The sequence below is a fragment of the Cloacibacillus sp. genome (assembly GCA_036655895.1).
In the GTDB taxonomy this organism is placed as follows: Bacteria; Synergistota; Synergistia; order Synergistales; family Synergistaceae; genus JAVVPF01.
The window spans coordinates 1-57,228 of sequence record JAVVPF010000008.1 but is presented as its reverse complement, the minus strand read 5'-3'; the positions used below and the strand labels follow the sequence as shown (position 1 = coordinate 57,228).

57 protein-coding genes, 1 rRNA gene and 2 riboswitches (1 of these 60 only partly in view) are annotated in these 57,228 nt (G+C 55.8%); of the genes, 43 read left to right on the top strand and 15 right to left on the bottom strand.

Features of this window, described 5'->3' with window-relative positions; translation table 11 throughout:
• From aspS to msrB, 4 genes are all read left to right on the top strand, one after another.
• Positions 1–945, top strand: the 3' portion of a protein-coding gene (gene aspS / locus RRY12_04170) for an aspartate--tRNA ligase (GenBank protein ID MEG2183852.1). Its footprint begins 843 nt before the window's first position; 945 of the gene's 1,788 nt are visible here — the last part of the coding sequence; its start codon lies beyond the left edge, outside the window; its stop codon occupies positions 943–945.
• 168 nt (positions 946–1,113) lie between these two features.
• Entirely contained in the window at positions 1,114–1,809 is a 696-nt protein-coding gene (locus RRY12_04165; protein MEG2183851.1) for a metal-dependent hydrolase, read from the top strand.
• 31 nt (positions 1,810–1,840) lie between these two features.
• Positions 1,841–2,380, top strand: coding sequence for a nitroreductase family protein (locus RRY12_04160; GenBank protein ID MEG2183850.1), 540 nt, complete (start codon positions 1,841–1,843; stop codon positions 2,378–2,380).
• Positions 2,381–2,630: 250 nt separating this feature from the next.
• Complete coding sequence (gene msrB / locus RRY12_04155; protein MEG2183849.1) at positions 2,631–3,608, top strand: peptide-methionine (R)-S-oxide reductase MsrB; 978 nt, start codon at positions 2,631–2,633, stop codon at positions 3,606–3,608.
• Between the two features lie 190 nt (positions 3,609–3,798).
• Here the strand turns inward: msrB and RRY12_04150 are convergent, their stop codons facing one another.
• The gene (locus RRY12_04150) at positions 3,799–4,149 is read right to left on the bottom strand and encodes a helix-turn-helix domain-containing protein (protein ID MEG2183848.1); all 351 of its coding nucleotides are present in this window, start codon (positions 4,147–4,149) and stop codon (positions 3,799–3,801) included.
• A gap of 228 nt (positions 4,150–4,377) precedes the next feature.
• Here RRY12_04150 and RRY12_04145 point away from each other — a divergent pair, with 228 nt between their 5' ends.
• The 7 genes from RRY12_04145 (at position 4,378) to RRY12_04115 (ending at position 11,607) form a co-directional block, all read left to right on the top strand.
• Positions 4,378–4,959, top strand: a complete 582-nt coding sequence (locus RRY12_04145; protein ID MEG2183847.1) for a hypothetical protein — start codon at positions 4,378–4,380, stop codon at positions 4,957–4,959.
• Positions 4,960–5,219: 260 nt separating this feature from the next.
• Complete coding sequence (locus tag RRY12_04140) at positions 5,220–5,981, top strand: nitrogenase iron protein NifH (protein ID MEG2183846.1); 762 nt, start codon at positions 5,220–5,222, stop codon at positions 5,979–5,981.
• On the top strand, positions 5,978–7,306 hold the full coding sequence (locus tag RRY12_04135; protein ID MEG2183845.1) for a nitrogenase component 1: 1,329 nt from the start codon (positions 5,978–5,980) through the stop codon (positions 7,304–7,306). The genes RRY12_04140 and RRY12_04135 overlap by 4 nt, the downstream gene beginning before the upstream one ends.
• Positions 7,303–8,445: a nitrogenase component 1 gene (locus RRY12_04130; protein MEG2183844.1), complete on the top strand. Its 1,143-nt coding sequence runs from the start codon at positions 7,303–7,305 to the stop codon at positions 8,443–8,445. The genes RRY12_04135 and RRY12_04130 overlap by 4 nt, the downstream gene beginning before the upstream one ends.
• On the top strand, positions 8,442–9,542 hold the full coding sequence (locus RRY12_04125; GenBank protein ID MEG2183843.1) for an ABC transporter substrate-binding protein: 1,101 nt from the start codon (positions 8,442–8,444) through the stop codon (positions 9,540–9,542). Before RRY12_04130 ends, RRY12_04125 begins: the two co-directional genes overlap by 4 nt.
• Positions 9,539–10,537, top strand: a complete 999-nt coding sequence (locus RRY12_04120) for an iron ABC transporter permease (protein MEG2183842.1) — start codon at positions 9,539–9,541, stop codon at positions 10,535–10,537. The genes RRY12_04125 and RRY12_04120 overlap by 4 nt, the downstream gene beginning before the upstream one ends.
• Complete coding sequence (locus RRY12_04115) at positions 10,534–11,607, top strand: ATP-binding cassette domain-containing protein (protein ID MEG2183841.1); 1,074 nt, start codon at positions 10,534–10,536, stop codon at positions 11,605–11,607. The genes RRY12_04120 and RRY12_04115 overlap by 4 nt, the downstream gene beginning before the upstream one ends.
• Before the next feature lie 66 nt (positions 11,608–11,673).
• Here the strand turns inward: RRY12_04115 and RRY12_04110 are convergent, their stop codons facing one another.
• The 5 genes from RRY12_04110 to nudC all read right to left on the bottom strand — a co-directional run bounded on the left by RRY12_04110 (position 11,674) and on the right by nudC (position 15,954).
• Positions 11,674–12,414 carry a prepilin-type N-terminal cleavage/methylation domain-containing protein gene (locus RRY12_04110; GenBank protein MEG2183840.1) on the bottom strand — a complete coding sequence of 247 codons (741 nt, stop codon included), beginning with the start codon at positions 12,412–12,414 and terminating at the stop codon, positions 11,674–11,676.
• Positions 12,415–12,677: 263 nt separating this feature from the next.
• Positions 12,678–13,799, bottom strand: coding sequence for a nitronate monooxygenase family protein (locus RRY12_04105; protein MEG2183839.1), 1,122 nt, complete (start codon positions 13,797–13,799; stop codon positions 12,678–12,680).
• Positions 13,800–13,987: 188 nt separating this feature from the next.
• Positions 13,988–14,473, bottom strand: coding sequence for a rubrerythrin family protein (locus tag RRY12_04100; GenBank protein MEG2183838.1), 486 nt, complete (start codon positions 14,471–14,473; stop codon positions 13,988–13,990).
• Positions 14,474–14,610: 137 nt separating this feature from the next.
• Complete coding sequence (gene cobO, locus RRY12_04095) at positions 14,611–15,138, bottom strand: cob(I)yrinic acid a,c-diamide adenosyltransferase (GenBank protein MEG2183837.1); 528 nt, start codon at positions 15,136–15,138, stop codon at positions 14,611–14,613.
• A 45-nt stretch (positions 15,139–15,183) separates the two neighbouring features.
• Entirely contained in the window at positions 15,184–15,954 is a 771-nt protein-coding gene (nudC, locus tag RRY12_04090) for an NAD(+) diphosphatase (protein ID MEG2183836.1), read from the bottom strand.
• Positions 15,955–16,066: 112 nt separating this feature from the next.
• On the opposite strand from nudC, the gene RRY12_04085 reads away from it, so the two are divergent.
• A complete protein-coding gene (locus RRY12_04085) occupies positions 16,067–16,387 on the top strand; it encodes a pyrimidine/purine nucleoside phosphorylase (protein ID MEG2183835.1) in 321 nt (106 codons plus the stop codon).
• A gap of 60 nt (positions 16,388–16,447) precedes the next feature.
• Here RRY12_04085 and RRY12_04080 read toward each other — a convergent pair whose 3' ends face one another.
• A complete protein-coding gene (locus RRY12_04080; protein MEG2183834.1) occupies positions 16,448–17,086 on the bottom strand; it encodes a M48 family metallopeptidase in 639 nt (212 codons plus the stop codon).
• Positions 17,087–17,389: 303 nt separating this feature from the next.
• Between RRY12_04080 and rny the strand changes: the two genes are divergently transcribed.
• From rny to RRY12_04035, 9 genes are all read left to right on the top strand, one after another.
• Positions 17,390–18,931, top strand: a complete 1,542-nt coding sequence (rny, locus tag RRY12_04075) for a ribonuclease Y (protein MEG2183833.1) — start codon at positions 17,390–17,392, stop codon at positions 18,929–18,931.
• 9 nt (positions 18,932–18,940) lie between these two features.
• Positions 18,941–19,720: a TIGR00282 family metallophosphoesterase gene (locus RRY12_04070; GenBank protein ID MEG2183832.1), complete on the top strand. Its 780-nt coding sequence runs from the start codon at positions 18,941–18,943 to the stop codon at positions 19,718–19,720.
• Positions 19,721–19,982: 262 nt separating this feature from the next.
• Positions 19,983–21,326, top strand: a complete 1,344-nt coding sequence (locus RRY12_04065) for a sodium-dependent transporter (GenBank protein MEG2183831.1) — start codon at positions 19,983–19,985, stop codon at positions 21,324–21,326.
• 171 nt (positions 21,327–21,497) lie between these two features.
• Positions 21,498–21,590, top strand: a riboswitch (glycine riboswitch).
• Positions 21,591–21,658: 68 nt separating this feature from the next.
• Positions 21,659–22,093, top strand: coding sequence for a GrdX family protein (locus RRY12_04060; protein MEG2183830.1), 435 nt, complete (start codon positions 21,659–21,661; stop codon positions 22,091–22,093).
• Between the two features lie 52 nt (positions 22,094–22,145).
• Positions 22,146–23,441, top strand: coding sequence for a glycine/sarcosine/betaine reductase component B subunit (locus RRY12_04055; protein ID MEG2183829.1), 1,296 nt, complete (start codon positions 22,146–22,148; stop codon positions 23,439–23,441).
• Positions 23,442–23,453: 12 nt separating this feature from the next.
• On the top strand, positions 23,454–24,755 hold the full coding sequence (gene grdB, locus RRY12_04050) for a glycine reductase complex selenoprotein B (GenBank protein ID MEG2183828.1): 1,302 nt from the start codon (positions 23,454–23,456) through the stop codon (positions 24,753–24,755).
• Between the two features lie 212 nt (positions 24,756–24,967).
• Complete coding sequence (grdC, locus tag RRY12_04045) at positions 24,968–26,506, top strand: glycine/sarcosine/betaine reductase complex component C subunit beta (protein ID MEG2183827.1); 1,539 nt, start codon at positions 24,968–24,970, stop codon at positions 26,504–26,506.
• A 3-nt stretch (positions 26,507–26,509) separates the two neighbouring features.
• Positions 26,510–27,670: a glycine/sarcosine/betaine reductase complex component C subunit alpha gene (grdD, locus tag RRY12_04040; protein MEG2183826.1), complete on the top strand. Its 1,161-nt coding sequence runs from the start codon at positions 26,510–26,512 to the stop codon at positions 27,668–27,670.
• 344 nt (positions 27,671–28,014) lie between these two features.
• Positions 28,015–29,589, top strand: a complete 1,575-nt coding sequence (locus RRY12_04035) for a sensor domain-containing diguanylate cyclase (GenBank protein ID MEG2183825.1) — start codon at positions 28,015–28,017, stop codon at positions 29,587–29,589.
• 150 nt (positions 29,590–29,739) lie between these two features.
• Here RRY12_04035 and RRY12_04030 read toward each other — a convergent pair whose 3' ends face one another.
• Genes RRY12_04030 through RRY12_04020 form a run of 3 tightly spaced genes read right to left on the bottom strand, consistent with a single transcriptional unit; the run spans position 29,740 to position 32,529 of the window.
• Positions 29,740–30,234 (bottom strand): hypothetical protein, encoded by a 495-nt coding sequence (locus RRY12_04030; GenBank protein MEG2183824.1) that lies wholly within the window; start codon positions 30,232–30,234, stop codon positions 29,740–29,742.
• Positions 30,235–30,259: 25 nt separating this feature from the next.
• On the bottom strand, positions 30,260–31,075 hold the full coding sequence (locus RRY12_04025; protein ID MEG2183823.1) for an AAA family ATPase: 816 nt from the start codon (positions 31,073–31,075) through the stop codon (positions 30,260–30,262).
• Entirely contained in the window at positions 31,075–32,529 is a 1,455-nt protein-coding gene (locus RRY12_04020) for a hypothetical protein (protein MEG2183822.1), read from the bottom strand. The genes RRY12_04025 and RRY12_04020 overlap by 1 nt, the downstream gene beginning before the upstream one ends.
• A 281-nt stretch (positions 32,530–32,810) precedes the next feature.
• Between RRY12_04020 and RRY12_04015 the strand changes: the two genes are divergently transcribed.
• From RRY12_04015 to RRY12_03920, 20 genes are all read left to right on the top strand, one after another.
• Positions 32,811–33,947, top strand: coding sequence for a 1-propanol dehydrogenase PduQ (locus tag RRY12_04015; GenBank protein ID MEG2183821.1), 1,137 nt, complete (start codon positions 32,811–32,813; stop codon positions 33,945–33,947).
• 11 nt (positions 33,948–33,958) lie between these two features.
• The gene (locus tag RRY12_04010; GenBank protein MEG2183820.1) at positions 33,959–34,309 is read left to right on the top strand and encodes a BMC domain-containing protein; all 351 of its coding nucleotides are present in this window, start codon (positions 33,959–33,961) and stop codon (positions 34,307–34,309) included.
• A 2-nt stretch (positions 34,310–34,311) separates the two neighbouring features.
• Complete coding sequence (eutP, locus tag RRY12_04005; protein ID MEG2183819.1) at positions 34,312–34,788, top strand: EutP/PduV family microcompartment system protein; 477 nt, start codon at positions 34,312–34,314, stop codon at positions 34,786–34,788.
• A gap of 1 nt (position 34,789) precedes the next feature.
• Entirely contained in the window at positions 34,790–36,226 is a 1,437-nt protein-coding gene (gene eutA / locus RRY12_04000) for an ethanolamine ammonia-lyase reactivating factor EutA (protein ID MEG2183818.1), read from the top strand.
• 51 nt (positions 36,227–36,277) lie between these two features.
• Entirely contained in the window at positions 36,278–37,651 is a 1,374-nt protein-coding gene (locus RRY12_03995; GenBank protein ID MEG2183817.1) for an ethanolamine ammonia-lyase subunit EutB, read from the top strand.
• A gap of 12 nt (positions 37,652–37,663) precedes the next feature.
• Positions 37,664–38,584, top strand: a complete 921-nt coding sequence (gene eutC, locus RRY12_03990) for an ethanolamine ammonia-lyase subunit EutC (protein MEG2183816.1) — start codon at positions 37,664–37,666, stop codon at positions 38,582–38,584.
• A gap of 15 nt (positions 38,585–38,599) precedes the next feature.
• Positions 38,600–39,250 (top strand): ethanolamine utilization microcompartment protein EutL, encoded by a 651-nt coding sequence (eutL, locus tag RRY12_03985; protein ID MEG2183815.1) that lies wholly within the window; start codon positions 38,600–38,602, stop codon positions 39,248–39,250.
• A gap of 3 nt (positions 39,251–39,253) precedes the next feature.
• Entirely contained in the window at positions 39,254–39,955 is a 702-nt protein-coding gene (locus tag RRY12_03980) for a BMC domain-containing protein (GenBank protein ID MEG2183814.1), read from the top strand.
• Between the two features lies 1 nt (position 39,956).
• A complete protein-coding gene (locus RRY12_03975; protein ID MEG2183813.1) occupies positions 39,957–41,444 on the top strand; it encodes an acetaldehyde dehydrogenase (acetylating) in 1,488 nt (495 codons plus the stop codon).
• 39 nt (positions 41,445–41,483) lie between these two features.
• Positions 41,484–41,783, top strand: coding sequence for a BMC domain-containing protein (locus RRY12_03970; protein ID MEG2183812.1), 300 nt, complete (start codon positions 41,484–41,486; stop codon positions 41,781–41,783).
• Positions 41,784–41,929: 146 nt separating this feature from the next.
• Positions 41,930–42,214, top strand: coding sequence for a BMC domain-containing protein (locus RRY12_03965; GenBank protein ID MEG2183811.1), 285 nt, complete (start codon positions 41,930–41,932; stop codon positions 42,212–42,214).
• A 90-nt stretch (positions 42,215–42,304) separates the two neighbouring features.
• On the top strand, positions 42,305–43,081 hold the full coding sequence (locus tag RRY12_03960) for an ATP-binding protein (GenBank protein ID MEG2183810.1): 777 nt from the start codon (positions 42,305–42,307) through the stop codon (positions 43,079–43,081).
• Positions 43,078–43,731, top strand: coding sequence for a phosphate propanoyltransferase (pduL, locus tag RRY12_03955; GenBank protein MEG2183809.1), 654 nt, complete (start codon positions 43,078–43,080; stop codon positions 43,729–43,731). Before RRY12_03960 ends, pduL begins: the two co-directional genes overlap by 4 nt.
• Positions 43,728–44,540 (top strand): ethanolamine utilization protein EutJ, encoded by an 813-nt coding sequence (eutJ, locus tag RRY12_03950; protein ID MEG2183808.1) that lies wholly within the window; start codon positions 43,728–43,730, stop codon positions 44,538–44,540. Before pduL ends, eutJ begins: the two co-directional genes overlap by 4 nt.
• 18 nt (positions 44,541–44,558) lie before the next feature.
• Positions 44,559–45,302 (top strand): hypothetical protein, encoded by a 744-nt coding sequence (locus RRY12_03945; GenBank protein ID MEG2183807.1) that lies wholly within the window; start codon positions 44,559–44,561, stop codon positions 45,300–45,302.
• A gap of 13 nt (positions 45,303–45,315) precedes the next feature.
• A complete protein-coding gene (locus RRY12_03940) occupies positions 45,316–45,594 on the top strand; it encodes a EutN/CcmL family microcompartment protein (GenBank protein ID MEG2183806.1) in 279 nt (92 codons plus the stop codon).
• 7 nt (positions 45,595–45,601) lie between these two features.
• Positions 45,602–46,951, top strand: coding sequence for a 4Fe-4S dicluster domain-containing protein (locus RRY12_03935; GenBank protein MEG2183805.1), 1,350 nt, complete (start codon positions 45,602–45,604; stop codon positions 46,949–46,951).
• 1 nt (position 46,952) lies between these two features.
• Entirely contained in the window at positions 46,953–47,492 is a 540-nt protein-coding gene (locus RRY12_03930) for a BMC domain-containing protein (protein ID MEG2183804.1), read from the top strand.
• Between the two features lie 32 nt (positions 47,493–47,524).
• Positions 47,525–48,748: an ethanolamine utilization protein EutH gene (locus tag RRY12_03925; GenBank protein MEG2183803.1), complete on the top strand. Its 1,224-nt coding sequence runs from the start codon at positions 47,525–47,527 to the stop codon at positions 48,746–48,748.
• 16 nt (positions 48,749–48,764) lie between these two features.
• A complete protein-coding gene (locus RRY12_03920) occupies positions 48,765–49,217 on the top strand; it encodes an ethanolamine utilization protein EutQ (GenBank protein MEG2183802.1) in 453 nt (150 codons plus the stop codon).
• 75 nt (positions 49,218–49,292) lie between these two features.
• On the opposite strand, the gene RRY12_03915 is transcribed toward RRY12_03920, so the two are convergent.
• The 3 genes from RRY12_03915 to RRY12_03905 all read right to left on the bottom strand — a co-directional run bounded on the left by RRY12_03915 (position 49,293) and on the right by RRY12_03905 (position 54,510).
• Positions 49,293–50,297 (bottom strand): proline racemase family protein, encoded by a 1,005-nt coding sequence (locus RRY12_03915; GenBank protein ID MEG2183801.1) that lies wholly within the window; start codon positions 50,295–50,297, stop codon positions 49,293–49,295.
• 136 nt (positions 50,298–50,433) lie between these two features.
• Positions 50,434–52,911, bottom strand: a complete 2,478-nt coding sequence (locus RRY12_03910) for a cation-translocating P-type ATPase (protein MEG2183800.1) — start codon at positions 52,909–52,911, stop codon at positions 50,434–50,436.
• A gap of 70 nt (positions 52,912–52,981) precedes the next feature.
• Positions 52,982–53,081, bottom strand: a riboswitch (NiCo riboswitch).
• Positions 53,082–53,142: 61 nt separating this feature from the next.
• Entirely contained in the window at positions 53,143–54,510 is a 1,368-nt protein-coding gene (locus RRY12_03905) for an FAD-dependent oxidoreductase (GenBank protein ID MEG2183799.1), read from the bottom strand.
• Between the two features lie 146 nt (positions 54,511–54,656).
• Between RRY12_03905 and RRY12_03900 the strand changes: the two genes are divergently transcribed.
• Entirely contained in the window at positions 54,657–55,001 is a 345-nt protein-coding gene (locus RRY12_03900; GenBank protein MEG2183798.1) for a DMT family protein, read from the top strand.
• Here RRY12_03900 and RRY12_03895 read toward each other — a convergent pair.
• Positions 54,982–55,911: a DMT family transporter gene (locus RRY12_03895; GenBank protein ID MEG2183797.1), complete on the bottom strand. Its 930-nt coding sequence runs from the start codon at positions 55,909–55,911 to the stop codon at positions 54,982–54,984. The two genes, RRY12_03900 and RRY12_03895, sit on opposite strands and share 20 nt — an antisense overlap.
• 105 nt (positions 55,912–56,016) lie before the next feature.
• Positions 56,017–56,472, bottom strand: coding sequence for a GNAT family N-acetyltransferase (locus RRY12_03890; protein MEG2183796.1), 456 nt, complete (start codon positions 56,470–56,472; stop codon positions 56,017–56,019).
• Between the two features lie 437 nt (positions 56,473–56,909).
• On the opposite strand from RRY12_03890, the gene RRY12_03885 reads away from it, so the two are divergent.
• Positions 56,910–57,228: ribosomal RNA gene (locus tag RRY12_03885) — 16S ribosomal RNA — on the top strand; the annotation flags it as partial.

Here is a 57,228-nt window from a genome sequence, read left to right as displayed (position 1 = left end):
CGCATGACGTGGGACGAGGCGATGAACAAATACGGCGCAGACAAGCCCGACCTCCGCATCCCCATGGAGATGGTCAGCCTTGAAGAGGTCTTTGCAGGCGGCGAAAATCCGTTTGCTGCGCTCGTCGCAAACGGCGGCACGATAAAGGGGCTCCGTCTTGCAGGCGGCGCGTCTCTTTCACGCAAAGAGATGACGGACCTTGAAAACCGCGCGAAGGCGCTAGGCGCGAAGGGCATGGCGAACTTCCAGGTGAAGGCCGGAGAACTCAAAGGCCCGCTTGTGAAATTCCTGAGCGACGACCAGCTTGCGAAGCTCAAAGAGCTTTCGCAGATAGAGGACGGCGACGCGCTCTTCATCATGGCCGACGAAAGCTGGCGCAAAGCCTGCGAAATACTGGGGCAGATACGCCTTGAGCTGGGCCGCGAGCGCGGCATGGTGCAGGAAGGTTTCCGCTTCCTCTGGGTGACTGAGTTCCCGCTCTTTGAATGGGACGAGGAGACCGGCCGCTACACGGCGGTGCATCATCCGTTCACGGCGCCGATGGACGAAGACATGGAACATCTGCTGACGGAGCCGGGCAAGGTGCGTTCACGCGCCTACGACGTCGTGCTCAACGGCACGGAGCTGGGCGGCGGCTCCATAAGGATACACGACCCCGAGATGCAGGGAAAGGCCTTCCAGGCGCTCAACTTCACGCCGGAACAGGCGCGCGACCGTTTTGGCTTCCTGCTCGACGGACTCAGCTTCGGCACGCCCCCGCACGGCGGCCTCGCCATCGGCCTAGACCGCTTAGTCATGCTGATGACCGGCAGCAAGTCCATCCGCGACGTCATGGCCTTCCCGAAAAACCAGAAGGCGCAGTGCCCGATGACCGCCGCTCCAACAGAAGTTGAAGCCAAACAGCTGGAAGAACTTTCGATAAAGACGGTAAAGCCGCTCGTATAACCTTTATAATCATAAAACGGCCTTCGCTGCGTAACGCGAGGGCCGTTTTTGTACATAATCCCATCGTTTGCGTAAGTAATCCGCCCTGCTTATAATTGAAATATATCGGGTATAATAGGTGCAGGAAATAAAGATTAAAATAATTATTAACTATTGGAGGTATATATTTTGCCGAAACTTCGTTTCCTTGGACACAGCGCGTTTTACATTGAGAGCGACGGCTTTAAGGCGCTCATAGACCCGTTTTTGACAAACAACACGCAGGCCGTGGAACAGGCCTCTGACTTCACCGAAGTAGACGTCATATTTCTCACCCATACGCACGGAGACCATCTCGGAGACACGATAGAAATTGCTCTGCGCACCGGCGCCACAGTCTTCACCTGCAGCGAAACGGCCACCTGGCTTGCGGCGCAGGGCGTGCGCACGGAAAGTATGCACGTAGGCGGACGCGTGACCTACCCGTTTGGCCGCGTCAAAATGACGCCCGCCATCCACGGCGACCCGATCATTGAAAACGGAGAGGTCCGCTACGGCGGCCTTGCCTGCGGATACGTCATCGAACTTGCGGGCAAAAGGCTCTATCACGCGGGAGACACGGCGCTCACTATGGACATGCAGCTTCTTGCCGCCGAACACATCGACGTAGCCTGCCTGCCGATAGGCGGATGCTTCACGATGGACATAGAAGACGCGGCGCGCGCCGTAGGCTTCATCAACCCAGTCAAGGCGATCCCGATGCACTACAACACCTTCCCCAAAATAAAGGCCGACCCGGAAGACTTCGTGACCGCAGTGAGCAACGCAAGCCTCCTCAGCACGGAGATAATAGTGCTGCAGCCCGGCGAAACACTGGAATACTAACCCGTTTAGACAACCGACAGGGGGAAATTTTGTGAAAGATTTTTATGAACTCGCTACAAAAAGACAGAGCTGCCGCAGCTTCCGTGAGACCGGGGTGGACGACGAACTGCTCGTGCGCTGCGTCAACGCCGCGTCGCTTGCGCCGTCCGCCTGCAACAGCCAGCCGTGGAACTTCGTCATAGTGACGGAAAAAGAGACAAAAGAGGCGCTCTCTAAGCTCTGCCAGCAGATAGGGCTCAACAGATGGACCGAATACGTCCCAGCCTTCATCGTCGTCGCGGAAGACGCGGAGGTCATCCTCATGCCGAAAGTGACGGAGACCTACGGCAGCAAACACTTCGCGGCGGGCGACGTGGGCATAGCCACCGCCTACCTGCTGCTTGAGGCGGAGGAACAGGGCCTCGGCACCTGCGTCATCGGCACCTTCGACGACGCGGAGGTAAAAAAACTGCTCGGAATGCCAGAAGGCGACACCGTGCGCGCCATAGTTGCGATAGGCTACCCCGGCGACGACACGCGCCGCCAGAAAAACCGCAAGGACGTAAGCGAAATCACGAAAATGATAATCTAGCGGACGTGCAGCAAAAAAATTTAAATGAGGCAAAATGCGGGAGGGGAGAGATCCCCTCTTTTTTATTGCCAGAGAAAGTGCTATCATCTAGTTAATTTAAAATAATTATCAACAGGAGGTCCGCATGAAACTCAAAAAATTAGCGTGCGTAATATTGATAATGGCGGCTGTGGTTGGCACAGCATTTCTCACATTGCGCGAAAGCGCCTCGGCGGGGGATAATGCGGCTTTAAAGAAAGGCGGTGCAAGTATGGAAAAAAATGCAAATGCAGAAAAAAACGTAATATATCTCGCAGGCGGCTGCTTCTGGGGGCTTGAAAAATATATGGAAGGCATCCCCGGCGTAATAGACGCCGTCTCCGGCTACGCAAACGGAAAACCGATGGACGAGGTCTCCTACGAGCAGGTTTGCGCCGGAGGCACGGGCTACCGCGAGACCGTTCGCGTGGAATACGACAAAACGAAGGTCTCGCTTGAAACGCTGCTCTTTGCCTTTTTCAAAGTAATAGACCCAAGCGTTGAAAACAGGCAGGGCAACGACGTCGGCACGCAGTACCAGACGGGGATATTCTACACCGACGAAGCTGCGAAAAAAATAGTTGAAAAGGTTGCCGCGGTTGAAAAACGCCGCGCCGAAAACGGCTTTTATGTGCTAATAGAGCCGCTTAAAAATTTCCACAAGGCCGAAGAATACCATCAGGATTACCTGACGAAACACCCCGGCGGCTACTGTCATATCTCACCGCAGGAGATGAAGGAGGCGCGCGAAATAAAAGTAGACGCGAAAAAATATGAAAAGCCCTCCGACGCTGTGCTGAAAGAGAAACTGACGCCGCGGCAGTACGCGGTGACGCAGCAAAACGCGACGGAGCCGGCCTTTGACAACGAATTTTACAAAGAAGAGCGGCGCGGCATCTACGTAGACGCCGCCACAGGCGAACCGCTCTTTTCGTCGTCCGACAAATATCAAAGCTCCTGCGGCTGGCCCGCGTTCACCAAAGGCATAGACGACAACGCCATCGTATATAAAGAAGACGATTCCTACGGCATGCGCCGCACCGAAGTTCGCAGCCGCGCCGGAGACTCTCATCTGGGCCACCTCTTCACAAACGACCCGGAATCTCCAAACGGCGCGCGTTACTGCATCAACAGCGCGGCGCTGAGATTCGTCCCCTACGAAGAAATGGACAAACAAGGATACGGCGAGCTGAAAAAATACGTGAAATAGAGCCTGTAAATAGAGGCAAGAACGGTACTGCGTGAGGCTTTAAAAAAGCTTATGCTCACAGCCATAGTGAAGTAAAAAAATTCGTCCTCCGCATAACGTCGGAGGACGAAACTTTTTACCGTTTTTAGACAGAGGTGCGGCAAAATGAAGGCGCAGCCTCTCATATCCGGGTGCCGAGAAAAATAAGAGGCTACATTTTCCCCTCGGAGAGCGCTTTTTGATAGCGCATGAATTTTATCACTTCGTCGCGTTCGACTGGGCCGAGGCTTTTGAAGAGGTCGAGGAAAATATCCTCCTGCTTCGGAGATGAAAGTCTGCCGGGCATTTCACAGTCGGTTTCAGGTTCAGCGCCGCGCAGCAGATAGTCGATGGAGACGCGAAAGGTTTCAGCAAGCGAGACGATGTTGTCCACTGTGGGAGCGTTTTCATTATTTTCCCATGAGGAAATTGTGACCCGCGAAACGTTGAGCAGTTCCGCAAGTTTTTCCTGAGTTATCCTGTTAAGTTTACGAACTTCCCTTATCCTGCCGCCGATTGTCAAAAGTTTCTCACTCCCATGCAAGAAAGAGCTTACAAAGGCAAAAGAGTACTGTCTATAAGATAACGCTTACAAAATCGTGTAATATAGTGTTGACTATTTGAAAAATTTATATAATAATGCTGGAACATTCTTACATCTGTGCGCCAGAAATGGTTAAGCGTTGCCGGTCGTCTTTGCTTCATAGCTTGCGGGGAAAAATTTGCAGAACAGAAGGAGAGGTGGGGTCGTATGCTCGAAACTTTTGCGTTGATTGGTGCGGCGCTTGCAGCTGCGATTGCCGTTTTTATCCGTGCCGGGCGCCGTTTCCGCCGCCGTGATATAGACGAGGCGGACGCCCGCACGCCAAAGCAGGCGACGGACAGGTTCGGCAATCCCTACGATGAAAGCGATTCCAGCTGCGGACGTGTGACGAGGACGACCGCAATTATAAATGAACATTTTGAGTTTCTCGGAGACGACTATACAAAGGCGGCGCTCAGCGCAGCTTTTGTAAAAAAATGCTACGAAAGCATCCATGAGGAACATATTTTATACAAAGATATTTACGGGAGGCCGGTGTTGTATTCCGTTCATAAAATCTGGGACGATTCTGGCGCCCGCAAAAAAGAGGTCTGGGCTGTGCTGAATGACATGGATGAGGCAAAGAGATATTTTTACGACGGAGAGCTATTCGACGCGCCGCGTCTTCCCTATATCACGGCGGCCACAGGCGAGGCTCCCAAAGCCCGTCAATACGCTGACGCCGCGGCGCGGCCAAACGGCGTCAGCAATGCTGACAACTCTAATAATCATGATTATCAGCATTGTTAGCATAATTATTAGGATCAAAATGTAAATAGGCGCGCCTTGCGAGTTTGGCGGTAAAAAAGCTAAAGTCCATAGCCGTTCCCACTTGCAATTATTGCGTCTCTGGTGGTATGATTCAGATGTAAAAATAAATAGAAATCGTTCTGAATTGACGATGATATGTTCGGAGTCAGAAGGCGTGATATAAAAGATTGGTCTTTCAACAATGCCAAATCCTTCTGTCTTTGTACGGCAGAGGGATTTTTATATTTGGAGGCGTTTGGATGATAAAGATCGCGATTTACGGCAAGGGCGGCATTGGAAAATCTACGACGGCGTCAAATCTTGCGGCTGCTTTTGCGCAGTCGGGGATGCGCGTAATGCAGATCGGCTGCGACCCGAAAGCCGACTCTACGGTGAATCTTCGCGGAGGCGGGCGGACGCCTTCGGTGCTGGAGCTGATAAAAAAACGGGGCGCCGAGCTTTCGCTTGAAGAGATGGTGACGGAGGGCTTTGCGGGCGTCCTCTGCGTCGAGGCGGGCGGCCCCGCGCCGGGGCTTGGCTGCGCTGGGCGCGGCATCATAGCGGCGATGGAGAAGCTCTCGGAAAAGGGCGCTTTTGAGATATACAGGCCGGACGCCGTGATTTATGACGTGCTTGGCGACGTCGTCTGCGGCGGCTTCGCTATGCCGATACGCGAGGGCTACGCAAAGAAGGTTTTCGTCGTCACGAGCGGCGAGAATATGGCGCTTCACGCCGCGGCCAATATCGCGCAGGCTGTGGCGAATTTCCGCGAGCGCGGATACGCGTCGCTTGGCGGAATAATTTTGAACCGCAGGAACGTGCCGCGCGAAGAGGAAAAAGTGGAGGAGCTGGCGGCGGATATCGAGTCGCGCATTGTTGGCGCTCTGCCTTTCAGCTCCGTCGTGCAGCAGGCGGAGGAGCTGCAGAAGACTGTGCTTGAAGCCTTCCCGGAGAGCGAAATGGCGGACGAATACCGCGCGCTTGCAAAAAATGTGCTTGACGCCTGTGGAGGCGTGAAATGATAGACCTCCACAAGCCGGATTACAGCGGGGCTACGGTTAAAATAAAGGAGGCCGCGTCGCTTGCGCCTTATGAATACGGCGTGGAGTACGGCTCGCCCGCGCGCGGCCTCTGGAACATCGTCCATACGGCGATGCTGCTGCCGGAGAGCCATCAGATATATGTCTGCGCGCAGGGCTGTCTTCGCGGCGTCGTGCTCACGGCGGCGGAGATGGGCGCGTCGAGCCGCTTTTCAACGATCGCCGTCTGCGAGAACAACGTGCTTGACGGCGACATGGAGGCGCTGATAATAGAGGGCGTGACCGACATTCTCAATAAGCTCCCAAAGCAGCCCGCCGCCGTCCTTATTTTTACGAGCTGCATCCACCATTTCATGGGCTGCGACCTGAACTACGTTTACGAAAAGCTCCTCGCGCGTTTTCCCGATATATATTTCACCGACTGCTACATGAACCCGATAATGCGAAAGACGAAGACGCCGCCAGACCCAATGACGCGCTCGCGGCTGTACAGTTTTCTTGAACGGCGTCCAGCGCTTGACGCAAAGGCGGTCAACATAATCGGCAACAATTATCCTACGGAGGCCTCTTCGGACTTTGTGCGGATGCTAAAAAGCGCCGGTTTTACGGTGCGTGAGATAACGGCCTGCAAGAGCTTCGACGAATACCGGAAGATGGCCGAAAGCTCGCTGAACATCGCCTATATGCCGGCGGCGCTTACGGCTGTGAAGGATCTGAAGGAGCGCATCGGGCAGGATTATATTTATCTGCCGCTCAGCTACGAGGCGCGCGAGATTGAGGAAAACCTTGACAAGCTCGCGGCGCGCCTGAAGATCCCAAAGATAGATACGGCGCTGCTTCGCGCGGAGGCGGAGCGCGCGCTTTCGTATGCCGCGCGTCTTGTTGGAGAGAGGCCCGTTGTCATAGACTACACGGCTACGCCGCGTCCGCTTGGGCTTGCGGAGCTGCTGCTCGACCACGGCATACACGTGACGTGCGTCTACGCGGATCAGTTCATACCGGAGGAGCGTCCCGCTTTTGACAGGCTGCGCGAAAAATACCCGGAGCTTGAGCTTGCGGCTACGGTGCATCCGAAGATGGGCCTTCTGCCGCGCGCAAACGCCTCTTCTTTGGACGAGACTATAGCCATCGGTCAAAAGGCGGCCTACTTCACGGATACGCCCCACTTCGTCAATGTGCTGGAAGGCGGCGGTTTTTGGGGCTACGACGGCATAGCGCGCATGGCGGAGGAGATATGCGAGGCTGTGATAAACGAAAAAGATACCAAGAAAATCATTCAGGTGAAGGGCTGGGGGTGCTGCTGTTGAAACAGACAAGTTCGATACTTTCGACATATACGGCGGACGTCTCGGGCGTCGCCTCCGCGCTCTATGAGATGGGCGGCATGACGATAATGCACGACGCCTCGGGCTGCAACTCCACCTACAATACGCACGACGAGCCGCGCTGGTACGATATGCCCTCTATGGTCTACGTCTCCGCCCTCGCTGAGGTGGACGCGCTTATGGGCGACGACGAGAAGCTCATCTGCGACGTATGCCGTGCAGCGCTGGAGCTGAAGCCGCGGTTTGTCGCCGTTGCCGGGACGCCTATCCCGATGATGATGGGGACGGACCTGCCGGCGATAGCGCGGCTTATAGAGGCGCGGTGCGGGATGCCGACGCTGGGGCTTGCGACGAACAGCATGCACTCCTACAACAGCGGCGCTTCGATGGCGCTTGAGGCGATAGCGCGCCGCTTCTGCGGCAAGGATGTAACGCGCGTGCCTCGCGCGTCCGGTGCGCGCCCATCCGTCAATCTGCTTGGCGTCACGCCGCTTGATTTTTCGGTGACGGGCAACGTCCCCGCGCTGCGGGCGCTCTTTGAGGAAAACGGCTGTTCCGTCGTCGGCTGCTGGGCGATGGGCTCTTCGTGGGATGAGCTGATGCACGCGGGAGAGGCCTGCGTGAACGTAGTCGTTTCATCCTGCGGAGAGGGGCCGGCTGCTGCGCTGCGCGAGATATACGGCACGCCGTGCGTCACCGGCCTTCCGGTCGGCGAAAGCGTGACGCTTGAAATGCTCGCGCTCATAGAAAAGGCGGCGGCTTGTGGAGAGGACCAAAGCTTGCTGAACGCGCCGCGCGCTGCGGAAGACGACAAGATATTCGTCATAGGCGAGCCGGTGCAGTGCGCCTCGATAGCGCGCGCGCTGCGTGAGGACTATCGCCTGCGCGGGGTGCGCGCCATATCGCCGCTTGGCTTTCCCGACGAAGACGCGATATTTTCTACGCTGAAAAAAGCGGATATAGTGATAGCCGACCCGCTTTTTCGCGCGGCGGCCCCGGCGGACTGCCGCTTTGTCAGCCTGCCGCACGAGGGTTTTTCCGGGCGCATCTACCGAAGCGACATCCCGATATTTATCGGCGGAGCTTTTAATGAATGGATAGAAAGGGAGCTTTCGTTATGAAAAAACTGGCTGTGCTTTTAATGGCGGCGATGGTTATGTCGTTTGCCGCCCCATCGTTTGCCGCGCGCGTCGTAACGGACGAGGACGGCTTTAAAGTAACTCTTCCAGACAAAATAGAAAGGGTAGCCATTGCCGGCATCCTTCCCTTTGCGTCGGTCGTGACGGTATTTCTGAACTCGGCCAAAAAAATAGTGGGCATCCCCCCAGCCTCTATGGGCGCTGCGAAGGCGGGGCTGCTGGGCGAGCTTTTCCCCGATATACTGAAGGCGCAGACTGGTTTCACAAGCGGCTCTGACATAAACATCGAAGAGCTTATGACGCTGCGTCCCGATATTGTCTTTTATCTTGCGGGCGACAAGGAGATGGGCAAAAAGATCCGCGCGGCGGGCCTCACGGCGGTCGCCATCTCGCCTACAAAGTGGAACTACGACGTGCTGCGCACCTACGACGAATGGATAAAGACGCTGAGCCAGATATTCCCAGAGAGCGCGAAGAGCCGCGAAGCCTCCGCCTACAGCAAAAGCGTCTACGCCGACGTTCAAAAAAAGGTGAAGAACATAAAGCCGGAAGCGCGCAAAAAGGTGCTCTACCTCTTCCAGTACGACGATAAAAAAATAGTGACCTCCGGCAAGAGCTTCTTCGGCCAGTACTGGTGCGACGCAGTAGGTGCGAAGAACGCGGCGGAAGAGGTTCCGGCGGAGAACATGAACGCCGTCATAACGATGGAGCAGGTCTATAAATGGAACCCGGACGTCATCTTCATAACAAACTTCACGCCGGCGCTGCCGGAGGACCTCTACTCGAACAAAACGCCGGGGCGCGACTGGAGCGGCGTGCGCGCCGTCAAGAACAAGGCGGTCTACAAAATGCCGCTTGGCACCTACCGCAGCTACACGCCGGGCATAGACACGCCCGTCACGCTTTTGTGGACGGCGCAGAAGGTCTACCCGCAGCTTTTTAAAAACGTAGACATAGAAAAAGAGACGCGCGGCTACTACAAAAAAATATACGGCGTCACTCTGACGGACAAGCAGGTGAAACAGGTCTTCAATCAGGGGCGCGCCTCGGCCTCCGGCTACGTGAACCAGACTAAATGAGAAAGGGCGCGCTGATTTTTTCGATAGCCGCGCTGCTCGTTTTCTCTTCGCTTGCCGCGATGACGGCGGGACGTTTTCACGTCACGCTTGCGGAAATAGCGGGCGCGCTGCTGCCGGGGCTTGCGGGCGTCGAGGTCTCGGAGATGGCCCGCAGCGTCGTGCTCAACATCCGGCTGCCGCGCATCGCACTCGCTCTGCTTGCGGGCGCAGGGCTAGGCGTCGCGGGCGCCGCCTTTCAGGCGCTTTTTTCAAACCCGCTCGCCACGCCCGACACGCTGGGCGTGGCCACTGGCGCGTCGTTTGGCGCGGTGCTTGGCATACTTGTCGGGCTGCCGTCGCATCTCGTGCAGCTTTCGGCGCTTGCCGCGGGCCTTGCCGCCGTGGCGCTCGTTATGTTCGTCAGCCGCGTGCGCGGCGCGTCGTCAGTCATCATGATGATACTGGCCGGCATGGTCGTAAGCGCGCTCTTTGCCGCGCTCGTCTCACTCGTCAAATACGCGGCAGACCCTCAGGACGTGCTGCCCGCCATCACCTTCTGGCTCATGGGCAGCTTGTCCGCCGCGACGCGCGCAAGCCTTGCGATGGGATCTCCTCTCATCTGCGCCGGAATGCTCGTTATATGGCTCTACAGGTGGAAGCTCAACGCCATGACCTTAAGCGAAGACGAGGCGGCATCGCTTGGCATAAACGTCCGGCGCGTCCGGCTGCTCGTCATAACGGGAGCCGCCATGATAACGGCCTCAGTCGTCTCAATGTGCGGCTTAATCGGCTGGGTCGGTCTGCTCATCCCTCACGCCTCACGTATGCTCTTTGGCAACGACAACCGTGCCGTAGTGCCCGCCAGCATGGCGCTTGGCGCGCTCTTCATGCTTGTCATAGACACGGCGGCGCGCAGCGCGGCGGCCTCGGAGATACCGGCCTCTATTCTGACTGCGGTAATAGGCGCGCCCTTTTTCATAATCCTGCTGCGAAAGACGGGAGGCATACGCGCATGAAGACGAACGGCTCCTTTGAGGTGCGCGGCGGCAGCTTCTGCTACGACGGCGGCGCCGACTGCCTCTGCGACATAAATTTCAGCGTAAGCGAGCCGGAGATACTCGCGGTGCTTGGCGCAAACGGCGCGGGAAAGACGACGCTCATGAAATGTATGCTCGGCCTGCGCAAATGGCGGCGCGGCGCCTCCTACCTCGACGGTGAGGATATAAAAAAATTGCGCCAGCGGGAATTTTGGAGCCGCGTAGGCTACGTGCCTCAGGCGAAAATTTCGTCGTTCGTCTACACCGTGCGCGAAATGGTGCTGATGGGCCGCAGCGCGCACATGAACGAACTTGCGATGCCGGGAAAAAAAGACGAAGAGGCGGCGCGCGAAGCGATGGCGCTTGCCGGCGTGGAACATCTTGCCGGCAAACTTTGCAGTAAAATAAGCGGCGGGGAATACCAGCTTGTCATGATAGCGCGAGCGCTCGCCGCGCGCCCCAGGCTTCTCGTGCTGGACGAGCCGGAGTCGAACCTGGACTTTAAAAACCAGTCGGCGGTGCTGCGCACCATCTCGACGCTCTGCAAGGAGCGAAACATAAGCGCCGTCATAAACACGCACTACCCGGAGCACGCGATGGACATTTCGCAGAAGGCGCTTCTTCTGCTGCCAGATAAAAGCGCGATGTTCGGAGCTACGGAGATGGTCCTTACGGAGGAGAACCTGCAAAAAGCCTTCGACGTCCCCGTCCACATACACAGATACCGCGTAGGCAGAGGCGAATATACGAGCATAGTGCCCGCCCCCAGTGAGGGCGCGGCGCGTACGGAAAGGCTGATAAAAATGGAAACAAGGATAGCGCAGATAGGGATAATAGTGGAAGACCCGGAGGCCGCGGAGAAGATAAACCAGCTTCTTCACAACTACAGCGACTACATCATAGGGCGCATGGGCATGCCGTACAGAGAGCGCGGCATCTCCATAATAAGCATCATAATGGACGCGCCGAACGAAACGATAAGCGCCCTCTCCGGAAAGCTGGGCATGTGCCCCGGAGTGAGCGCGAAAACGGTCTATTCTAAGATATAGGGGAATGTAGGTTAAATTTCATCGCATGGAAATATGCCTTATTCTTGTGACTCATATTGGTTTGTGCTATGGCAGCTTAAACAAATCTGGTAGGGTGTCTAGAACAACTCTGTTGTAATTGTTTGCATCCACATTAAAAGATGTACTGACCGACAGTCGACAAACATAGGTGGTTCCATTAAATATAATGACATCTCCTCTGGAAATGGAAAACGGAAGTGGAGTAGTTTGCCAATCAAATTTATTACCAGTTAATTTTACAAGGCCGCCGTCGGCATTTTGCTGGGCGCGCGCGATTTCCTCAGGTGTTTTGCCGGAAGGTATATTTTTATCGAAGTTACCATTAAAATCGGTAGTAGCTACGTAATATACGCCGTCCTTCTCAAATATATCTCCGGGCTTTAGCCCGTCCTTTACGGCGTCCTCCCATTTGCTATTTGCGGATAACCCACCGTCCGGCGCCACGCCGTCGTTATGGCGCGGCAGAGAGCAGACCACTATCTCCCTGCTCGTCACGGCGTCCCTTGAGGCGGAGTATACGCCGCCCGCGGGGCAGCGCGCTTTTTCGTTGTCTATCATGTTGTCGTAGCTGGCCGCTACGAACGCCTTAAGGTCCGGCGCCGGCCTCTTTGAATTTTTGTCTATCTCGTAGGCCCGCATGATAGTTTTTCTGTTTGCGAGGCAGACGGTGTCGCCCGCGCGGTCCGTCGCCTTTCCAAAGCTGACAAAGCCAAGCGACGCAAGTATCCCTATTATCGCAAGCGTTATCAGCACCTCTACCAGCGTAAATCCATGTCCTTTATCCATCTTGATGGTTCTCCTGTTTTTTATTTAAGATCTATCAATCAGCGCTATTTTTCTTCGTCTTATTATACCTCGTCTGCGTCGCAATTTTCAATACGTCGGCGCGCAAAAGTGAACGTTTTGCCATTTTTGCGCTCTGCGATGCTTGTTATTTTACTTACGGCGGGGGGCGCAGCAGCGCCGCCGAAATATAACGATGGCCCTCGTCTTGTCGACGGGGGCCATCATGCGAACTTTTATCTTTTGCAAAACCAGAGCGCGTGTTGTTAGCGCAAAGGAGCGGGCTCCGGCGTGCTGAATTCCGAAAGCAGCTCCGTCATGAGGTCTTTCACCTTCAGAATAGACTTTACGTGGCCGACGTTGCTGCCGCAGAAAAAGAGGCCGTTTTCCCAGTCTCCCTTGTAGGCGCTGACGAGCGCGTCCGCTATGCAGAAGGTCTCGTGCTTCACGCGGCAGAGGCAGTGCGAAAGACAGGCGGCGCGGCATTTCGCCATATCGAGCGTGTCGGAAAAATAGCGTTCTAGCAGCGGGCTCATTATCGCGCGTCCCGGCAGCCCGCATGGGCTTTTCAGCAGCACGACGTCTTTGTCCTCCGCGTCGATGTAGGCCTGCTTGAAACGGTCGGAGGCGTCTCCCTCTTCCGTTGCGGCAAAGCGTGTTCCCATCTGCACGCCTACTGCGCCCATCGCAAAGGCCTCTTTCATGTCGCGTCCGTCCCAGATGCCTCCGGCGGAGATGACTGGGATGTTGTACCCCTGCTCTTTCAGATATGCAACAAGCGCGGGGACGACCTCTTTAAGCGAGAGGTTTTCTTCCATCGCCTGCTCCGCGTCGCGCGCGCCGAGGTGACCGCCCGCGGTGTTCGGCGTCTCGACTACGAAGGCGTCGGGAAGTCTGTTGTAGTGTTTGACCCAGCGGGAGAGGATAAGCCCGGCCGCCTTGACGCTGCTGACAATGGGGACGAGCGCCGTGTTTGGAAAGTCGGCCGTTATCTGCGGCAGTTTGAGCGGAAGGCCTGCGCCTGAGATGATGATGTCGGCGCCCGCTTCGCATGAGGTGCGAACCAGCTCTTCGTAGTCGCTTAAGGCGCACATGCAGTTGACGGCAATGACGCCGCCGTTTGACGCGGCCTTGGCCTCTGTTATGTATTGCGCGAGTATTTTGTTGTTCTGCGTTTCGATGTTTTTAGCGCCGGAGTTCATGTCAAAATCGCTGCATGATGCGGCCATACCGACGGAGGCTATAGTACCTATGCCGCCCGCCGCCGCCACCGCGCCGGCAAGTTTTGGGCCAGAGACCATGATGCCCATGCCGCCCTGTATGATGGGGTATCTAGGCGTATGTGCGCCTATAGTTAATTTCGGAAGATTTGTATATTCGTTTTCCATATTTAATTCCTTTCAGCTATTGTCCTAAAATTATTAATTTCCAACTGTGAATAGTGGAAATGTATATATACTATTCTAAAATTTTGCCTTTGGCAAGGGCCAAAGGCGAAAGTGGAACGATATGTTAAGAAAACACCAACGGCCGCCCCGGTAAGGGCGGCCGTTGGTTGTTGAGAGGAGGTCGTGACTTAGAATTTCTGGAATATTGAGGCTTTCGCTCCGCAGATGGGGCATGAATCTGTGGTGGCGCCTTTGTGGATGAAGCCGCAGATGGGGCAGAGGTAGTAGTCGGCTTCTGTGTTGTTCATGTCGTTCAGCGCGTCGGTGTAGAGAGCCGCGTGTATTTTTTCGGCCTTGTCTGCGTAGGTGAAGATGCGGACGGCCTCTTTGTTGCCCTGTGACTCGGCTTCTGTGATCATAGGAGGATACATCTCTGTGAATTCGTAGGTCTCGCCGTTGATGGCCGCCTGAAGGTTGGAGGCTGTGGTGCCTACTCCGCCCATTGCGCGGAATTCTGCGAACGCGTGGATGGTCTCGGCCGCCGCTGTCGCGCGGAAGAGCTTCGCGATGCCGGGAAAGCCGTCTTTCTCCGCCTGGTCGGCGTAAAGAAGATATTTACGATTTGCCTGTGATTCTCCTGCGAATGCTGTTGCGAAATTTTCCTGAGTTGCCATAATTAAATTTCCTCCTTGAGTGTTATTCTTTATTGTCAGTGCTTTAACGCTAATTGCCGTCTTTTATTCAGAACAGTTTTAGTTTATCGCCATTATCTAATTTTGTCAAGAATCATTTTAGATAATTTGAAAGGGTTTTAAAATTCAACGCCTTTTCTTGCGGCGACGCCATTTTGATACGGGTGCTTGATCTCTTTCATCTCTGTGACGAAGTCGGCGGCCTTTATAAATTCATCGGGCGCGTTTCTGCCGGTGAGCACCGCCTCTGTGCGCGGGGCTTTTTCTGCAAGCGCCTTTATGACGTCGCCCGCCTTTATAAGTCCAAAGTCTACGGCTACGTTTATTTCGTCGAGAACTACCAGGTCGTACTGGCCGGAGGCTAAAAACTCCGCCGCGAGCGCAAAGCCGCGCGCCGCTTCGTCGAAGTCTTCCTGTATCTCGTCGCCGCGGAATATACATTTTGTGCGCCCGGTGTGAACGTGCGTGACGTTTGGCACGCGCGGCAGAGAGACAAGCTCGCCGTATCCGTCCCAGCCTTTCATGAACTGCACGACCGCGATTTTCGCGCCGTGCCCCGAGGCGCGCAGGACAAGTCCCAGCGCGGCTGTGGTTTTGCCTTTGCCGTTTCCTGTGTAGATCTGTATCAGCCCTTTTTCGTCAAACATGGCGGTACCCCCTTCTTTTTATTATCGCGAAAGCGACTGTCTGCATCATCGGTAGTTTGTCTGTTTATTTATGAAATGTTCTATAAGTTTGGCGGAGATGCTTACGCCGCGGTAGTAGTCCGGTATCTCGTCTGGCGCGAACCAGCGGACGTCGGTCAGTTCGGAAAGCTGCGGCTTGATCTCGCCTTCCGCCCATTCGGCGGTGAAGCCGAGCATCAGCGAGCGCGGGAAGGCCCACGGCTGGCTCATGAAATATTTTATGTTTTTGACGCGGATGTTTGATTCTTCGTAGACTTCGCGCGCCACACATTCTTCAAGGCTTTCGCCCGGTTCGACGAAGCCGGCGAGGACGCTGTAGCGGCCTTTTGGGAAGTTGACGCCATGTCCGAGCAGTATGCGTCCCTCTTTTTCAACGCAGACGATGACGGCGGGGCAGATGACGGGATAGTATAATTCTCCGCACCGTTCGCAGCGCATCGCAAGTTCGGAGGCGTCAAAGCGCGCGGGCGCCCCGCATTTGCCGCAGAATCTGTGCGTCCGCTGCCAGTCCATGTAGTGGAAGGCTTTTCCTATGCGAAAGAACTGTTCCTCTCCGACCGACGTCCAACTGACGCGCCGTTCGCAGGCGTCCATTCCGGCGCAAAGTTCGGTCTCCGGCGAAAGCTCCGCCCAGAGGTCTCCGTCTGGCTCTTCTTTGTCCAACAGCCCTCGGTTTATGACGCCGCGGCGAAGCTCCGCGCACTCGCCCCTCTCCGGCACGCGGCCGTCGGCGGTGAGGATTATTTTTCCGTTTTGAAATATGTAGCAAAGAGACATTCAAAAATCCTTCTCTCGTAATGATTGGTTTTTCATTATTGATTATTCTACTGGACTTCTGGCTAATTGGACACTATTATTTATCATATAATATTTTCTGGGAGGCGTTTTTATGATAGAAAAGCTCGAAAATGTAACCGCTGTGGCAAAGGCTAATGTCTATTTTGACGGTAAAGTGGTGAGCCACACTGTGTTTATGCCAAACGGAGACCGTAAGACGCTGGGCCTTTTCCTTCCGGGCGAGTATGAGTTCGGCGTGGGCGACTCTGAGATCATGGACATCACAGACGGTGTATGCCAGGTGAAGATGCCGGGCGCCGACGGCTGGATGGACGTAAAGGCCGGAGAAAGCTTCACTCTTCCCGCCGATTCAAAATACGGCTTCCGCTGCTACGTGCCGGTGCAGTATCTCTGCTCGTACATCAAGGCGTAACTAAACTTAAGAAAAGATATAAACGGGGCGCCCTCTAAGAAAAAAGGGGCGCCCCGTCGTTTAGTTGGGAAATTCTGCATCTGGCTTTATTTTTAAAATGGTCTTTTTTATATGTTCTAGCCTGCGGTCGTCCGGTGGGTGCGAATTAAAGCCGCTTGGCTGAGTGTTGTTCACCTGCGCGAGCCGGCTTATCGCGCTGTACATCCCGACAGGGTCTTCTTTGTTCGCAGCGGCGAGCGCCACAGAATAATCGTCGGCCTCTATCTCCTGCTCGCGGCTCCAGCCTGAGTTTATAAGGTTTGCGCCGACGTTGACCGCGACGTTTCCGATGCCGTTTCCGAAAATCTGGCTGAGCAGCCCCGCGGCTACCGACAGCCCCGCGCTCTTTGACGCGCTTTTTTGCAGATGGTTGAGCTTTACGTGGCCGGCCTCATGGCCGAAGACGGCGTAGAGTTCGGCCTCCGTTTCAAGCAGGGCAAGCAGCCCCGTAGTCACCGTGACTGATTCTCCGTTCGTCACCCACGCGTTTGGCGTATTTTCTTCTTTTATAATGAAGGGAAGCTCTGTAAGCTCCGTAGGCGCCGCCACTTTTTCCCATATCCTCTTTGCGTCGGCGCGTCCAATGGCGGCGTGCGCCCCGACGGGCGCAAATAAGAGGAAAAGAAGCAGTGCCGCGGCGAATTTTTTTAAAACATCCATAAAGGAGCGCCCCCTTTTGTCTTTTTCAGGACTATCATAGGACAATTATATGGTATTTTCATGTCGAACATCAAGGATATCCTGCGTAAATATGAAAAGGCGCCGCCTGCTTTGGATGGTCCAGACCATTTCCTTAAACAAAAATAAATAATGACTTCAAAGCCTCTTGTGAAAGCCGCTTCTTTTAGGTACAATACCTGTTGTTGACATAAAATGCATCATTAATTTCATTTTAATATTATTTTACGTCTACAAAATTTTTAACTGTACGAACCATGACAATCGATAATGAGGTGAAAGAATATGGATTTTTTAACAACCGTGCTGTGTATAATCACAGGGCTCGCAGTCGGCGCCCTTGCCGGTTTTACATATCACAAAAAAAGTGAAGAAAAGAAGTTCAGAGGAGCCTTGTCAGAATCAGAGCGCATCATGCAGGAGGCCGTGAAAAAGGCTGAAGCTGCGAAGCGCGACATTCTGGCGGAGGGCAAAGAAGAGATACACAGGCTGCGGCAGGAATTGGACCGCGATACAAAAGACCGCAGAAGCGAGCTCCAGCGTTCCGAGCGCAGGCTTGAACAAAAAGAAGAAAACCTCGACAAAAAAATCGAGAACATCGGCCGCAAGGAAGATGAGCTGAAGAACCGCAACGATCAGGTGCAGGAGAAGTTAAACAGGCTCTCCGCGCAGGAACAGGAACTTATCGAAAAACTGGAGCAGATAGCTCAGCTTACCCGGGAAGAGGCCCGCGATCAGCTTTTGGCCGAGGTCGAAAGCGACGCGAACCATCTGATAGGCCTTCGTCTGAAGGAGCTCGAGGAGCGCGCTAAGCGCGAAGCTGACCGCAAAGCTCAGGAAGTCGTAGCTACGGCGATACAGCGCTGCAGCGTAGATTTCACCTCCGACGTGGTCGTGAGCGTCGTCAACCTTCCCTCTGACGAGATGAAGGGGCGCATAATCGGCCGCGAAGGACGCAACATCAGAACATTTGAAACTCTCACCGGAGTGGACCTTATTGTTGACGATACGCCGGAAGCGGTGACGCTTTCAAGCTTTGACCCTGTGCGCCGCGAAGTGGCCCGCCTTTCGCTGGAGAGGCTCGTCGTTGACGGCCGCATCCATCCCGCACGCATAGAAGAAATCATAGAACGCGCTGAGAAGGATGTACAGATACAGATCCTGGAGACGGCCGAAGAGGCACTGCTTGAGACCGGCATCAAAAACATGAACGGCGAGCTTGCGAAGATCATAGGCCAGCTGCGCTACCGCACCAGCTACGGACAGAACGCTCTGAGCCACAGCCTTGAAGTGGCGCACCTCGCGGGAGTCATGGCGGCGGAACTAGGACTTGATGAAATAAAGGCCAGAAGAGCCGGCCTTTTGCATGATATAGGCAAGGCTGTAGACCACCAGGTCGAAGGATCGCACGCGAAAATAGGCGCGGACCTCGCCAAGCGTTACGGCGAAACGCCCGACATCGTAAACGCCATCGCCTCGCACCATGAGGACGAAGAGCCTCTCACCATCTACGCGGTGCTTGTAGCCGCGGCTGACGCCGTAAGCGCCTCGCGCCCCGGCGCGCGCAGAGAGAGCCTCGACGCCTACGTCAAGCGCCTCGAAAAGCTTGAAGAGGTGGCGCGTACCTTCTCCGGCGTAAGCAAAGCCTTCGCCATCCAGGCGGGCCGTGAAGTGCGCGTCGCGGTAGCTCCAACGGTGACTGACGACGGCGAGATGCAGAAGCTGGCGTATGACATAGCGAGAAAAATAGAAGAAGAACTTAGATACCCCGGGCAGATAAAGGTGACCCTCATCAGGGAGACCCGCGCAGTAGACTACGCGAAGTAGGCGGTATAGATGCGCATACTTTTTATCGGCGACATCATGGGACGTCCCGGCCGTGAGGCCGCGGCGCGCGCCATTCCAAAGCTGCGCGAAGAATTTGGCGGCTTTGACTTCGTCATAGCAAACGGCGAAAACAGCGCGGGGGGCTTCGGCCTCACTGAAAAAGTGATGAACGAGCTCTTCTCCTCCGGGATAGACATACTGACAAACGGCAACCATGTCTGGGATAAAAAGGATTTCATCCCGCTCTTGGACAGCGAGACCGCCGTGCTGCGCCCCGCCAACCATCCTGACGGCACGCGCGGACGCGGCTTTGCCGTCTACGAAAAAAACGGCGAAAAGCTGGGCGTCATGTGCCTTCAGGGGCGCACCTTCATGCCTCCGCTTGACTGCCCGTTCCAGACCGCGGAGAGACTTGCGCGCGAATGTCGCGTACCTTCGATATTTGTAGACATACACGCCGAGGCTACCTCCGAAAAACGCGCGCTCGCAGTCTACCTTGACGGCAAAGTTTCAGCCGTAGTGGGCACGCACACGCACGTCCAGACGGCTGACGAAGAGATACTCCCGGGCGGCACCGCGTTCTTGACGGACGCCGGAATGACCGGGGGGCACGCAGGGATAATCGGCATGACGGCGCAGTCCGTGCTTCCGAAGTTCCTTACTGGTACGCCGTGTAAGTTTGAAATATCCGAAGAGGGCGTGAAGTTCCAGGGAGTCGTCGTCGACATAGACAGCGAAACTGGACGCGCGCTTGACATCAGAAGAATAAACACGGCGGTCGAACGCTAAAAATTAAAAAACCGCGCATATCGTAAGGTATGCGCGGTTTTTTGTTTATTCGCAAGGCTATCATAAGATACGCTGTTAATAGCAAGGCAATAAAATGTAAAGGCTAATCTAAAAATAGGCAAACAAATAATAGTAATACATATAATTAATTTATCAGACATTTGTTTTGTAAACTCTTTTGTGATATATAAGGAGAGCCGCATATTGAATCGTGTTTTTATGACATTTATTCCGCGGCATATTTTAGAGGGAGTGGTAATCAATGGCTGGAAATACGGAAAACAGAGACCAGTGGGGCAGTAAATTTGGCTTCATCATGGCCGCGGCCGGCTCTGCCGTCGGACTTGGGAATATCTGGAGATTCCCGTATATAACGGGAAAATACGGCGGGGCGGCCTTCGTCCTCGTCTACCTTGCGGTGGTAATCGTGCTCGGCATGTCCGTCATGCTCGCGGAATTTGCGATAGGCCGCAAGGCGAAGCTCGACGCGGTGGGCTCGCTTAAGAAACTTGGCGGCGGCTGGTGGCCGATCGTCGGCTGGATGGGCTTCTTCTGCGCCTTCGTCATTCTTTCATACTATGCTGTCATCGCCGGCTGGACTTTGGCCTACATGTTCAAATCCTTCGGCGGCCTTATGGAGGCGGCTGCGGCTGGCAAGGCAGGAGACGTCTTTGGAGCTTTCGTCTCCGACCCCGTGCAGGCGATAATGTACCACATCATCGTCATGATAGTAGTCATAGGCATCGTTTACAGAGGCATCAGCGGCGGGATAGAAAAGAGCTGCAAGGTGCTCATGCCGGCGCTCTTTGGTATACTCGTGCTGCTCATTGGCCGCTCGGTGACGCTGCCCGGCGCTATGGCGGGGCTTGAATTCTACCTGCTGCCCGACTTCTCAAAGCTTACCGGCGAGGCGATACTTGCCGCGGTCGGCCAGGGCTTCTTCTCGCTTTCGCTCGGCATGGGCGTCATGATCACCTACGGAAGCTACCTGAACAATAAAGAATACATGCCGCACATGACGGCCACCATCGTATTCCTTGACACCGCCGTCGCCATCATGGCGGGGCTTGTCATCTTCCCGGCGGTATTCGCGTTCGGAGTGGACGCGGGCGCGGGCCCCGGCCTCACCTTCGTAACGCTTCCCAGCGTCTTTGCGAAAATGCCGCTTGGCAGCGTCTTCTCATTCGCCTTCTTCGCGCTGCTCTTCATCGCCGCGCTCACCTCGGCCATCTCGCTGCTTGAAGTGGTCGTCACCTACTCTATCGACGAGCTGCACTGGTCGCGCACAAAGTCCGCCCTCCTCATGGGCGGCGCGATAATGCTTCTTGGCATCCCCTCCGCGCTCTCCGTAGGCGGACATATCCCGCAGATAGCTGGCAAGGACTTCCTCGACGCAGCTGACTTCGTCACCAACAACGTCATAATGCCGATAGGCGGACTTTTGATAGCGCTCTTCGTCGGCTGGGTCTGGACAAAGGGAGCCAAGGAAGAGGTCACCAACAACGGCACGCATCCGTTCCCGCAGTATTCGGTGTGGCTGTGGATATGCCGCATAGTGGCCCCCGTCTGCATCGGATTTATCTTCATCAACGGGCTCAAATGGTAGTCTAAAAAACTTGTATCAAAGAATAAAAGCGGAGGCTCTTTTTCAGAAAGGGGCCTCCGCTTTTTGTTGTAAAGAATAAATTGCTTTAGGAAATGATAGTAATTACATTAACTAACTTCACAAATCCACATTGACAATTAATTTTTGATTGTTATACTTATGCCAAGCTGAATGAAAGCGGCAAGAGAGACCCGTCCAACTATGGGCGCCGAAGGGGCAAGATCACGGATCGAAACTCTCAGGCATAAGGATTGTCGCCGGACAGCACTCTGGACACGTCAAATCATGGCGAGGACGAAAGCAGAGGATATTAGCCGGAAAGGCGGTGTCCTATGGGAATGCCCTCGTTTTCTTATGTATGTATCTCAAACAATCCCAACTTAAAAGGCCATGTCAAGTCGCTTGACTATCTTGACGGAGGCGCGCTCGACGTTTTAAAGGCGGGCCGCGACCTTATCCATTTGGGCTGGGAGCTGCTGGCCGACCCTCTTTACGGGAATTTTAAGCCGAATCAGCAACCCTACCGTTCCTTAATTTTGAAAAAAGATAATATTGTAACTATGCCGCTCAATATGGAGTCTTTGAATCTTATCGAAAATGCGATAGAGATATACAAAGGCGCCTCCAGGCTCACTATGCCCGGCGACCTCCCTGAGAAGACCGACGACGACTTCAGATATCTGGATTTCGTCCTTCTGGAGGAGACGTTCCATCAATATTCGGTATTAACGCCTCCCGCGGTGGAAACCGCGGCGGCGATAATCTGATAGACATCAACTGCGCGCTCTATCCATCACACAAAGATCAAGGAGGATCACCATGAAACTTGAACTGCAGAGGTCAAAGGTAAAGAACATCGCGTGGGGAGACAAGACAGCATTCCTCGCCTGCGGCACGCTTCAGATCAACAAAGAAGAGTTCCTGGCGGCTGCCGCCGATGCCGAGCATTTCATCTCCATGACGGCTGAACTTGCCCGTCCCGGAGAATCTGTCCGCATCTGCCCCGTTAAGGACGTAATACAGCCCCGCTATAAGACGGAGGGCCCCGGACAGGAGTTCCCCGGAATGCTGAGCGGAGTCGAAACAGTAGGCTCAGGCAAAACATTCGTGCTTGACGGTGCGGCCGTCGTCACAACAGGACGCATCGTAAACTTCCAGGAAGGCATCATCGACATGACGGGCGAGGGCGCGAAGTACACCCCGTTCTCATCACTGATGAACGCAGTCCTCGTATTCGAGCCCATCGAAGGACTTGAGAAGCACGAATATGAGAAAGCCTGCCGTCTGGCCGGCTTCCGCGCCGCGCTCTACCTCGCCGAGGCCGCATGGAAGGCCGGAGCCGCGGTAGACTCAACAGAGATATACGAGCTGCTTCCGTTCGACGAAAGCATGAAGCTCTATCCCGAACTCCCGAAGGTCGCCTACATCTACATGCTGCAGACACAGGGTCTTCTCCATGACACATACGTCTACGGCGTGGACGCAAAACGCATCCTTCCCACGATCATCCACCCGAACGAGACAATGGACGGCGCCATCGTTTCAGGCAACTGCGTATCAGCCTGCGACAAGAACCCCACCTACGTTCATCAGAACAACCCCGTCATCAAAAACCTCTATGCGCGTCACGGCAAAGACATCAACTTCATCGGAGTCATCATCACCAATGAAAACGTAACGCTCATGGACAAAGAAAGAAGCTCAAACTACGCTGTGAAGCTCGCTTCAATGCTCGGCGTCGACGGCGTCGTAATCAGCGAAGAAGGCTTCGGCAACCCCGACGCCGACCTCATCATGAACTGCCGCAAGGCGGAGCAGGCTGGCATCAGAACCGCGCTCATCACCGACGAGTACGCGGGCCGCGACGGCGGAAGCCAGTCGCTTGCCGACGCCACGAAAGAGGCCGACGCGGTCGTAACGGCGGGCAACGCAAACATGATCGTAGTGCTGCCGCCTCTTGACACAATCATCGGATTCACCGACTACACCGACGTCATCGCCGGCGGATTTGACGGATCGCTTCGTCCCGACGGTTCAATAGAGGTTGAGCTCCAGGCAATCACCGGCGCAACAAACGAGCTCGGCTTCAGCCCGCTCGGAGCCCAGACCTGGTAGGAGGAAAATACAATGGCTAAGAAAAAGATCGTACATTACATAAACCAGTTCTTCGCCGGCATCGGCGGAGAAGAGAAGGCTGACTATCAGCCTGAGTCACGCCCCGGCGTAGTAGGTCCCGGCCTTGCGCTGAAGGCGGCCCTTGGCGACGACGCGGAGATCGTAGGAACGGTCATCTGCGGCGACGGCTACTTCGCGGAGAACATGGACGCTGCTGCGGCTGAGATCGTAAAGCTCATCGCAGCCTTCGAGCCTGACGCAGTAATCACAGGCCCCGCATTCAACGCCGGACGTTACGGCACAGCGGCGGGCGCGGTGGCTGACGCGGTACAGAAAGAGCTTGGCATCCCTGCCATCTCCGGAATGTACGTTGAAAACCCCGGCGCTGACATGTACAAGAAATTCGTCTACATGGTCCCGACGGACGACAACGCGCGCGGCATCAAGACGGCCGTCCCCGCGATGGCGAAGCTCGTCAAGGAAGTGCTCGACGGAACGGTCAGCTCACCTGAGCAGAGCGGCTACATGCCCCGCGGCGTCCGCGTGAACTTCTTCCAGGAGAAGCCCGGCGCAGACCGCGCAGTCGACATGCTCGTCAAGAAGCTCAAAGGCGAAGCCTTCACAACAGAATATCCGATGCCCAGCTTTGACCGTGTAGAGCCCGGCGCAGCAATAACGGATATGAAAAACGCGACGATCGCCCTTGTTACATCAGGCGGCATCGTACCGAAGGGCAACCCCGACCACATTGAGTCCTCAAGCGCAAGCAAATACGGCGCATACGACATAGCGGGCGTGCAAACGGCTGACGCCGAGCATTACGCGACGGCCCACGGCGGATACGACCCCACCTATGCCAACGAAGACCCGAACCGTGTTCTTCCCGTAGACGAACTCCGCGAAATGGTAAAAGAAGGCGTCTTCAAGAAGCTCTATGACTACTTCTTCACCACAGTCGGCAACGGAACGTCAATAGCCAACTCAAAGAAATACGGACTGGCCATCGGCAAGCAGCTGAAAGACGACGGAGTTGACGCCGTGATCCTCACCTCCACCTGAGGAACCTGTACTCGTTGCGGTGCAACGATAGTAAAAGCAATCGAATCATACGGCATTCCCGTGGTCCACATCTGCACGATCGTACCTATCTCAAAGACGGTCGGCGCAAACCGCATCGTCCCCGCGGTAGCCATCCCTTACCCCCTCGGCGACATCAGCAAGACGCCGGAAGAGGAAAAGCATATCCGCCGCGCGCTTCTCGACAAAGCCATAAAGGCCCTCGAGACGCCCATTTCAGAACAGACAGTATTTTAAACTCTAACAGATGGGGGAACGGGACCTTCCCGCTCCCCCTTTTTTGGGTTTTACAGGAGTTGTATGTATTCACATATAAAAATATAAAATCCACGTTACTCTTATTCCCTTGAACAATGACCCAAACCATTGTGAAAACTATAATTACATAGAATACAAAGCCGTTGCGGCTATCTTCATATAATAAGACTAAACACAGGAGGAATAGCAACATGCCCAATGCAGCAATAAAATCAAGCGCCTATTCTTTGAACCACACACCGGAACTCGGCCTCTGGTACGGCAACACCCCTTACGAGGAAAGAGCCGCCCATCCCGATTCAGAGTTTCTCAAGAATCTTCCCTCTTTTCAGCAGGACTACGAAAAGGCGGCAAGCTACGCGCCGAACCTCACCTACATCGGAGCCATGGAGATAGAGGAGCTTGACAAAAAGCCCCAGCCCTGGCACATCAACCTTGAAAGCGCCCCCGTGCGTTTTGGCAAGTACGGGGAGATCATGCCCGAAGACGAGACGATAGCGCTGATCGACCTCTGCGACGTATTCGACCTCATCTGGCTTTCAGAGGATTTCGCGGCTACCGCAAAGGAAAAGCTCGCAAAAGACCCCATCATCACCCCCAAAATGATCGACGCCGTTGAAAAGGGACACCCGATGGAAGAGATCGAAAAAGAGATAGCAAGCGGCGGCGCTCTTCCGCTCTACGTCGGCGGCAAGGTCATCGGCTGCGCAAGACGCGGCCATGAAGTGGACCCGAACCTCACAGCATACGAACTTCTTGTAAACCTCACCTGCAAAGCCTCTGCGGTGCTCTCACTGCTTTACCTCATAAAGAACAGCGGCATGAAGCCCGAAGACATCGACTTCGTAGTCGAATGCTCCGAAGAGGCGGCCGGCGACATGAACCAGCGCGGCGGCGGCAACTTCGCGAAGGCTATAGCCGAAGTGGCCGGCTGCGTCAACGCCTCCGGCTGCGACGTGCGCGGCTTCTGCGCAGGCCCCGTAAACGCTCTGCTTGCAGGCGCTTCAATGGTGGCGGCCGGCACGCGCAAGAACGTCGCGGTAGTTGCGGGCGGCGCCATCCCGAAGCTCTACATGAATGCGCGCGACCACGTAAAGAAAGAACTTCCCGCTCTTGAAAACTGCATCGGCTCATTTGCGGTGCTCCTCGTTCCCGACGACGGCAAGAACCCAGTGCTTCGCCTCGACGCCATCGGAAAGCATACGGTAGGCGCAGGCGCGTCGCCGCAGACCGTCACCTCCGTCCTCACCTACGAGCCGCTCCAGAAGGTCGGACTGACGCTCGCCGACGTAGACAAATACGCCCCCGAGCTCCACAACGCGGAGATAACCCTTCCCGCCGGCGCGGGCGACGTGCCCACGGCGAACTTCAAGATGATAGCGGCGCTCGGCGTAATGAAGAAAGCCATTGAGAAGGCCGACATGGCCAGCTTCATCAAAGATCACGGAATGCCCGGCTTCGTCCACACGCAGGGCCATATCCCCTCAGGCGTTCCCTTCGTAGGACATGCCGTAGACGCCATCAACGCCGGCAAGATGAACCGCGCGATGATCATAGGCAAGGGAAGCCTCTTCCTCGGCCGCCTCACGAACCTGGCCGACGGCGCTTCGTTCCTCATAGAGAAGCCGCAGCCCAAGAAGGAAGAGACCTCAGTGAGCAAGGACGAGATCCGCGCAATGATCCTCGAGAGCCTCGGAGAACTTGCGGCGAACCTTTCAAAGAAGGACTAAATTATGGCAGACAACGACGTTAAGGCCCTTATCGGGCAGATACTTGGCGAAATAATAGAAGAGGCCAAAGAGGGCGGCGGCAAAAAAACCAAAGTCGGCCTCATGGCCTACGGCAGCGAGCTCGGCCAGGCGGAACTTTGCCGCGGCGCGCGCCTCGCAATGCAGAACGACCCGGCGATAAAGGTCTTCTGCATCGGTCCCAAGCTTGAAGGCTACGAAGACCTGAGCTGGATCGAAACGGCAGCCGACGAGCACGAGATCTCGGCGGCAATGGAAAAAGCCTTAAACGACGGAACGATAGAAGGCGCGGTAGCCCTCCACTACCCCTTCCCCGTCGGTGTAACCACTATAGGAAAAGTCTTCACTCCGGGCAAGGGGAAACCGTGCTTCGTAGCCTCCTCTACGGGCACATCCTCCTCCGTGAGGACAGAGGCCATGCTCCGCAACGCGCTCTACGGCATAGCGGTGGCGAAGGCCGACGGCGTGCCGAACCCAACGGTCGGCGTGCTGAACCTTGACGGAGCCCAGACCGTTCTCCGCGCGCTTCAGAAGCTCAAAGACAACGGATATGAGATCAACTTCGCCGACAGCATCAGAAAAGACGGCGGCGCCATCTTCCGCGGCAACGACATCCTCGCGGGCGCGGGCGACGTCTGCGTCACCGACACGCTCACCGGAAACGTCCTAATGAAGCTCTTCGGAGCCTGGACCACCGGCGGCAACTACGAGGCGATGGGCTGGGGCTACGGCCCCTCCGCCGGCGAAGGCTGGAAAAAGGTCATCTCCATCATCTCACGCGCCTCCGGCGCGCCGGTCATCGCAAACGCGCTCTCCCTCAACGCACACGCCGCGAAGAACCACCTTCCCGGCTTAGTAGCGAAGGAACTTGCGGCGGCGAAGGCGGCAGGCCTTGACGAACTGATCGAAGCGATGCTGCCAAAACAGGCCGCAGCCGAGGAAGAGGTCAAAGCGCCCGCCACCGAGCCGACCGACGAAGAGATCCACGGCGTCGACGTGCTTGAGATAGAAAACGCGGTCAAAGCTCTCTGGAAGAACGGCATCTACGCCGAGTCCTCAATGGGCTGCACCGGCCCCGTCATCAAGTTCGCAAAGCACAACGAAGAAAAGGTCAAGGAAGTCCTCCAGAAGGAAAACTACCTGTAAGGCCCGCCGAAGACGACGAATTTCAAATAAAATGCGCATAGCCGGTCCGCAGGGGCCGGCTATGCCTTTAACTGGCGCGCGCAAAAACATGGCGGCCTTTTACTTCAGCGTCCCGTCGGCAGGTGATGAAAGCCGGCAGTTTTAACTCTTTGAACAGCTTTGTGCGCGGAAGCGTGCCGCCGCCGTTTTATGCCTGCTGACATCTTAGGTAAAAAAATCCTTCGTTTACGCTGCGTTGGAGTTGCTTTTTTTACGACATCGCCTATTATATAAACTGCTACTATATAAATTACATCAGTGCGTAGTATTATCAGACCAAAAATATTTGACTGGGAATGACGCAGATGATTATAGAAAAACGACTGTCAAAGGCCGATACTAAATATGTCGCCGTCTGTACCGCCGTACTCTTTGCCATTTTTTCTCTCATGTATCTGGCCGTTATGCTCTGGAGCGGCTTCAGCGAGCTGCGCACGCAGCGCGGCGAGGTGATGAAGGCCGAGGAGCTGATGACGGAGGCGGAACGCTTTATCATCGACACAAGGATAGGGCGTCTCGCCGCCGACCTTGCCTACATCCACGACACGGTGGCGCTTGAAGGGCTTGCGCCCGAAAAGTATGACAGGATAGCGCGCCAGTGGAAGGCCTTCATCGACAGAGAGGAGATCTACGATCAGATACGTTTCATAGACGCCGCCGGAAACGAAGTGATACGAGTAAACGACCATCCGAACGGGGCGCGGCAGATAAAGGCCCCTAAGCTTCAAAACAAAGCTGACCGCTATTATTTTAAAGATTCCATAGGCCTTGCCGAGGGCCAGATATATCTTTCAAAGCTTGACCTGAACATCGAACACAAATACATCGAATCTCCAATCAAGCCGATGATACGGCTTGCCTGTCCGTATTTTGAGAAAAACGGGAAACTGCGCGGCATAGTCTGTCTTAATTATCTTGCCGAAGACATGCTGAAAAGGGTGCGCGGCGTAGGAGCTGCGGGGCACGGAAATATATTTCTGCTGAACGCTGAGGGCTACTGGCTCTACAACGAATCAGACCGCAGCACCGAATGGGCCTTCATGTACCCAGAGCGGGCGGCGGTCTCTTTTGCGGCGCTCTTTCCCGCAGTATGGAGCCAGATAGTACGCGGCCGAGAGGGGAACATCATTGCACCGGAGGGCATCTTCACCTATAAAAAGGTGGCGGCCGCGCGCGACGGGGCATGGACCGTAGTCTCGTATCTCCCGTCAAGCGGCCAGCGTTCGGAGCCTTTTTCATGGAGCGACGGCAAGGTCGTGCTGTGGCTCATAAAACAGAATATCCCCGTCTTCTTCATAATTCTTGCGCTGGCTTTTGTGCTAGCCATCCTCATCTCAAACGAACGCACCAAAAGTGAACTTGTCAAACGCTATTCGGAATACGACGAAATGACGGGGATGCTGAACCGCAGGGCGGGGCTCGAGCGGCTCTCGGCGCTTTGCCAAAAGAGCGCCGAACTTGGGCGCACCGTTACGATATGCTTCATAGACGTCAACGGACTGAAGGAGGTCAACGACACCTTCGGACATGAGGCGGGGGACGTTCTGATACTTTCGGTCGTGAAGGCGATAGGTTCCGTCGTGCGTAAAAACGATTTTCTCGTGCGGCTCGGGGGCGACGAATTTCTTATAGTGCTTGACGGAGCGGACGCCGCCGCGGCGGAAAAGGCCTGGGGCCGCGTCGCGTGGGAACTCGACAGATTAAACGCCGGCAAAGAGCTGGGGTATTCTCTGAGCGCAAGCCACGGCATCGCAGAGATTTCGCCGGGCGAAGAAATAGAGGCGGCGATGCACTTGGCAGACCTCAGAATGTACGAGGAAAAGCGCGAGCTTAAAAGAAAAATCAAAAATTTAAAAAATGACGCAAAGCAAAAAGAATAGAGGCTAATGGAAATAAAAATGGAAATAAAAAGGAGGGGGAAATCCCCTCCTTTCTTTTTTATGCTATTTCGGCGGCGCAAAAAGGCGTCATTTATATCCGCCTCCGCCGCTATACATAGACGCGAACTTTTGCCGCCGCAGTCGGCGCGGCTATTCTTTTTCCGCCGAACGTTCCAAAAGCAGCGCTATTATCTGGTCCGTTTGGTGCAGCATCGCCTTTTTGCTTATTTTTTTCAGCATTGCGGCGGGAGCGCGTTCTGCTATCTCGCAGGAGGCCTCGCCGGTCTTGGCGTGCCATTTTGAGTAAAGCTCGGCAAGCCAGCGGCCCGCGGGCGGCAGAGTGCGGAAGGCCTCCATGCCCGCCTTTTCCTTTATGACATATTCGACGCTTACACCTTTTTTCGCGCAGCTTATCATAAAATCCCGAAATATTTCATCTTTGTCGAGCTGCATCAGCTCTTTCGGGCGGTCGAGCGCAAGTGAAAAGCGCGATTCCATGAACTTCTGAGCGAAGTCCCAGAGGTCGAGGCGCCGCCTGCACGCCGCGGTAAATACCGCCTCCAGATATTCGCGGTGTATCTGTTCCAGCGTTTTTTTGGCAAGCTCCGCAGCCTCTTTTTTCTGCGGCGCCGTATTCTTTGGCAATTTCCATTGTAGCTTTCAGCATCTATTATTCGCCTCCCGCCGCGCCGTCCGTTTTGAGCGCCGCGGCCGCCTTTGCGTCCTCCGCCTCTATGCGCGCGGCGTGTTCTCCCGGCGGCAGGTCTATCTGCGCCGCCGATATTTCGTAGTGCAGCAGCTCCAGCGACCGCGCCGGCTCCGATCTTTCCGGCGCGCAGAGCGCGGCAAGCCGCGCCGTCTCTTCAACGGCGCCGCGCGTCACCACTGTGCGCGGATAGCGCACGCGCGCCACGCGCTCGATTATTCCAAGCAGCCGCTCGCGGTTCGGCTCTTTGAGCTCTATTGCCTGAAAGCGGCGCTCAATGGCGCGGTCGCAGGCGATGTAGCGCTGAAATTCTTCTGACGTGGTGGAGATTAGCATACTTATTCCACCGCTTGTGATGTACGGCTTTAAGGTATTGAGCAGGTTGGTCGGGCCGGAATTTTCACTGAGCCGGTGCGCCTCGTCCACATAGATTATTATTCCGTAATATTCGGCCTCGTCGAGAATGTGTTTGAAGCGCAGGTCGCGCTTGTCGCGCTCCTGATTGATGAGGTCTATGTTCAGTTCGCAGACGCGGCGGCCAGCAAGCCTCGCGTAGCGTCCCTCTTCGATGAGCGAAGCGAGCATCCGTACCGTCGTCGTCTTTCCGCAGCCGGCCGGGCCGGTGAGCGCTACGTTGTTCTGTTCCTCCGATGCAAGCGCCACTGCGATGCGGTCAAGCGCCGCGTCGTCCTGTAGGATCTGTTCGAGCCCCTTCGTCTCTCCGTTCAGCGCCCGCCCGAATTTTGCGCAAAGCGGAGGCAGTTTTTGATGCGCGGCCATCACAGAGTCTCCCCCTCTTCCAAAAGCGATTCTAGCGTCAATTTTTCAAAATGTTCCGCGCCCTGAGTTATCCAAAGCGGCGAGCTTTTGCGGCTCCTGCGCAGCTTCGCGCGGCTTCTTAGTGTGCGCAAGGGGCCTTCCGCAAACGAAACGTAGCTTATGCTGCCGTCGCGTTCTATCGCGCGTATCTCGTCGTTCAAGTCCTCCGGCCTGTAGATTACGTCGGCTGCGGAGACGTAGGAGTCGAAGGCGCGCGTTAGGCGCTCCTCTTCCGCCGCGTGCCACATGCGCTGGGCGCTCGCCGAGTATAGCGTCTCTATCAGCTGGCTTTCTTCGCATCTGCTTTCAAGCGAGAGGCGCGAGAAATTGTCGTAGCCGAAGACAAAGCTCAGCTCCTCCCAGCTTTGGCGGAATTTATCAAGGAAGTTCAGCATTCCCCATCTGTCAAGCTCCGGTATCAGTACTGCCGCGCCCCGCCCCGCGTTCTGCGCGGCTGCGCCGAGCGCCGCCGTCAGCATCGGCGCAAAGCCGCGGTCCGCCGCCGCGTTGCCGCTTGAACAGACAAAGAGCACGCGTCCCGCCGGCGCGTTTATATAATCTCCGAGCTTGAAGGCGGGCAGAGCCGCAAAGAGCGCGGTGTTTTCCGTCACAGTCTCCATCAGCGCGCGGAAGTTCGATGTATTCGCGTCTGCCTGCATCTTGATGCAGCGCTGCGTGTTCGTGTTGTCTCCGTTTGTCAAAAGCAGGTCGGCAAAGGGGACAAGCTCCTCACGGTCGCCCCTCTTCTGAAAGCGCAGCTCTCGCTCCATGATGTATTTTGAGAGCGCGAACTCCCGCGTCAAAGCGCCGTGAGCCGCCTCCATCTCACGCAGCCTGTACTTTACAGGCAGAGCGTCCGTCTCGCCGCCTATCGTCTTCGTCATCAGAGTTTCTATATACTGGTGCTGACGGCAGAAGATAGGCCACAGGTTGTGCGAGGCTATCGTGGAAAGCAGCGCGCCGCCTTCGTCTGTCCTTGCTGCCGCCATGTTTTTCAGAACGTTTTTTTCCGTCTCCAGCATGTAGGTGAACATTCTTTCCGTAGAAAGTTTGCCCAAGTCGTCGAAAAATTTGTCGTTAGCGTCGCGCGAGCGTATCTCTTCATAGACGGAGTGGCGTATTACGCGCGCGATGCCCGCGCTGGTCGCGCCGAAGCGTTCGCTTGTGACGAACGGCTCTATTATATCCGGCATTACGGAGTTTTCGCTTGAAAGGTCCGCGAGCACCGCGTTTGCCGCGCAGCTTTCATAGAGCTTGCCGGAATAGTCGAAGACGACAAGCGCCGTATCGGGATAGGCGTCAGGCCACATCTCAATAGTCCTGCGGAAGCTCGCCGTCTTTCTTTCGCTTCCGCCAAGCATCAGCGTGTCGCTGCCGTATAAAAGCTCCGGCCCAAAATTTTTTATCTCTATCATAATAATTCCCCGCAGACGGGGCGCGCCCCGCGTCAAATTGTGCAATGAAGCCCGTTCAATAATGGATTGTACCCACCAGCCGCCAAAAATTCAACTGAAAAAATTTATAACGAAAGCGCGCCGCGCGGAAAATACCTAGCATAGCGCGTAAGTTTTGCCGAGCTTCCGCTGTGTAGATAGGCTGTGGCGCGCTTTCGCGCAGTTTTTATACTTTTAATTGCATGGATAAAGCATAAACCACGGACAAAAAGAAATAAACGAAGTCTCTGAGGAGGGCGGTTATGGAAAAATTTTCTTCGATCACAACTATATATATGGGCAAAGACGCGCTCGCCTCCGCGCTCTGCGGCGCGCAGAAAGTTTTTGTCGTGACAGACCCGTTCATGGTATCAAGCGGAAAAATAGGCTATGTGACTAATTTTCTGGACGATGAAAATATACAGTACACCGTATTCTCCGACGTTCAGAGCGACCCTGATATAGAGACGGTGGCGGCGGGCATGGCGCGCATCATAGAGTTCCAGCCCGACCACGTAGTGGTGCTTGGCGGCGGCTCTCCGATAGACGCGGCGAAGGCGATAGTCTATTTCGCGCACAGGCAGGGAAAAATACCGCCGTCTCCCTTTACCGCCATACCGACTACGAGCGGCACGGGCTCTGAGGTGAGCCGTTTTGCCGTAATAACGGACCACAAAAAAAATGTGAAATACCCGATGGTGGAGGAGAGCCTTCTGCCCACCTCCGCCGTACTCAACGCGGAGCTGGTCATGAGCGTGCCGCCGAAGGTGACCGCCGACGCCGGCCTCGACGTGCTGACTCATGCGATAGAGGCCTTCGTCTCCACAGAACGCACCGACTTCACGGACGCGATGGCGGAGAAGGCCATCAAGCTCATCTATCATCATCTGCTGACCGTCTACCAGCATCCAGACGATTACGCGGCGCGCCAGCGCGTGCACAACGCCTCCTGCATGGCGGGCATAGCCTTCTCAAACGCGGGGCTGGGCCTCAATCACGCGATGGCTCATACGCTTGGGGCAAAGTTCCACATAGCTCACGGACGCGCTAACGCCATCCTGCTGCCGTACGTGATGAGCTTCAACGCCGGCTGCTCGACGTCGCTTACGGCGACGGCCAAACGCTACGCGAAGATAGCCTATCTCTGCGACATATCGACCTCAAGCGTGCGCCAGAGCGCGCTCAACGTCATCCGAACGATACGCTCGTGGGAAAAAAAGATGGACATACCGCAAACGATACGCGCGGCCGGCGTCACGGAAAGCGCCTTTTATAAGCTGCTGCCGGAGATGGTGCGCGACGCTATGGCCGACGGCTGCCTTGCGACGACGCCGCAGCCCTGCACCAAAGAGGACGTCGAGCGCGTCTTTGAGAACGCCTACAACGGCAAGCTGCCGTAGCCGCAATAAAAATGAGAGAACTTGACGGCAAAGAGCGAATAATACAGGAGTTCGTACCTGGGAAACAGGTCACGCTTGCGCATGTCATCGCGCGCCCAGTGCCCGAGCTCTACGGCAAGCTCGGCCTCTTTGACAACGGAGGCTCCATCGGCATATTCACGATAACGCCGAGCGAGGGCGCGATGATAGCGGCGGACATAGCCTCAAAGGCGGCAAACGTCCAGATAGGATACGTCGACCGCTTCAACGGCTCGCTGCTGATAACAGGCGAGGTGGCGGCGGTAGAGGCCGCGATGCGCGACGTCATGTCGGTGCTGTGCGACGTCATGGGTTTTACGCCGGCCCAGATGACGAGGACATAACAATGATCGAAGCAAGATCAAAACGTGCGCCGCGCCTCATCTTCATAGGAGCCTCCGCCGCGGGCAAGACGACGCTTACGCAGGCCATCCTTCGCGACGAGCTGCGCTACCGCAAGACGCAGACCATAGAGGTGGCGGGCGGCATGGTCATAGATACGCCGGGCGAATATCTTGAACGCGGGCGTCTGCGCGGCAGCCTCGCGGTCGCCGCCTCTGAGGCGAACGTCATCGTCCTGCTGCAAAGCGCGACGGCTCAAGTCAGCTACTTTCCTCCGTCGTTCGCCTCGATGTTCGCAAAGCCAGTCATAGGTGTCGTGACAAAGGCGGACGCGGCCGCGCCGGAGCAGATAGAAGAGGCGAAAAGGCGCCTCGAACGCGCCGGAGTTACAAAGATATTTGTCACCAGCGCTTACAAAGGGACTGGCGTTCAGGAATTTGTCGATTACATAGATACGTTTTCCGAAAGAAAGGTGAGCTGAAATGGGAGGAGAGATCATAACAAGCGTCGGCATCGACGTCGGCACATCCACTACGCAGCTCATCTTCAGCAAAATAATAATAGAAAACCGCGCCAGCAGCTACACTGCGCCGCGTATCGCCATCGTCGGCAAAGAGGTCTTCTACAGAAGCCCCATTTACTTCACGCCGCTTCTTTCTCCGACCGAGATAGACGCGGAGGGCGTAAAAAAGATAGTGACCGACGAATACCGCAGCGCGAACATGGCGCCAGCGCTGGTAAACACGGGCGCAATAATAATCACGGGAGAAACGGCGCGCAAAAAGAACGCAAATCAACTGCTCTCGGCGCTCTCGGATATGTGCGGAGAGTTTGTCGTGGCGACTGCCGGCCCCGACCTTGAATCGGTGCTTTCGGCGCGCGGCGCGGGAACGGACAAAATATCGGAAGAGCGGCGCGCCGTAGTGGCAAACATCGACGTGGGCGGCGGCACGAGCAACATAGCGGTCTATGAAAAGGGAAACCTGCGCGGCGTCACCTGCCTCGACATCGGGGGCAGGCTCGTAAAGGTGGACAACGGCCGCATAAGCTACGTCTATCCAAAAATAGAAAAGCTGGCGCACGATTTCGGCCTTGAGGTGAGCGCCGGAGCGAGCGCCGACGTTGCGACGCTTACGAAGCTCTGCAAAATAATGGCTGGGCTGCTTGCCGAAGGCGTGGGGCTTCTTCCCGCCTCCGACGCCTGCAAAGCGCTCTATACGAACGCGGGGCGCGGACTTCCCGCAGGGCTGCCGAAGCTATCGGGCCTCACCTTCTCCGGAGGCGTTGCGGACTTCATCTACAACGTATCGCAGGCCGATCCGTTCAGATACGGCGACATCGGCGTCATTCTGGGCTATCAGATAAAAAATCATCCAGCCTTTGCTGGGATCAATTTTTACACCCCCTATGAGACTATTCGCGCGACGGTGGTGGGAGCGGGCACCTGTACTACGGAGATAAGCGGCAGCACCATCTCTTACGCCGCGGGGCAGCTCCCGATAAAAAACATACCGGTGCTGCGCGTGGCGGAGCCGGACGAGGCGACGGCGGCGGGCGTCGAAAAATCTCTTGCCTTTCAGATGCCCATATACGCGCCGAACGGCCATCAGGAGCGCATAGCAATCTCGCTCACCGGTGAAAAATTTCGCTCCTTCGATTCGATACAGCAGCTGGCCGACGCTCTCATAAGCGGCGCCGCCCCGATCATCGAAGGGCCCTATCCGCTAATAGTGGTCGTCGAGTGCGACGTAGGCAAAGCGCTGGGCCATTCGCTCAACGTAAAGCTCGAGCATAAAAAGCCCGTCATTTGCATAGACGGGATACACGCGGGAAACGGAGACTACATCGACATAGGAGAACCGGTATATGGCGGCCATGTGCTGCCGGTAGTCATCAAGACGCTCATTTTCAACTCGTAAAGCGAGCTTGGAATATTTACGGCAATCAAAATATGGAGAGGTGATAACTGCATGAAGCTCAAGACACAACTTTTCGGCCACACTTACGAATTTAAGTCTGTAAGGGAACTGATGGCCAAGGCGAACGAAGAAAAATCGGGCGACAAACTTGCGGGCGTCGCGGCTGAGAGCGCGGAGGAACGCGTCGCCGCAAAAGCGGTGCTTGCTCAAGTGACGCTTGCGGAGCTGCGCAACAGCCCCGCCGTCCCCTACGAACAGGACGAAGTGACGCGCATCATTCAGGACGACGTTAACGAGCAGATCTACAACGAACACAAGAACCAGACTGTGGGCGAGTTCCGCGAATGGCTGCTTGAAGAGGAGACGACGACGGAGATGATCCGCCGCGCGTCGCGCGGGCTGACGGCGGAGATGATAGCCGCGGTCTGCAAGCTGATGAGCAATCTGGACCTCATCTACTGCGCGAAGAAGATACCTGTTACGGCGCACTGCAACACGACGATAGGGCTTCCCGGCACATTCTCGTCGCGCTTGCAGCCCAACAACACGGTCGACGACCCGAAGGGCATAGCGGCCTCCCTGATGGAGGGATTCAGCCTCGGCTGCGGAGACGCGGTGCTCGGACTGAACCCCGTCGACGACAGCGTTGAATCAGTGGCGCGCATCCTCAAGATGTTCGACGAATTTAAAAACAAGTGGCAGGTGCCGACGCAGATATGCGTCCTCGCGCACGTTACGACGCAGACGGAGGCCGTGCGCAAATTCAACGCGCCCATCGACCTCATGTTCCAATCTGTGGCCGGCTCCCAGAAAGGCAACGAGGCCTTCGGACTGACAGCCGCGATGCTCGACGAGGGATACGAAATGATGCTGCATCACGGCACCTCGACCGGCCCGAACGTCATGTACTTCGAGACGGGACAGGGCTCTGCTCTTTCCTCAAACGCGCACAACGGCTGGGACCAGCTCACGATGGAGGCCCGCTGCTACGGCTTTGCCAAGAGGTATCATCCGTTCCTCGTGAACACCGTCGTCGGCTTCATCGGCCCCGAGTATCTTTACGACTCAAAGCAGGTGACGCGCGCGGGACTCGAAGACCACTTCATGGGCAAGCTCACCGGAATACCGATGGGCTGCGACGCCTGCTACACGAACCACATGAAGGCGGACCAGAACGACATTGAAAACCTGGCCACGCTGCTTGTCGCCGCGGGATGCAATTACATCATGGGCGTGCCGCAGGGCGACGACTGTATGCTCATGTACCAGTGCACCGGCTATCACGAAGCGCAGACGCTGCGCGAGATCTTCGGCCTCCGCCCCATAAAGCCCTTCGAGGAATGGATGCAGAAGATGGGCTTCCTTAACGATAAGGGATTCCTCACCCCGCTTGCCGGCGACGCGTCGGTATTCCTGGATAAGTAGGAGGCTTCTGAAATGATGGATCAAAATCAGCTCAAAACGATAATCGAACAGGTGCTACAGGAGATGAACCTTGGGCAGGCCGCCTCCGGCGCGCCAGGCGAAGCGGTGCTTAAGGAGATCACGAAAAATTCCGACGGCATGACCACCGAAACGATCACAAAGGTGGACGACGGATTCGTGCCGGACGTGACGACATTTGACATAAAAAAACAGTACCTTGTGGAGAACCCGAAGCATAAAGAGGAATTTTACGAATTAAAGCAGTTTGCCCCGGCGCGCCTTGGCATAGGACGGGCTGGCGCGCGCTACAAGACGCTGCCGATGCTAGAATTTCGCGCAGCTCATTCCGCCGCTCAGGACGCCGTATTTTCCGCGGTCGACCTTGAGTTTGTGGAAAAAATGAAGCTCTTCGTCGTGCGCTCAAAGTGCAATTCAAAGGATGAATACCTGACGCGCCCTGACCTGGGCCGCCAGCTCAGCCCGGAGGGCGCGCAGATGGTGAAGGAAAAATGTAAAAAGAACCCCACCGTCGAAGTTTTTGTATCTGACGGATTAAGCTCCGCCGCCGTCACGGAAAACATCGCAGACCTGCTTCCCGCGCTTTTACAGGGACTGCAAAGCTACGGCATCGATGTAGGCACTCCGTTCTTCGTTGAATACGGGCGCGTCGCGCTCGAAGACGAAGTGACGGAACTTACTGGCGCCACAGTCACCTGCGACCTCATCGGCGAACGGCCAGGCCTCATAACGGCGGGCTCGATGTCGGCCTACATCACCTACAAAGGAACGGTGGGGATGCCGGAGGCGCGGCGCACGGTCATATCCAACATCCACAAAGACGGAACGCCGCCTGTGGAGGCGGGAGCGCACATCGCCGAAGTGATAAAGATAATGCTGGAGAAAAAAGCCAGCGGCACAGATTTAAAACTATAACAGGAGGCACGGCTCATGAAAAGAGATCCCTTAAAAGCTAACGTACTTGCAACAAAGATAATCCCCAACGTCGACCCCTCCCTGGCTAAAGACCTGGGACTCTCGCCCGGGATGCGGTCGCTCGCGCTCATCACGGCGGACTCAGACGACGTCACCTACACGGCGCTGGACGAAGCGACGAAGGCCGCTGAAGTAGAGGTGGTCTACGCGAAGAGCTTCTACGGCGGCGCGGGCAACGCGACGACTAAGTACGCGGGAGAGATAATCGGAATACTGGCCGGGCCAAACCCCGCCGAAGTAAAAAGCGGACTTGCCGCCGCCGTCAACATGGTGGAAAACGTGGCTCATTTCGTCTCCGCAAACGACGACGACTCGGTGCCCTATTACGCCTTCTGCATCTCGCGCACCGGATCGTACCTTTCAAAGGCGGCCGGCATCGCCGAGGGAGAGCCGCTGGCCTACCTCATAGCGCCGCCGCTTGAAGCGGTCTACGGACTTGACGCCGCCATCAAAGCGGCGGACGTTAAAATATGCGTCTTCTACGCGCCGCCCAGCGAAACGAACTACGGCGGAGGACTGCTCACCGGAAGCCAGTCGGCCTGTAAGGCGGCCTGTGAAGCCTTTGCCGCGGCGGTCGAATACGTGGCGGAAAACCCGAAGGTCTGATAGATGAAGGCGCTCGGCATGATGGAGTTTCGCGGATACGTTCCTGCCGTCTGCGGGCTTGATACGGCGCTGAAGGCGGCGGAAGTCTCTCTGCTCTGCGCGTCAAAAGACGGCGGCGGCCTCTGTTCCGTATTCATTACGGGCGGAGTGGGCGCGGTGAGCGCCGCACTTTCCGCGGTATCGGCGGCGCTTGGTGACAAGCTGCTTTCTTCATCTGTCATTCCGCGTCCAGCGCAGCAGACGGCGTTTTTGCTCTCCGCTATGCCCCGTTCTCCTCTTGGCGAAGCGCCGGTGTGGAAAGCGCGCGATACGAAGGCCGCGCCGGAAGTTCCCGCGCCGGAAAAAATATCAGAAACTCAAAAGCAGCGCGCGGAAGAAAAAAAGCCGGCGGTGCTTTCGCCCGGAAGCGCCGATAATTCGTCGCTTCCTATGAAGGCCGAAGTGAAGGCCGAAGAAAATGTCCCGCAAAATGCGGCAAAAGAAGAGCCTCGCGCGTACAGCGCGGAAACGGAGCCGATGGCCGAGCTAGAAAAAGAACTTCGGCGCGAAGAGGCGGAGATGGAGCAGAAACTTTCGTCGATGACGCTGAAAGAGCTGCGGACGCTTGCGTTATCCTCCCGCATTGAAGGTTTTAGCGCGGAAAAAATAAGAAAGGCCGGAAAACAGAGGCTCATAGCGGCGATTATGAGAGAACAGGAGAGATAACATGCAGCTCTTTGATAAAGATCTTCTGTCCGTCCAGGAGGTGCGGCAGCTTGTCGCCGAAGCGAACGCGGCGCAGGTGGAGCTCGCCGGCAAAAGTCAGGAATTTGTCGACAGACTGACGAAATCCATAGCGAACGCCGGCGTCCGCAACGCGGAGCGTCTTGGCATCATGGCGTGGGAGGAGACGGGCTTCGGCAATCCCGCGGACAAAAAGATAAAGAACGTATTCGGCAGCCGCGCGGTCTATGAATATATAAGAAATTTAAAGACCGTGGGCGTAATAGACTGGGACCCAGAGAAGAGAGTGCGCACAATAGCGGTGCCGCTTGGAGTCATAGCTGGCATCATCCCTTCGACGAACCCGACGTCGACCACCTTCTATAAATCGCTCATCGCGATCAAGGCGGGCAACGCGATAGTTTTTTCGCCGCACCCGCAGGCGAAGAGATGTATTTTGGAATCTGTGAAGGTCATTCGTCAGGCGATATTAGAAGCGGGCGGCAACGAAAATCTCGTCGGCTGCATCTCGATACCGACGATGCAGGCTACCGACTCGCTTATGCGCCACACCGACGTAGCTCTGATACTGGCCACCGGAGGCTCTGCCATGGTACGCGCCGCCTACTCGTCGGGAACGCCCGCGATAGGCGTAGGCCCCGGCAACGGCCCCGCGTTCATCGAGCGTTCCGCCGATTTAAAAGAGGCCGTGGCGCAGATAGTCATCTCCAAGACCTTTGACAACGGCACGATTTGCGCTTCGGAGCAGTCCGTTATCTGCTGCGACGACTACGCCGCGGAAGTGAAAGCGGAGATGCAGCGGCAGGGCTGCTACTTCTTAGACGACGCCGAGCGCGAAAAGCTGGGAAAATTCATCCTGCGCGCAAACGGCACGATGAACCCGGCGATCGTAGGCAAAAACGCGCAGGTCATAGCGGGGCTGGCCGACATCCAAATACCGGACACGGCGAAGATAATAGTAGCCGCCGAGGACGGCATAGGCTACGGACATCCGTACTCGAACGAAAAGCTCGCGCCGATACTGGCCTTCTTCACCGCGCCCGATTACAAACAGGTCTGTGAAAAAAGCCAGGAGATCCTGCACTACGAGGGAGCGGGGCACACCTTCTCCATCCACACGCAGGACGAGGAGATAATAAATTACTTCTCAAAGCGCATCCCGGCGACGCGCATCATCGTCAACACCGGAAGCTCGCTCGGCGGCATAGGCGCTACGACGGGCCTTGTGCCGGCGCTCACTCTTGGCTGCGGAGCCGAGGGCGGCAGCTCCACGTCGGACAACGTCGGGCCGCTCAACCTTATCAACAAACGCTTCGTAGCATATCCGCTAAAGACACTCGCGGAGATAAAGGCCTCGATGCCGCAGTGCCCGGACGGCATCTGCGAGACGGGCCTCGACTCGCAGGCTATCTCCGATGTGGATGTGAACGCGGTGGTGGCGGAGATATTAAAAAGGCTTCAAAACGTATAGCAAAAAATCTAAAACGACAGCATACAGGAGGAAAAAAAGATGAATCAGCAGGCGCTTGGAATGATAGAGACAAAGGGACTCGTTCCCGCTATAGAGGCGGCGGACGCGATGGTAAAGGCGGCTAACGTCAACCTCATCGGTAAAGTGCAGGTAGGCGGAGGCCTTGTGACGGTAATGGTGCGCGGCGACGTGGGAGCGGTGAAGGCTGCGACGGACGCGGGAGCGGCCGCGGCGGAGCGCGTCGGGGAACTTCTTTCCGTGCACGTCATACCGCGCCCGGCGGACGAAGTGGACTATCTGCTTCCTTCGCTGAACCTTCCCAAATCCGTACAGGAATAAACTTACGAGCGGAAGCGGTGCCGCTTGCCGCGAGCTTTGCGCGTCACAGCGGCAGCCCGCGTTACAGAGGACGGTTTCACACAGACTGAAATATATCACCGGCCCCGGGAGGAAGTCCCGGGGCGCGGATCAAAGGAGTGGCTAAAATGGCAGACCAGCAGGCGCTTGGAATGATTGAAACACGCGGACTTGTCTCGGCTATAGAGGCGGCGGACGCGATGGTAAAGGCGGCTAACGTAAATCTTATAGGAGATGTCTTTGTAGGCGGAGGCCTTGTGACGGTAATGGTGCGCGGCGACGTGGGAGCGGTGAAGGCTGCGACGGACGCTGGAGCGGCCGCGGCCGAGCGCGTCGGAGAACTTCTTTCCGTCCATGTCATACCGCGTCCGGCGGCGGAGGTCGACTACATACTGCCGACGCTGAAAAAGTAGCGCGGCGCAGCACCATTTGCCGCAGCGAGTGACCAACACCGCGCCTCATTCGGATAACGCCGGACGAGGCGCAAGAGGAGATGATCCCTTTTGAGAGTCATAACCGAAACAATGCTGAGGGATGAACTTCGCCGCAGCGAACCGGAAGCCTATTATATCCCTGAGGGAAATATCCTCTCTCCGGCGGGGCGCGAATATCTTCAGCAAAGAAAGATAAAAATAATGAAGGGCGCGGCGCCTGCGGCCGTCTCCAAGACGGAGGCGTGCTGCTGCGGGCATGGCGAAGACGGCGGCGGCGTTCCTCAGGCGCGCGCCAAATACAGAGATTTTGAAACGGGGGCGCTCTACATGCAAAAGCCGGAGTACATGACGCAGCTTGAAGGCGACATGCTGGTGGTGAAAAACCATCCGCGCATAGCCTTTCGCGGAAAGCTCGACACGTTGCAGGCGATGATAGTCGAATATCAGGCGCTGCTTTCCGAACGCCCCGGAAACGACGCCGTCATAGCTCAGATGGAAGAGCTGCTCTCCGTGCTGCGCGAAGTAATGCGAAGCGACGCGATGGCCGATACGCTGCGTGTAACAACGATACTGGGACTGACGCCGGAAGAGCTGCGCGAACGTTCGCACGACCCGATGAAGTTTTACCATGTGAAGTACATGCGTCTGCCGGACTACAAGATGGGGCTTGCCTACGCCCTCATCAACAGGCTGCGCGCGGCGGCGCGCGAGGCCGAGGTAGCCGCGGTCTCCGCGTTTAAGGACGGCGGACGTTACGAACGCCAGGACATACTTGAGGTCTTCAACCGTCTTTCAAGCGCGCTCCATATAATGATGTGCCTCTATATCGAGGAGCATAAACTATGAGCGGCCCTGTAAACGAAATGACGGCGCGCGTCACGGAACGCGTCATAGAGGCTTTGCAGCTTGCCGGCATCGTCGAGGTGGAGGTCTCCGCGAGGCACGTTCATCTTTCGCGCGCCGACTGGGAGATGCTCTTTGGCAAAAAAGAGGGAGATCTGTCGCCGAAAAGGCCGCTCTCTCAGCCGGGGCAATATCTTTCCGAAGAGCGGGTGACGCTCATCTCGCCAAAGGGCCGCATGGAAAAGATAGCGGTGCTTGGGCCGTTTCGCACGCAGACGCAGGTGGAGCTTTCAAAGAGCGACGCGATAGCGCTGGGCGTCGCGGCCCCCATAAGAGAATCGGGCCATCTTGACGGCACCGGGCGAATCACAATCGAAGGCCCGTGCGGAGCTGTAACTATACCGCAGGGCGTAATAATAGCAAAACGCCACATACACGTGCCGCTTGGCACGGCAGAAAGCCTCGGCTTCAAAAACGGAGAGAAGGTAAGCGTCCAGCTCTTCACCGACAGGCCGATAATGCTCCAGGATGTAGTGCTGCGTGTCAGCGATAAATTCAGCTACCGGATGCACATCGACTTCGATGAGGCAAACGCGGCGGACGTCCAGGGCTTCACGCTGGGCCGCATCGTCAGGCAGGAGCCTATCCTATGATGGATCTTTCGCGCGTAAACGGCTATATGGCGCGTGTCGCCGCTTCGGAACGAGAGACCTTCTCCCCAGTAGGGGAAAAACTTAAGGTCGGATTAGACTTGGGCACCGCCTATATCGTCCTCGTCGTGCTTGACGCGGAGAACAATCCAGTCGCCTGTGAAAAAGAGGCGGCGGATGTGCTAAAGGACGGAGTCGTCGTCGATTACCACGGCGCTCTTGAGATAGTGCGCCGCCTTAAGGCGAAGCTTGAAGCGCGCCTTGGAAAAGAGCTAGCCAACTGCGCGATAGCGATGCCGGCCGGCACTGAAAGCAGCGCGCGCACGCACCAGTACATCGCGGAGGGCGCGGGCTTCGAGGTGACGCGGATACTTGACGAACCGACGGCGGCTAACTCCGTCTATCAAATAGAAAACGGCGTCGTAGTGGACATAGGCGGCGGGACTACGGGGCTTGCGCTCTTTAAGGACGGCGCCGTCACGCGCATCTACGACGAGCCCACCGGGGGGACGCACCTTTCGCTGGTCATCGCAGGCAACTATCACATAAAGTTCCCGGAGGCGGAGGCCATAAAGCAGGACTACGCGCGCCACGCGGAGATACTTCCGATAGTGCGTCCGGTAATAGAAAAAATGGCGACCATCGTAGACCGCAATATAGACAAAAGCGAGGCGGATACCATCTACCTGTGCGGCGGCACAAGCTGCCTCTCCGGCATCGAAGAGATCTTTAAAAAGGTGACCGGCATAGAGACGGTAAAGCCGGAGGATCCGCTTTTGGTAACGCCCGCCGGCATTGCAATGAACTGCTAAAGAAGGAGGTAAGTGTGCATGAACTATGACGACCTCGTGCTTGAAATAATAAATCGCGTCAACGATAAAGTGAACAAAGGCGAAGCCGCAAGCGCCGCGGCCGCCTCAAAAAAGCCGCGGCTTCTTGTCGCGGCTCAGGAAGACTGCGCGCTCTGTCAGGAGCTTAGAAGCGCGCCAGCCCTCTTGGAGCGTTTTGAGGTCGAGAGCTCGTTGTCGAAGCATTACGTGGACGATATCGAAAGCTGTTCCACCGTCGTCCTTTTTTCAATGGGTGTAAGCGACCTTGCGAAAATAGCTGATGCCTGCTGGGACGACGCCTATACAGATACCGCGGTGCGCGCCATCTTGCTCGGAAAAAAGGTCTTCATCGTCAAGGAGACGGTAGAACTTTTCGATTACCTTTCGACCGCGCCGCGCGCCTACTACGAGATGCTGCTGGGCAAGCTTGAACTTCTCCAAAGGGCCGGCGCAGCCGTTCTTCCCTACGCGCAGATGCTTCCCGCTCTGCTTGGCGAGGAGGGCTTCCCAAAATGGCAGAGCTGCCCCACATGCCAGACGTCAGCCGCTGAGGCGGCGCCCGCGGAAAAAATACGAAAAGCTGAAAAAGAGCTAACGCTCGACAAGCGCGTCATAACGGAAAAAGACGCAGCGGGAGCGAGAGCCGCGGGCGCGTCGCGCCTGCTGATACCGCTTCGCGCCATTGTAACCGACCTAGCAAAAGAATACGCCCAGTCGCAGGGCATAGTTTTCGTGCGCGTGTAAGGGAGGTGCGCGCATGAAAGTGGCGAGAGTCATCGGCAATATATGGGCTACGCGCAAGGACGCAAAACTCAACGCGCTCACGCTTCTCATCGTGCAGTGTATAGATGTAAGCACCGGCGAAGACGACGGCGCGCCAATAGTCGCGGCCGACATGATAGGCGCGGGCTTTGGCGAAACGGTCCTGGTCGTTAGCGGCAGCTCCGCGCGCACCGCGGTGGAAAACAACGCCGTGCCTGTGGACGCGACAGTGACCGCTATCGTTGACAGCTACGATTTGCAGAAAAAGGCCTGAGGCTCAGATGGACATCATAGAGGCGCTCTTTAAGGCCGGCGTGGTCGGCGAAGGCGGCGCGGGTTTTCCGACATGGGCGAAGCTGAAAGCAAAGGCCGAGTGTTTCATTGTGAACGCCGCCGAATGCGAACCGCTCATAGAGACGGATAAATTTCTGATGCGCGCCTTCCCAAACGAGATAGCGGCGGGAACTCTCGCCGCCGCAGCTCAGGTGGGCGCAAAGCGCGTCGTCTTTGCCACAAAGAAAAAATATACGGAGGAGATCGCCTCCATGCGCCGCGCCTTTGACGAACTTGCGGCGGAGGTGGAGTTTCTCCTCCTGCCCTCTTTTTACCCGGCGGGCGACGAACAGGTGCTCGTCTATTGCGCCACCGGCCGCTCTGTTCCCGCGCGCGGCCTGCCGCTTGACGTAGGCTGCGTGGTTGATAACGTAGGCACGCTGCGCAGCCTCTTTTGCGCGATAAACGGCGACGCCGTGACGCGGAAGTTTCTTTCCGTCACGGGAGAGGTGAAGGAGCCGATAATGCTCAACGTCCCGATAGGCGCCTCATTTCGGGAATGCGTTGCTCAGGCCGCGCCTCAAATCACGAACTACGCGGTGATAAACGGCGGCCCGATGATGGGCCTTACGATAAGCGGACAACAGGAGCTAGACGACGCCGTCGTTACGAAGACCACCGGCAATATTTTGGTGCTGCCGGAGGACCACTATCTTATAAAACGTTCGCGCGTTCCATTCGCGCGCATACGCCTCCAGTCGCGCAGCGCCTGCATCCAGTGCCGCTATTGCACAGACCTCTGTCCCCGCTGGCTTATCGGGCACGAGATGGAGCCTCATAAGGTGATGCGCGGCCTGTGGTGCGAAGGGCAGATAAAGACGGACGAAGAATTTGTAAGAGCCTTCGGAGACGCGCTGAACTGCTGCGGCTGCGGCCTCTGCGAACTCTTCTCCTGCCCGATGAACCTTTCGCCTCGCCGCGTCAACGAATATTTCAAAGGCGTGCTGCGGGCGCGCGGGCTCGACCAGAGGCCAGACCCGCATCCAGAGGCGCGCGCCTCGTTCAATCAGAGGCTCGTTCCTACCGACAGGCTCGCAGCAAGGCTTGACCTTTTGAAATATTATTTCCGGCACGCGCGAAACTGTGTGGAATATACGCCATCTGCGGTCTATATCCCGTTCAAACAGGGTATTGGCCGTCCGGCGGAACCGGTCGTCAAAGCGGGGCAGCGCGTGGAATGCGGCGAGCTGATAGCGCGCGCGGCGGAGGGGCTTTCGTCGAACGTGGCGGCAAGCATAGCAGGCATCGTGACTGAGGTAGACGCGCAGGGCGCGCGCATAAGAGGCGGGGTGAAGTGAAATGGGAAACGCGATAGCAATGACGGAGCTTTCGAGCATAGCCGCCGGCATAGAGACGGCGGACGCTATGGTCAAGGCGGCGAACGTAGAGCTGATCCACGCGGCGACAATCTGCCCGGGCAAATATATAGCGATAGTCCACGGCTCGGTCGGCGCGGTGCGCGCCTCTTTGAACAGCGGCGTCCAGTGCGCCGGACAGTATCTTGTAGACAGCCTTTTTATACCAAACATCGACCCTCAGATATGTCCGGCCATCATGATGACGACGAAGCCGGCGCTCACAGGCGCGCTCGGAGTGCTTGAATACTTCTCCGTAGCGGCGGCGATAATGGCGGCCGATGTGGCGGTGAAGGCGGCAAACGTAACGCTCATTGAGATACGCACCGGATACGCAATAGGCGGCAAAGGCTTTGTGACGCTCACGGGCGACGTAGGCTCCGTTCGCGCCGCGGTAGAGGCCGCCGAAAAAGAACAGCAGCTTTTGGTAAACGTTGCGGTCATCCCAAAACCGTCGCCGCAGCTTTTTGAGAAGCTCATCTAAAAGAGAAATATAAAAAGAAAGAGGGTATATAAATGTTTGACGAACTGTTAAAAAACCTCGCAAACACACAGGTGTTTACGACGAGCTTCCATGAATGGATGACGGGCGTCTCCATCAACTCCGTCATACTATTCATAATGATGATATTCATGCTGGTAGGCGCAATCGACAAAATACGCGGCAACAAGCTCGGCTACGGTGAAGAGTTTGACAACGGCTTCAACGCAATGGGGCCGCTCGCCATAGCGATGGCGGGCGTAGTAGCCGCCGCCCCCGTGCTTGCCATAATACTCAAGCCCTTCATAGTGCCTGTATACGGGCTTGTCGGCGCCGACGCCTCGATGTTTGCGACGACGCTGCTTGCCTGTGACATGGGCGGTTATCCGCTTGCCATGAAGATGGCGGCCGATCCGTCGATAGGCAACTTCGCGGGGCTTATCCTCGGCACGATGATGGGGCCGACGGTCGTCTTCACCATCCCCGTAGCGCTTTCCATCATCAGCGTCAAAGACCGCCCATACCTCGGCGCGGGCGTGCTGGCCGGCCTCGTTACTATCCCGATAGGCTGCATCGTGGGCGGCCTGCTCATGAACATGACGCCCTACAAGATCAGCCTCGCCACGATACTGGTCAACCTGATACCGGTCATCATCATAGCGGGGCTTATCTGCATCGGGCTGTGGTTCATCCCGCAGAAGATGATAAACGGATTCAACATCTTCGGCACCGCGGTGACGATAATCATCACCGTCGTTACGGCGATCGCTGTCTTTGAGTATCAGACCGGCATAAAATTCCCGCTCTTTGACCTGATGGTGGAGCCGGAGGAAAAGGGCGGCCTCGTTCCGCTTGAATCCGGGCTTCTTGTCTGCGGACAGATAGCGACGGTGCTCATCGGAGCCTTTCCGATGGTGAAATGGATAACGCGCACCTTCGGCAAGGCGCTTGAAAAGGTCGGCGAACACCTCGGAATGAACGAGGACGCCGCGGCGGGCATGGTCGCCAACCTTGCGAACAACATTGCGATGTTCAACCTCTTTGACAAGATGAACCCGAAGGGCAAGCTGCTCAACGTGGCCTTCACCGTATCGGCGGCGTTCGTCTTCGGCGACCACCTTGGATTCACAGCCGGCGCAAATCCCGACATGATCTTCCCTGTAGTCGTTGGAAAACTGGTGGCCGGCGTCACGGCGGTCATCCTGGCAAATTTCCTCGCCCCGATGCTGCTCTCCAAGATACAGGACGCCAAGGCGTAGCACGGAGGCTAAGGCTATGGGCATCAACGTAAGCGAAGAGCTGCTGCGCCAAATAGTGACCGAGGTTGTGCAGGGAATGGCCGCGAAGGCCGCGCCAGCGCTTCCCGAATTTTCAAAGACGGTGGACGCAAGCGGCGTCATACTGATAAAGAGCGACACCGTAAAATGCGAGCCCTTCCAGGGAGAGCAGGGCGTTAAACTGCGCGACGTGGTGACGCTGAAGGAGGCTCCGCGAATGGGCTGCGGCATCATGGAGCTCGATCATACAAGCTTTGAGTGGACGCTCACCTATGACGAGTACGACGTCGTATTTGACGGCGTTCTTGAGATCGAGATAAACGGAAACGTCATATCGGGTAAACCTGGAGATATAATCTACATCCCCAAGGGGAGCAAAATACACTTCCAGACGCCAAACACCGCAAGATACGCCTATTTCGTCTACCCGGCGAACTGGCAGGAGATATAACGGCAAAATCCCGGAGTGCAAGACGCTCCGGGATTTTGCTGTTAGGCAATAATAGAAACGAAATAAAAACGTTCGTCAATGAAGAAGAAAGCCCGGAAGCAGCGGATCGCTCTCATGACTTATGAGCCAGTTGAAGCCGATGATGTTCGCGCTGCCCTTTATAAACGGGATTATAGAACTGAATGTCCCTATCATCGGGCCATTTTCGTAATGGCCTTCAAAGGTCGTTCCAAGGATGCTGTCGTGAATAAAGCGCTCGCCGGGCGCAAGCTCTCCCCTTGATGCGAGCAGCGCCATCTTCGCGCATGTCCCTGTGCCGCATGGGGAGCGGTCTAGGTTGCAGGTGCCGAAGACGACGCAGTTGCGCGCCGCATGTCCCTCCCGATGCAGGCCGAACTCCGCGAGCAGTATTTTATTATTCTCAGGGATAAGCGGATGCTGCACTGAATATTGACGGTTGGCTTCTTCTATCGCCTCAACGCCTAGCGTCAGCAGCTTTGAGCATTCATGGGGGGCCAGCTCCAGGCCGAAGTCGTCCGCGTTCAGGATGGCGAAGAAGCTGCCGCCGAAGCAGATGTCGAATTTTATTGAATGGCCGAGAGACGGAAGATGAAGCTCAAGGTCAGAGGCATAGACAAAGGCTGGAACATTTTGCAAAGTGACGCTTACGGCCTCGCCGTTTTCCACTTCGACCTTAAGTGAGACTGGCCCCGCCGGAGTATCGAGCTTGATATTGGTAAATGGTTCAAAGACTGGAACCATCTTCAAATTCACCATCGCGGAGGCAAGGCCGATGGAGCCGTGCCCGCACATCGAGACGCTCCCGCCGGAGTCGCAGAATATGACGCCGGTATCCGCGTCTGCGCTCACCGGCGGCGTCATGATAGCGCCGAACATATCGGAATGTCCCCTTGGCTCCGTCATTATGAAACGCCTGAAATCGTTGTGATTGTTTCTAAAATCCTCCCAGCGCTCCGCCATCGTCGCGCCGTGAAAGAGCGGAGCGCCTCCGATGACGATTCTCGTAGGCTCTCCGCATGTATGCGAATCCACAACGGCAACCATTTTGCCTATTTTCATTTTATCATCTCCCAACTATTGCTCCATACAGTTGTTTAATGATAGCATTACGGGGTCGTGTTAGCAACTTTATATTATTATTTTTTTAAAAAAGAAAAATTATATAGTTTTTCATCTGATAATTCTGATAATTTATTTATGCCCGCTCCGAGATCCGGCGCATCCACTTCACGCCCTCCCACCATAATGTGGCGGCGGCCGCCGCCGCGATGCAGAGGATAAATTCAGAGAACGTAAGCGCGCTCAGCTTTGTCGCCGCGGCGATAGGTTTTACCGAGGACATGAGGATGAGTGCCGCAAGTATCCCGATGTTTACGAACCACGCGACTTTATCCGTGGCGGCACTCTTTGAAAAGGCGAAATCTTTCTCCGAACGGTTGACGTAGACGAGGAATAGATTAGAAAGCACCAGCACCGAGAGGAAGAAGGTACGCGCGTGGTCCTCGCCGCGGCCGAGGAGCAGATAGTAGGAGCCGAATGCCGCGGCGAATATGGCAAGCCCCTGCAGCAGCGCCTTGCAGAAGATGGCGCGAGTTACGATGGGCGACGAGACGGGGCGCGGCGGCCTCTTCATTATGTCCTTCTCCGCCGGCTGTCCCTCAAATATTATCGAGCAGGTGGGGTCGATTATCAGTTCAAGCAGCACGACGTGTATCGGCGACAGCAGCACCGGCAGCCCCAAAAGCGGCGCAGCAAGCGCGGAGAGCGCGATGGGGAAGTGTATGACCATCACATATTCCATAGCCTTGCGGATGTTATCGTATATTTTCCGGCCGTCGCGTATGGTGCTTACAATGGTGGAGAAGTTGTCGTCAAGCAGCACCATGTCCGCCGCCTCGCGCGCCACCTCCGTGCCGCGTCCGCCCATCGCGATGCCTATGTCCGCGTATTTCAGCGCTGGCGCGTCGTTCACACCGTCGCCGGTCATGGCGACTATCTCGCCTCGCGCGCGCAGCGCCTTTACTATCTGCATCTTCTCGCGAGGAAGTATCCTTGAAAAAATAGTGACGTCTTTGAATTTTTCAGAACTTTCGTCAAGCGCGTCTAGCTCTTCTCCCGTTATCATCACATGTTCCTCTTCGCTTTCGCCAAGCCCCACCTCGTGGGCTATCCTGTGCGCGGTGGAGCTGTTGTCTCCGGTTATCATGACGACGCGTACTCCAGCGTCGGCGCAGGCCTTTATCGAGGCTGGCACGTTCTCGCGCGGAGGGTCTATGAAGGCGGCGAGGCCGACAAGTGACAGGGTGCAGTCAGTCATCTTGTCCGGTATCTCTTTCATCTCCGCGCGCGCCACGGCGAGCACACGGCAGCCGGCGTCCGCCAGCCTTTGCTGTGCAAGCTCCGCCTCCGCAAGCTGCGTTTTGCTAAGCGAGCAGAGTTTGAAAATATTCTCCGGCGAGCCCTTTGCCGCGGCGTATTTTTTGCCGTCTATCTCCCAGATATGGGCCATCATGCGCGACTCCGACGAGAAGGGGTATTCATGCACGAGCCTGTGCGACTGCAATTTTTTTACGTCGATGCCGCTTTCTGCGGCTTTCTTTAAAATCGCGCGCTCCATCGGATCGTACGGGTCTGTCTCCGAGGCGAGCGCCGCGGTCTCAGCAAGCAGTTTTTCCGCGTTGCCCAAAAGCGGCGTCAGTTCTTTTAATGTCATGCGGTTTTCCGTAAGGGTGCCTGTCTTGTCCACGCATAGCACCGTTACCGCGCCCAGCGTCTCAACCGACGGGATGCGCCGAATGAGCGCGTTGCGTTTCGCAAGCCTCCACGCGCCGAGCGCAAGAAAGACCGTCAAAACTACCGGGAATTCCTCCGGTATGGTCGCCATCGCTATGGTGATGCCGGCAAGCGCCGATTCTACAAGCGACGCGCCTGTGCGCCATGTGGCCGCGATGACAAAAAGCAGCATGACGAAGCTGAATATCGAACAGTCGCGGACAAGCTTTCGCGTCTGCCTTTCAAGCGGCGTCGGGCGGTCGGGAGCGTCAGCTACGTCTTTTCCGATTTTTCCGTATTCCGTTGCAAGTCCGGTAGCCGTCACGCAGGCTACGGCGCGCCCAGCTACTACGCTTGTCCCGGCGTAGCAGTGGTCCGTCCGCCAGTGGCGAGAGTCGGCCCCAGTCTCCTGCCGCGCCTTCCATACTATATCGGCCTCTCCTGTAAGCGTAGATTCGTCCACGCCAAAGCCGTCCGCTTCAAGCACGCGCGCGTCGGCCGAGATGCGCTCTCCCTCCGAAAGCAGCATCACGTCGCCCGGTACGACCTCCTCCGACGGTACGGAGATGATGGCGCCGTTTCTTATGAGTTTCACTTTGGGCGAAGAGAGCGATTTGAGCGCGGAAAGCGTCTTGTCCGTTTTCCACTCCTGATAGATGTTTATGCCGCCCATGAAGATGACGAAGACGAGCATGAGTATGCCGTCCCGAGGCTCCCCAAGGAAGAAATATATGCAGGCGGCACCGATGAGCAGCAGGAAGACCGGCTCCGTGAAGAACTTCAACACTTTGATAAGCGGGGAATTTTTCCTTTCCTCCGTAAGGCTGTTTGCGCCGAATTTCGCGCGCGCAGCCGCCGCCTCTTCATTTGTCAGTCCGCAATATTTTTCCGTGGTCTCCATAAAAAACTCTCCTTTAAATTTCTATGTCTCTGCCGCCGAATATATAAAAAGAGCCGCAGGATCGTCTAATAACGGTCCCGCGGCCCTGAATTTCAGTCACGCTGCCGGGTTGTTGTCCCAGCCCAGCCCCACGTCGGTCAAACCGACATCGCCTGCTCCATGTTTAATTGAGAGGAATTTTAAAAGAATCAGCAGAGCTTGTCAAGAGCCTCCAACCCGTTTTGCGCCGTGCTATTTTACGCCGCCGAAAAGGTCGTTCATCGCCTCGCTCATTACAGGGTGCGTAAATATCATGTCACGCAGAGCGGTGTATTTGATATTTTCGTTCATCGCGAGCGTCACGATGTTTATCATTTCGTGAGATTCGTCGCAGAAGAGCGAAACGCCGAGAATAAGTCCGCTGTTTGCATCGACCACGGCTTTGAGCATCCCTGTGTAGCGCTCCATCGCATGCGCGCGCGGAAGCGACGTCGGCAGCAGCGTCGCAGTTTTGACCTCTATATTTTTTGCACGCGCCGCCTTTTCGGTGAGGCCTACGCGCGACAGAGTAGGCGAAAGAAATACGCTGTAAGGGATGTTGCGCCCGACGTTGGTTCTCACGCCGTCCGTCATGTCGGACAATACTATCCGCGCGTCGTCCTGTGATATATAGGTGAACTGCGCGCCGCCTGTGACGTCGCCGATGGCCCAGACGCCTGTGACGTTTGTCCGCATCCTTTCGTCCACGGCCACCGCGCCGCGCGGAGTCTGCGCAACGCCCGCCGCGTCAAGCCCAAGCCCGTCGGTGTTTGGGACGCGCCCCGTTGATATCAGCACCGCGTCCGCCGCCGCGCTGTATTCTCTGCCGTCCGCAAGATAGGCTACCGTTGTTTTTTCTCCAGTTGTGCGCAGCGACAGCACCTTCACGCCAAAATGGAATTTTATTCCCTGGGCAAGAAGCGCCTCCTTGACGCAGGAGGCTATCTCCGCGTCCTCGTTTGGCATGAACTCCGCCAGGTCCTGCAGCACCGTCACGTTTGCGCCAAAACGGCTGTAGATAGAGGCGAACTCAAGCCCGATGTTGCCGCCGCCTATAATGACGAGGTCGCGCGGCAGCTTGTCAAGCTCAAGCATCTCAGTGCTCGTGTAGACCTTTTTCGCCGCGGCGAGCCCTTCTATGTCAGGAATGAACGGCTTTGAGCCGGTGTCAATAATTATTTTGTCAGAAGAAAGCTCGCGCGTGAAATCTCCGCCCCTTACAATGACGCTGTGCGGCCCGGTAAACTCCGCCGTCCCCGTAATGAGGTCGATGTTTGGGTTTGAGCTGAAGGCCGCGAACATCTTGGCGTTGAGCTTTGCGCGCAGCGCCTTTTTCGCCTCTATTGCCTTGGCGTAAAAGGCCGCCTTTTCCTCAAAGGTAGGGAATGCGAAAAGACGCGCCTCATCCGCGCGGTTTACAAGGAATTTCGTCGGTACGCAGCCGACGCTCGGGCACGTTCCGCCGTACATCGTATCTGATTTTTCTATGAGCGCGACCTTCTCGCTTCGCCCCGCCAGCTGACCCGCCAGCACCTTTCCGCCTTTGCCTGATCCGATGATTATCGCGTCAAACTTTTCCATGTACAGAGCACCCCTTTGAGTTAGTTGTTTATATGTAATATTTAATAGTACATATTATATCTCAGTCACATATAAAAGGATATAGTCTATAATTACCAATGCTGAGTAAAATTGCTTAATCTGCGTCTGTAAAAGGAAGATAATTTATGATAAGATACGCCGCTCCGATCATTATGCTTTTTGTCTCAAATATTTTCATGACATACGCCTGGTACGGGCACTTAAAATATCTTGGGATGAAGCCTCTCATCGCCGCCATCGTCATCAGCTGGGGCATCGCTTTTTTTGAATACTGCTTTCAGGTGCCGGCAAACCGGATGGGGCACACGCTCTATTCTCTGCCGCAGCTCAAAATAATGCAGGAGATAATAACGATGGCCGTTTTTGCCGGCTTCACCGTCTTCGTGATGAAAGAAAAACTGACTCTCAACTATCTATGGGCGTCACTCTGCATGTTCGGCGCGGTATTTTTTATTTTTCGTGGGAATTGAGAGCATCCTGCGCGTGCGGCTGAGTATTGACGAGCCATACCCCCAAAATTATCATAGCGCCGCTTATAAACAGCCAGAAGGTAAAACGTTCGCCGATGACGAAATATCCAACGAGCACGCCGACCAGCGGTTGTAAAAACTGAAAGACCATCAGCTTCGCCACGGGTATGCGCGCGGCGGCGATGTACCAAAAGAGATAGGCAAGCCCCGAGCATAGAAAGCCAAGCAGCGCAAGCGCGCCCCACGTCTGCCAGCGAAAGCCCGTGACGACGGAAATGCCCGTGTGAGTCGCGGCAAGCAGCGGCAGGCACATAAGCGTCGCAAATATCATCTCCCAAAAGAGAGTGAAGACCGGAGGGTATTGTTCTTTGCTGAAAAGCCAGCGCGTTATCACCATGAACGAGGCCCAGTTCAGCATCGAAACTGTAATGAGGAAGTCTCCAAAATTATAGGCGGAAAGTCCGGCTGCGCCGCGCGTGCCCAGGCTCAGAACGAGCGCCACGCCAAGAAAGGCCGTGATTATACCGCAAATGCCCCGCGCGTTTATCTTTTCTTTAAGAAAGAGCGCGGCAAGCAGAGCCGTAAGGGCCGGCGAGGCCGTCATCTGCCAGTTCGCGTTCGCTGTTCCCGACGTCTGCATCGCCACAGTCTGGATGCCGAGATGAAAGAAAAAGCCGAAAAAACCAAGCGAAGCGAGTATCGCCGCCTGTTTTGCCGAAGGCAGCTTCATCTCGCCCATAAAAAGCGCGGCGGCTCCCAGCACCGGAAGAGAGAGCACAAAACGCAGCGTCATAACAAGAAGCGGAGAGGCCTGTTCCAGCGCCATCTTAGCTCCGGCGAAGCTCGCTCCCCAGAAGAGTATAGCAAGCACCACCATAAAATAAATATGCAGCATTCCTTTTTTAGCCACGCAAAGCTCCCCTTATAACGATTGAATAAACACGCCCAATATAATAGAGCCACGCGCGGCAAAAAGCTATGCTGCATCTATAAATAGGTTCAAATAAAAGATTCCTTAAATCTCATCGGCCTCATAGGCCATATCAATGTGCGGGATGCCGTCTTCGGGATATTCTTCGGAGATCGGACGAAAGCCGAGAGAGGTGTAAAAATCCATCAGATAAACCTGTGCGCCGATCTTTATTATTCTCTCCCCGAGCCTGTTTGCCGCGAAATCTATCGCGTGCTCCATCATCGCCCGCGCAAGCCCGCGTCCTCTGAACTGAGGCGCGACGGCGACGCGGCCCATCGCAAGAGCGTCGTAAGTGACCCCCGGCCGGAGGATGCGCATAGAGGCGGCAAGGCCTCCGTCGTCGGCATAAGAAAAGAGCTGCCACGCGCCGCGGTCCGCTCCGTCCACGTCAGGATAATGGCACTGCTGCTCGACAATAAAAATTTCACAGCGAAGCTTTAAAATATCATAAACCTCAGATGCCGTAAGTTCGTCAAAAACCTTGATCTGCCATTTCATGCAAGCGCCTCCGATCTTTTTGATAGGCATATTATACAGCGTTGAAAATCATCACGGCCTCCCTGCGGCAAAATGGTAAAGTTTCCGTGCCTGTAAATCAGCAAATTTGTAAGCAAAGATATACGCTATATTAGCAAAGAAAGCGGCAAAAAAGCCTTGCACTAAGCCGGGTGTCCTTATCCAAAAGCCTTAAAAAAGGGTTGACGCGGAGTCCAAAGCGTTATATACTACTCCTTGCTTCGCCGCGGGACGGCACATCGCCGAAAAAACCAAAGCAAGCGGCACCATGACAAAAAGAATAAAGAGAAAGCAAAAGAAACTTCATCATTACTTTTCTTTTAGAAGAGTAAAAAGTGAAGGGTCCTAAAGAAACTAGTCAAGCCGCGCAAGCGGCAAGACGAAATCGTCAGCGAATTTGAGAGCAACACGCCAGAAATCAAACGGAGAGTTTGATCCTGGCTCAGGACGAACGCTGGCGGCGTGCTTAACACATGCAAGTCGAACGGAACACCCTTGAAAGAGACTTCGGTCAATTGATGGGAATGTTTAGTGGCGGACTGGTGAGTAACGCGTGAGGAACCTGCCTTTCAGAGGGGGACAACAGTTGGAAACGACTGCTAATACCGCATGAAGTATGATTGGGACATCCCAGACATACCAAAGATTTATCGCTGAAAGATGGCCTCGCGTCTGATTAGCTAGTTGGTGAGGTAATGGCCCACCAAGGCGACGATCAGTAGCCGGACTGAGAGGTTG

What these genes read in the sequence shown, in the direction of transcription:
- msrB (MEG2183849.1), top strand. Translation starts at nt 2,631, where the DNA reads ATGGAAAAAAATGCAAATGCAGAAAAAAACGTAATATATCTCGCAGGC.
- RRY12_04145 (MEG2183847.1), top strand. Translation starts at nt 4,378, where the DNA reads ATGCTCGAAACTTTTGCGTTGATTGGTGCGGCGCTTGCAGCTGCGATT.
- RRY12_04140 (MEG2183846.1), top strand. Translation starts at nt 5,220, where the DNA reads ATGATAAAGATCGCGATTTACGGCAAGGGCGGCATTGGAAAATCTACG.
- RRY12_04135 (MEG2183845.1), top strand. Translation starts at nt 5,978, where the DNA reads ATGATAGACCTCCACAAGCCGGATTACAGCGGGGCTACGGTTAAAATA.
- RRY12_04125 (MEG2183843.1), top strand. Translation starts at nt 8,442, where the DNA reads ATGAAAAAACTGGCTGTGCTTTTAATGGCGGCGATGGTTATGTCGTTT.
- RRY12_04120 (MEG2183842.1), top strand. Translation starts at nt 9,539, where the DNA reads ATGAGAAAGGGCGCGCTGATTTTTTCGATAGCCGCGCTGCTCGTTTTC.
- RRY12_04115 (MEG2183841.1), top strand. Translation starts at nt 10,534, where the DNA reads ATGAAGACGAACGGCTCCTTTGAGGTGCGCGGCGGCAGCTTCTGCTAC.
- RRY12_04110 (MEG2183840.1), bottom strand. Translation starts at nt 12,414, where the DNA reads ATGGATAAAGGACATGGATTTACGCTGGTAGAGGTGCTGATAACGCTT.
- RRY12_04105 (MEG2183839.1), bottom strand. Translation starts at nt 13,799, where the DNA reads ATGGAAAACGAATATACAAATCTTCCGAAATTAACTATAGGCGCACAT.
- RRY12_04100 (MEG2183838.1), bottom strand. Translation starts at nt 14,473, where the DNA reads ATGGCAACTCAGGAAAATTTCGCAACAGCATTCGCAGGAGAATCACAG.
- cobO (MEG2183837.1), bottom strand. Translation starts at nt 15,138, where the DNA reads ATGTTTGACGAAAAAGGGCTGATACAGATCTACACAGGAAACGGCAAA.
- nudC (MEG2183836.1), bottom strand. Translation starts at nt 15,954, where the DNA reads ATGTCTCTTTGCTACATATTTCAAAACGGAAAAATAATCCTCACCGCC.
- RRY12_04085 (MEG2183835.1), top strand. Translation starts at nt 16,067, where the DNA reads ATGATAGAAAAGCTCGAAAATGTAACCGCTGTGGCAAAGGCTAATGTC.
- RRY12_04080 (MEG2183834.1), bottom strand. Translation starts at nt 17,086, where the DNA reads ATGGATGTTTTAAAAAAATTCGCCGCGGCACTGCTTCTTTTCCTCTTA.
- rny (MEG2183833.1), top strand. Translation starts at nt 17,390, where the DNA reads ATGGATTTTTTAACAACCGTGCTGTGTATAATCACAGGGCTCGCAGTC.
- RRY12_04070 (MEG2183832.1), top strand. Translation starts at nt 18,941, where the DNA reads ATGCGCATACTTTTTATCGGCGACATCATGGGACGTCCCGGCCGTGAG.
- RRY12_04065 (MEG2183831.1), top strand. Translation starts at nt 19,983, where the DNA reads ATGGCTGGAAATACGGAAAACAGAGACCAGTGGGGCAGTAAATTTGGC.
- RRY12_04060 (MEG2183830.1), top strand. Translation starts at nt 21,659, where the DNA reads ATGGGAATGCCCTCGTTTTCTTATGTATGTATCTCAAACAATCCCAAC.
- RRY12_04055 (MEG2183829.1), top strand. Translation starts at nt 22,146, where the DNA reads ATGAAACTTGAACTGCAGAGGTCAAAGGTAAAGAACATCGCGTGGGGA.
- grdC (MEG2183827.1), top strand. Translation starts at nt 24,968, where the DNA reads ATGCCCAATGCAGCAATAAAATCAAGCGCCTATTCTTTGAACCACACA.
- grdD (MEG2183826.1), top strand. Translation starts at nt 26,510, where the DNA reads ATGGCAGACAACGACGTTAAGGCCCTTATCGGGCAGATACTTGGCGAA.
- RRY12_04035 (MEG2183825.1), top strand. Translation starts at nt 28,015, where the DNA reads ATGATTATAGAAAAACGACTGTCAAAGGCCGATACTAAATATGTCGCC.
- RRY12_04025 (MEG2183823.1), bottom strand. Translation starts at nt 31,075, where the DNA reads ATGGCCGCGCATCAAAAACTGCCTCCGCTTTGCGCAAAATTCGGGCGG.
- RRY12_04020 (MEG2183822.1), bottom strand. Translation starts at nt 32,529, where the DNA reads ATGATAGAGATAAAAAATTTTGGGCCGGAGCTTTTATACGGCAGCGAC.
- RRY12_04015 (MEG2183821.1), top strand. Translation starts at nt 32,811, where the DNA reads ATGGAAAAATTTTCTTCGATCACAACTATATATATGGGCAAAGACGCG.
- RRY12_04010 (MEG2183820.1), top strand. Translation starts at nt 33,959, where the DNA reads ATGAGAGAACTTGACGGCAAAGAGCGAATAATACAGGAGTTCGTACCT.
- eutP (MEG2183819.1), top strand. Translation starts at nt 34,312, where the DNA reads ATGATCGAAGCAAGATCAAAACGTGCGCCGCGCCTCATCTTCATAGGA.
- eutA (MEG2183818.1), top strand. Translation starts at nt 34,790, where the DNA reads ATGGGAGGAGAGATCATAACAAGCGTCGGCATCGACGTCGGCACATCC.
- RRY12_03995 (MEG2183817.1), top strand. Translation starts at nt 36,278, where the DNA reads ATGAAGCTCAAGACACAACTTTTCGGCCACACTTACGAATTTAAGTCT.
- eutC (MEG2183816.1), top strand. Translation starts at nt 37,664, where the DNA reads ATGATGGATCAAAATCAGCTCAAAACGATAATCGAACAGGTGCTACAG.
- eutL (MEG2183815.1), top strand. Translation starts at nt 38,600, where the DNA reads ATGAAAAGAGATCCCTTAAAAGCTAACGTACTTGCAACAAAGATAATC.
- RRY12_03980 (MEG2183814.1), top strand. Translation starts at nt 39,254, where the DNA reads ATGAAGGCGCTCGGCATGATGGAGTTTCGCGGATACGTTCCTGCCGTC.
- RRY12_03975 (MEG2183813.1), top strand. Translation starts at nt 39,957, where the DNA reads ATGCAGCTCTTTGATAAAGATCTTCTGTCCGTCCAGGAGGTGCGGCAG.
- RRY12_03970 (MEG2183812.1), top strand. Translation starts at nt 41,484, where the DNA reads ATGAATCAGCAGGCGCTTGGAATGATAGAGACAAAGGGACTCGTTCCC.
- RRY12_03965 (MEG2183811.1), top strand. Translation starts at nt 41,930, where the DNA reads ATGGCAGACCAGCAGGCGCTTGGAATGATTGAAACACGCGGACTTGTC.
- pduL (MEG2183809.1), top strand. Translation starts at nt 43,078, where the DNA reads ATGAGCGGCCCTGTAAACGAAATGACGGCGCGCGTCACGGAACGCGTC.
- eutJ (MEG2183808.1), top strand. Translation starts at nt 43,728, where the DNA reads ATGATGGATCTTTCGCGCGTAAACGGCTATATGGCGCGTGTCGCCGCT.
- RRY12_03945 (MEG2183807.1), top strand. Translation starts at nt 44,559, where the DNA reads ATGAACTATGACGACCTCGTGCTTGAAATAATAAATCGCGTCAACGAT.
- RRY12_03940 (MEG2183806.1), top strand. Translation starts at nt 45,316, where the DNA reads ATGAAAGTGGCGAGAGTCATCGGCAATATATGGGCTACGCGCAAGGAC.
- RRY12_03935 (MEG2183805.1), top strand. Translation starts at nt 45,602, where the DNA reads ATGGACATCATAGAGGCGCTCTTTAAGGCCGGCGTGGTCGGCGAAGGC.
- RRY12_03930 (MEG2183804.1), top strand. Translation starts at nt 46,953, where the DNA reads ATGGGAAACGCGATAGCAATGACGGAGCTTTCGAGCATAGCCGCCGGC.
- RRY12_03925 (MEG2183803.1), top strand. Translation starts at nt 47,525, where the DNA reads ATGTTTGACGAACTGTTAAAAAACCTCGCAAACACACAGGTGTTTACG.
- RRY12_03920 (MEG2183802.1), top strand. Translation starts at nt 48,765, where the DNA reads ATGGGCATCAACGTAAGCGAAGAGCTGCTGCGCCAAATAGTGACCGAG.
- RRY12_03915 (MEG2183801.1), bottom strand. Translation starts at nt 50,297, where the DNA reads ATGAAAATAGGCAAAATGGTTGCCGTTGTGGATTCGCATACATGCGGA.
- RRY12_03910 (MEG2183800.1), bottom strand. Translation starts at nt 52,911, where the DNA reads ATGGAGACCACGGAAAAATATTGCGGACTGACAAATGAAGAGGCGGCG.
- RRY12_03905 (MEG2183799.1), bottom strand. Translation starts at nt 54,510, where the DNA reads ATGGAAAAGTTTGACGCGATAATCATCGGATCAGGCAAAGGCGGAAAG.
- RRY12_03900 (MEG2183798.1), top strand. Translation starts at nt 54,657, where the DNA reads ATGATAAGATACGCCGCTCCGATCATTATGCTTTTTGTCTCAAATATT.
- RRY12_03890 (MEG2183796.1), bottom strand. Translation starts at nt 56,472, where the DNA reads ATGAAATGGCAGATCAAGGTTTTTGACGAACTTACGGCATCTGAGGTT.